Origin of the sequence: Rhodococcus sp. NPDC057135 (assembly GCF_042670865.1) — a bacterium.
Taxonomy (GTDB): Bacteria; Actinomycetota; Actinomycetes; order Mycobacteriales; family Mycobacteriaceae; genus Rhodococcus_F.
Map to the genome: position 1 here is coordinate 1 of NZ_JBHUUU010000025.1, position 40,542 is coordinate 40,542.

General features: G+C 62.8%; 38 protein-coding genes and 1 pseudogene. 20 read left to right on the plus strand and 19 right to left on the minus strand.

Going from position 1 to position 40,542, the window contains the following annotated elements; translation table 11 throughout:
* The 4 genes from ACFT1A_RS29920 to ACFT1A_RS29935 form a co-directional block, all read left to right on the plus strand.
* A partial coding sequence (locus ACFT1A_RS29920; RefSeq protein WP_378449969.1) for a sensor histidine kinase occupies window positions 1-721 on the plus strand: 721 nt, incomplete at its 5' end.
* Entirely contained in the window at window positions 718-1,332 is a 615-nt protein-coding gene (locus tag ACFT1A_RS29925) for a DNA-binding response regulator (protein ID WP_378449970.1), read from the plus strand. The genes ACFT1A_RS29920 and ACFT1A_RS29925, both read left to right, overlap by 4 nt.
* Window positions 1,333-1,485: 153 nt before the next feature.
* On the plus strand, window positions 1,486-1,893 hold the full coding sequence (locus ACFT1A_RS29930; protein WP_378449971.1) for a YciI family protein: 408 nt from the start codon (window positions 1,486-1,488) through the stop codon (window positions 1,891-1,893).
* A gap of 8 nt (window positions 1,894-1,901) precedes the next feature.
* The gene (locus ACFT1A_RS29935; RefSeq protein ID WP_378449972.1) at window positions 1,902-3,098 is read left to right on the plus strand and encodes an RNA polymerase sigma factor; all 1,197 of its coding nucleotides are present in this window, start codon (window positions 1,902-1,904) and stop codon (window positions 3,096-3,098) included.
* On the opposite strand, the gene ACFT1A_RS29940 is transcribed toward ACFT1A_RS29935, so the two are convergent.
* The 11 genes from ACFT1A_RS29940 to ACFT1A_RS29990 form a co-directional block, all read right to left on the minus strand.
* On the minus strand, window positions 3,084-3,830 hold the full coding sequence (locus tag ACFT1A_RS29940; RefSeq protein WP_020909781.1) for an amino acid ABC transporter ATP-binding protein: 747 nt from the start codon (window positions 3,828-3,830) through the stop codon (window positions 3,084-3,086). The two genes, ACFT1A_RS29935 and ACFT1A_RS29940, sit on opposite strands and share 15 nt — an antisense overlap.
* A gap of 4 nt (window positions 3,831-3,834) precedes the next feature.
* Window positions 3,835-5,652: an ABC transporter substrate-binding protein/permease gene (locus tag ACFT1A_RS29945; RefSeq protein WP_378449973.1), complete on the minus strand. Its 1,818-nt coding sequence runs from the start codon at window positions 5,650-5,652 to the stop codon at window positions 3,835-3,837.
* 151 nt (window positions 5,653-5,803) lie between these two features.
* The gene (locus tag ACFT1A_RS29950; protein ID WP_378449974.1) at window positions 5,804-6,718 is read right to left on the minus strand and encodes an SMP-30/gluconolactonase/LRE family protein; all 915 of its coding nucleotides are present in this window, start codon (window positions 6,716-6,718) and stop codon (window positions 5,804-5,806) included.
* Window positions 6,719-6,749: 31 nt separating this feature from the next.
* Complete coding sequence (locus tag ACFT1A_RS29955) at window positions 6,750-7,949, minus strand: GTP-binding protein (protein ID WP_378449975.1); 1,200 nt, start codon at window positions 7,947-7,949, stop codon at window positions 6,750-6,752.
* Window positions 7,950-8,048: 99 nt separating this feature from the next.
* The gene (gene nthB / locus ACFT1A_RS29960) at window positions 8,049-8,687 is read right to left on the minus strand and encodes a nitrile hydratase subunit beta (RefSeq protein WP_378449976.1); all 639 of its coding nucleotides are present in this window, start codon (window positions 8,685-8,687) and stop codon (window positions 8,049-8,051) included.
* Between the two features lie 26 nt (window positions 8,688-8,713).
* The gene (gene nthA, locus ACFT1A_RS29965; RefSeq protein ID WP_378449977.1) at window positions 8,714-9,337 is read right to left on the minus strand and encodes a nitrile hydratase subunit alpha; all 624 of its coding nucleotides are present in this window, start codon (window positions 9,335-9,337) and stop codon (window positions 8,714-8,716) included.
* Window positions 9,338-9,410: 73 nt separating this feature from the next.
* Window positions 9,411-10,976, minus strand: a complete 1,566-nt coding sequence (locus ACFT1A_RS29970) for an amidase (protein WP_378449978.1) — start codon at window positions 10,974-10,976, stop codon at window positions 9,411-9,413.
* 114 nt (window positions 10,977-11,090) lie between these two features.
* On the minus strand, window positions 11,091-12,497 hold the full coding sequence (locus ACFT1A_RS29975) for a substrate-binding protein (RefSeq protein WP_378449979.1): 1,407 nt from the start codon (window positions 12,495-12,497) through the stop codon (window positions 11,091-11,093).
* Window positions 12,498-12,541: 44 nt separating this feature from the next.
* Window positions 12,542-12,910 carry a helix-turn-helix transcriptional regulator gene (locus tag ACFT1A_RS29980; RefSeq protein WP_020909773.1) on the minus strand — a complete coding sequence of 123 codons (369 nt, stop codon included), beginning with the start codon at window positions 12,908-12,910 and terminating at the stop codon, window positions 12,542-12,544.
* Between the two features lie 114 nt (window positions 12,911-13,024).
* Complete coding sequence (locus ACFT1A_RS29985; protein WP_378449980.1) at window positions 13,025-14,086, minus strand: phenylacetaldoxime dehydratase family protein; 1,062 nt, start codon at window positions 14,084-14,086, stop codon at window positions 13,025-13,027.
* 203 nt (window positions 14,087-14,289) lie between these two features.
* A complete protein-coding gene (locus ACFT1A_RS29990; protein ID WP_378449981.1) occupies window positions 14,290-15,270 on the minus strand; it encodes a helix-turn-helix domain-containing protein in 981 nt (326 codons plus the stop codon).
* Window positions 15,271-15,444: 174 nt separating this feature from the next.
* Between ACFT1A_RS29990 and ACFT1A_RS29995 the strand changes: the two genes are divergently transcribed.
* Genes ACFT1A_RS29995 through ACFT1A_RS30005 form a run of 3 tightly spaced genes read left to right on the plus strand, consistent with a single transcriptional unit; the run spans window position 15,445 to window position 19,324 of the window.
* Window positions 15,445-16,080, plus strand: a complete 636-nt coding sequence (locus tag ACFT1A_RS29995) for a TetR/AcrR family transcriptional regulator C-terminal domain-containing protein (RefSeq protein ID WP_095973585.1) — start codon at window positions 15,445-15,447, stop codon at window positions 16,078-16,080.
* Window positions 16,081-16,116: 36 nt separating this feature from the next.
* The gene (locus tag ACFT1A_RS30000) at window positions 16,117-17,622 is read left to right on the plus strand and encodes a class I adenylate-forming enzyme family protein (RefSeq protein WP_378449982.1); all 1,506 of its coding nucleotides are present in this window, start codon (window positions 16,117-16,119) and stop codon (window positions 17,620-17,622) included.
* Between the two features lie 10 nt (window positions 17,623-17,632).
* A complete protein-coding gene (locus ACFT1A_RS30005) occupies window positions 17,633-19,324 on the plus strand; it encodes an acyl-CoA dehydrogenase family protein (protein WP_378449983.1) in 1,692 nt (563 codons plus the stop codon).
* Here ACFT1A_RS30005 and ACFT1A_RS30010 read toward each other — a convergent pair.
* Window positions 19,321-20,199 carry a LysR family transcriptional regulator gene (locus ACFT1A_RS30010; RefSeq protein WP_378449984.1) on the minus strand — a complete coding sequence of 293 codons (879 nt, stop codon included), beginning with the start codon at window positions 20,197-20,199 and terminating at the stop codon, window positions 19,321-19,323. The two genes, ACFT1A_RS30005 and ACFT1A_RS30010, sit on opposite strands and share 4 nt — an antisense overlap.
* A gap of 146 nt (window positions 20,200-20,345) precedes the next feature.
* Here ACFT1A_RS30010 and ACFT1A_RS30015 point away from each other — a divergent pair, with 146 nt between their 5' ends.
* The 3 genes from ACFT1A_RS30015 to ACFT1A_RS30025 are packed head-to-tail and all read left to right on the plus strand — an operon-like array spanning window position 20,346 to window position 24,663.
* A complete protein-coding gene (locus ACFT1A_RS30015; protein ID WP_378449985.1) occupies window positions 20,346-21,725 on the plus strand; it encodes an MFS transporter in 1,380 nt (459 codons plus the stop codon).
* Entirely contained in the window at window positions 21,722-23,437 is a 1,716-nt protein-coding gene (locus tag ACFT1A_RS30020; protein WP_378449986.1) for an acyl-CoA dehydrogenase family protein, read from the plus strand. The genes ACFT1A_RS30015 and ACFT1A_RS30020 overlap by 4 nt, the downstream gene beginning before the upstream one ends.
* Window positions 23,434-24,663, plus strand: coding sequence for a CaiB/BaiF CoA transferase family protein (locus ACFT1A_RS30025; RefSeq protein ID WP_378449987.1), 1,230 nt, complete (start codon window positions 23,434-23,436; stop codon window positions 24,661-24,663). The genes ACFT1A_RS30020 and ACFT1A_RS30025 overlap by 4 nt, the downstream gene beginning before the upstream one ends.
* Here ACFT1A_RS30025 and ACFT1A_RS30030 read toward each other — a convergent pair.
* Entirely contained in the window at window positions 24,585-25,379 is a 795-nt protein-coding gene (locus ACFT1A_RS30030) for an LLM class F420-dependent oxidoreductase (RefSeq protein ID WP_378449988.1), read from the minus strand. The two genes, ACFT1A_RS30025 and ACFT1A_RS30030, sit on opposite strands and share 79 nt — an antisense overlap.
* A gap of 262 nt (window positions 25,380-25,641) precedes the next feature.
* Here ACFT1A_RS30030 and ACFT1A_RS30035 point away from each other — a divergent pair, with 262 nt between their 5' ends.
* Together ACFT1A_RS30035 and ACFT1A_RS30040 are read left to right on the plus strand one after the other, a co-directional pair.
* Window positions 25,642-26,250, plus strand: a complete 609-nt coding sequence (locus tag ACFT1A_RS30035) for a ClpP family protease (RefSeq protein ID WP_378449989.1) — start codon at window positions 25,642-25,644, stop codon at window positions 26,248-26,250.
* A gap of 4 nt (window positions 26,251-26,254) precedes the next feature.
* The gene (locus ACFT1A_RS30040) at window positions 26,255-26,842 is read left to right on the plus strand and encodes an ATP-dependent Clp protease proteolytic subunit (RefSeq protein WP_003945993.1); all 588 of its coding nucleotides are present in this window, start codon (window positions 26,255-26,257) and stop codon (window positions 26,840-26,842) included.
* A gap of 17 nt (window positions 26,843-26,859) precedes the next feature.
* Here the strand turns inward: ACFT1A_RS30040 and ACFT1A_RS30045 are convergent, their stop codons facing one another.
* The 3 genes from ACFT1A_RS30045 to ACFT1A_RS30055 form a co-directional block, all read right to left on the minus strand.
* Window positions 26,860-27,228, minus strand: a complete 369-nt coding sequence (locus ACFT1A_RS30045) for a helix-turn-helix domain-containing protein (protein ID WP_378449990.1) — start codon at window positions 27,226-27,228, stop codon at window positions 26,860-26,862.
* Window positions 27,229-27,289: 61 nt separating this feature from the next.
* Window positions 27,290-27,787 (minus strand): TIGR04338 family metallohydrolase, encoded by a 498-nt coding sequence (locus ACFT1A_RS30050; protein ID WP_378449991.1) that lies wholly within the window; start codon window positions 27,785-27,787, stop codon window positions 27,290-27,292.
* Entirely contained in the window at window positions 27,784-28,608 is an 825-nt protein-coding gene (locus tag ACFT1A_RS30055; protein ID WP_378449992.1) for a DUF2786 domain-containing protein, read from the minus strand. Before ACFT1A_RS30055 ends, ACFT1A_RS30050 begins: the two co-directional genes overlap by 4 nt.
* Window positions 28,609-28,722: 114 nt before the next feature.
* Between ACFT1A_RS30055 and ACFT1A_RS30060 the strand changes: the two genes are divergently transcribed.
* From ACFT1A_RS30060 to ACFT1A_RS30085, 6 genes are all read left to right on the plus strand, one after another.
* Window positions 28,723-29,796 (plus strand): ABC transporter ATP-binding protein, encoded by a 1,074-nt coding sequence (locus tag ACFT1A_RS30060; RefSeq protein ID WP_378449993.1) that lies wholly within the window; start codon window positions 28,723-28,725, stop codon window positions 29,794-29,796.
* A 170-nt stretch (window positions 29,797-29,966) separates the two neighbouring features.
* A complete protein-coding gene (locus tag ACFT1A_RS30065) occupies window positions 29,967-31,256 on the plus strand; it encodes an ABC transporter substrate-binding protein (RefSeq protein WP_378449994.1) in 1,290 nt (429 codons plus the stop codon).
* A 20-nt stretch (window positions 31,257-31,276) separates the two neighbouring features.
* The gene (locus ACFT1A_RS30070; RefSeq protein ID WP_378449995.1) at window positions 31,277-32,452 is read left to right on the plus strand and encodes a carbohydrate ABC transporter permease; all 1,176 of its coding nucleotides are present in this window, start codon (window positions 31,277-31,279) and stop codon (window positions 32,450-32,452) included.
* Complete coding sequence (locus ACFT1A_RS30075) at window positions 32,449-33,285, plus strand: carbohydrate ABC transporter permease (protein ID WP_003946046.1); 837 nt, start codon at window positions 32,449-32,451, stop codon at window positions 33,283-33,285. Before ACFT1A_RS30070 ends, ACFT1A_RS30075 begins: the two co-directional genes overlap by 4 nt.
* Before the next feature lie 22 nt (window positions 33,286-33,307).
* Complete coding sequence (locus tag ACFT1A_RS30080) at window positions 33,308-33,517, plus strand: hypothetical protein (RefSeq protein ID WP_019746112.1); 210 nt, start codon at window positions 33,308-33,310, stop codon at window positions 33,515-33,517.
* A 112-nt stretch (window positions 33,518-33,629) separates the two neighbouring features.
* Complete coding sequence (locus ACFT1A_RS30085) at window positions 33,630-35,819, plus strand: transglycosylase domain-containing protein (protein ID WP_378449996.1); 2,190 nt, start codon at window positions 33,630-33,632, stop codon at window positions 35,817-35,819.
* A gap of 25 nt (window positions 35,820-35,844) precedes the next feature.
* Here the strand turns inward: ACFT1A_RS30085 and ACFT1A_RS30090 are convergent, their stop codons facing one another.
* Together ACFT1A_RS30090 and ACFT1A_RS30095 are read right to left on the minus strand one after the other, a co-directional pair.
* The gene (locus tag ACFT1A_RS30090) at window positions 35,845-37,143 is read right to left on the minus strand and encodes a hypothetical protein (RefSeq protein ID WP_317553928.1); all 1,299 of its coding nucleotides are present in this window, start codon (window positions 37,141-37,143) and stop codon (window positions 35,845-35,847) included.
* A gap of 140 nt (window positions 37,144-37,283) precedes the next feature.
* A complete protein-coding gene (locus tag ACFT1A_RS30095) occupies window positions 37,284-38,342 on the minus strand; it encodes an SDR family oxidoreductase (protein WP_378449997.1) in 1,059 nt (352 codons plus the stop codon).
* Window positions 38,343-38,433: 91 nt separating this feature from the next.
* Between ACFT1A_RS30095 and ACFT1A_RS30100 the strand changes: the two genes are divergently transcribed.
* Together ACFT1A_RS30100 and ACFT1A_RS30105 are read left to right on the plus strand one after the other, a co-directional pair.
* A complete protein-coding gene (locus tag ACFT1A_RS30100; RefSeq protein WP_230817715.1) occupies window positions 38,434-38,745 on the plus strand; it encodes a helix-turn-helix transcriptional regulator in 312 nt (103 codons plus the stop codon).
* A 149-nt stretch (window positions 38,746-38,894) separates the two neighbouring features.
* A complete protein-coding gene (locus ACFT1A_RS30105; protein WP_378449998.1) occupies window positions 38,895-40,286 on the plus strand; it encodes an amidase in 1,392 nt (463 codons plus the stop codon).
* Here ACFT1A_RS30105 and ACFT1A_RS30110 read toward each other — a convergent pair.
* A pseudogene (locus tag ACFT1A_RS30110) lies at window positions 40,278-40,542 on the minus strand (MBL fold metallo-hydrolase); the annotation flags it as partial. The gene ACFT1A_RS30105 and the pseudogene ACFT1A_RS30110 sit on opposite strands and share 9 nt — an antisense overlap.

Sequence of the window (40,542 nt, forward strand, 5' to 3'; positions counted from 1 at the left end):
GGTCTTGGGACTGCTTGCCGGTCCGGAAAGCGGCGTGTCCGTCGGAATCGTTGCCGGATTCATGGGGCTGACCGTCTACATGTCGGTCTGGCTGCTGCGGATGGTCACCGAATTGGACGAGGCACGCGGAGCCGCCGCCGCTCTGTCCGTCGCCGAGGAGAGGTTGCGATTTTCGCGCGATCTGCATGACGTCGTCGGGCGGGCACTGTCTGCAATTGCGGTGAAAAGTGAACTTGCAGCCACTCTTTCACGACGCGGCGACGATCGTGCCGCCGCGCAGATGGACGAAGTACGCGAACTTGCGCAAGATTCACTCGACGAAGCGCGCGAGTTGGTTCGGGGATACCGGTCCATCGCCTTGGCGTCCGAGTTGGCCGGTGCGCAGTCGCTGCTCGAGGCCGCCGGAATCTCCACCGCGATACGTGGATCGGCAGATCAACTGCCGGTGGAACTGGCCGAAGCCGCTGCCTGGGTCGTTCGTGAAGGAGTGACCAACATTCTCCGGCACTCGAGTGCCGAGAATTGCAGCATCGAGGTGTTCGCGGACGGCGTCGTGATCGCCAACGACGGCGCACGTATCGCAGAGCCGAACAACGGAACCGGCCTGAACGGATTGCGCGAGCGCGTCGGCGCCGTCGGAGGAACTGTCGAAACCGTCCAGGACGAAGATCGCTTCACCCTCACCGCCCACTTTCCGTCCCGAACGAAGGAGTCTCGGTGACCGAGCCGATCAAGGTACTGCTGGCCGACGACGAGAACCTGATCCGCTCGGCTCTGGCCATGATGTTGTCGCTCGAAGACGACATCGTTGTCGTGGCAGAAGCCGAATCCGGCGAGGACGCCGTGATCGCTGCTGCGAAGCATCAACCTGACGTAGCCGTGCTCGACCTTCAGATGGCCGGGATCGACGGGATCGAGACGGCGCAACAGATTGCGCAGACGGTCTCGGGGTGCGTCTCGATCATCGTGACGAGCCACGGGCGGCCCGGGTACCTGAAGAAGGCTCTGTCAGCAGGCGTCCGCGGATTTCTGCCGAAGACGACGCCCGCGGCGACGCTCGCCGAGGTGGTCCGCAGCGTCCATGGGGGCGGGCGGTACGTCGATCCGTCGTTGGCAGCCGAGGCAATCGGCGCCGGTGACTCACCGCTTACTCCGCGTGAAGCGGACGTCCTCGAGTACGCGGCGGACGGAGCATCCATCGAGCAGATCGCTTCCCGGGCACACCTCTCGGCTGGAACCACGCGGAACTATCTGTCGTCAGCTGTCACCAAACTCGGTGCTGCCAATCGGCACGAAGCTGCAGTGATCGCCCGCCGGCAGGGGTGGATTTAGGGCCTCCGGCCCCCGTGCGCCTTTCTGGTTGCGGGCACTACCAAAAAGGCGCACAGGGCCGAAGGCCCCGCGATGTCGAGAATCCCCAACTTGCTTCGTCCCTGTAGTGACGTGCGACCAGAATGGGTGGCACCGACACGGAGGAGATTCACGATGGCCAAGTACTTGCTGCTCAAGCACTACCGCGGCGCTCCGGCTGCAGTCAACGACGTGCCGATGGACCAGTGGACACCGGAAGAGATCACAGCTCACGTGAAGTACATGCAGGACTTCGCGGATCGGCTCGAGAAGGCGGGCGAGTTCGTCGACGGTCAGGCTCTCGCTCCTGAGGGCACCTTTGTCCGGTACGGCGGCGAGGGTCGTCCCCCGGTCACAGACGGCCCGTTCGCGGAGACCAAGGACCTCATTGCCGGATGGATGGTGATCGATGTCGACAACTACGACCGAGCCGTCCAATTGGCCGGTGAGCTTTCGGCCGCACCCGGCGCCGGCGGGAAGCCGATTCACGAATGGCTCGAACTGCGTCCGTTCCTGACCGAGCCGCCGACCATCACGGACTGAGAGCTGTCATGGACGACGCCTTGCTTCGGAGTCTGACGCCGAGCGTGCTCGGCATCCTCGTTCGCCGCGGAGCAGATTTCGCGTCGGCCGAGGATGCCGTGCAGGACGCTCTGCTCGAGGCGGTCAGGGTCTGGCCGGAGAACCCGCCGCGGGACCCGAAGGGCTGGCTGGTGACAGTGGCCTGGCGGCGGTTCCTCGACGTGATCCGGTCGGATGCGGCTCGTCGCAAGCGGGAATTTCTTGTCGACGAGCAGCCAGGCGAGCAGCAAGCCGAGCGGCCGGTCAGCGGATCAGGGCCGGCAGTGGACGACACACTCCAGCTCTACTTTCTGTGCGCTCACCCGTCTTTGACGCCGTCGTCCGCCGTCGCACTCACGCTGCGCGCTGTCGGCGGGCTGACCACTCGCCAGATTGCGCAGGCCTACCTGGTGCCCGAAGCGACGATGGCTCAACGCATCAGCCGGGCCAAGCGCACGGTCTCCGGTGTGCGGTTCGACCAACCCGGAGACGTCGCGACCGTTCTGCGCGTCCTCTATCTGGTCTTCAACGAGGGCTACTCCGGTGACGTCGACCTGGCCGCGGAGGCGATACGGCTCACCCGGCAGCTCGCGGCCGCGATCGACCATCCCGAGGTGGCGGGGTTGCTCGCGCTCATGCTCCTTCACCACGCTCGCCGCGTCGCGCGCACTGCCGCGGACGGCAGCTTGGTTCCGCTCGCCGAGCAGGACCGCAGCCGGTGGGACACCGATTCGATTGCCGAAGGAGTCGTGATCCTCCAGGCAGCTCTCGCTCGCGACCGGCTCGGTGAGTTCCAGGCCCAGGCCGCCATTGCTGCGCTTCATGCCGACGCTCTCACAGCAGACGAGACGGACTGGGTGCAGATAGTGGAGTGGTACGACGAACTCGCCGCCCTGACCGACAGCCCGATCGTCCGGCTCAACCGAGCGGTGGCCGTCGGCGAGGCGGACGGACCACGCGCCGGCTTGGCAGCTCTTGCAGCGCTGGACGATTCACTTCCACGCCATGCCGCAGTCGAGGCCTATCTCCGTGAACGCGACGGAGACCTGGAGACGGCGGCGAGGCTGTATGCCGATGCAGCGCACAAGGCATCCAACCTCGCCGAACGTGACCATCTGATGCTTCAGGCGTCCAGGATCAACGCCCGTCGATCTCGCGCAAGCGCGCCCGAGTCAGAGAACCTGTGACAGGAACGCCTGCAGTCGATCGGTTTCGGGATCGTCGAAAAGCTGCTCGGGAGTTCCGGTTTCGACAACGGCGCCACGATCCATGAAGAGCACCTTGTCGGAAACGGAACGTGCGAAGCCCATTTCGTGCGTCACGACGACCATGGTCATGCCGGACTTCGCCAGGTCGGCCATCAACGCCAGAACACCCTTGACCAGCTCGGGGTCCAGAGCCGACGTCGCCTCGTCGAAGAACATGACCTCGGGCTTCATCGCCAAGGCGCGGGCAATAGCGACGCGCTGCTGCTGACCGCCCGAAAGGTTGCCGGGCCGCGAGTCGGCCTTCTCCTTGAGCCCCACCAGATCCAGCTGCTCGAGCGCGAGAGCCCGAGCCTGTTCCTTGGACAACCCCTTGAGCTTGTTCGGCCCCAGTGCGATGTTCTCGGCGACGGTCTTGTGCGGGAACAGATTGAAGTGCTGGAACACCATGCCGATTCGCTGGCGAAGCTCGTCGGGGTTGTCCTTCAAGACGGACTTACCGTCGAGCAGTACGTCACCCTGCTCGGGCTCGTGCAGACGGTTCAGCACCCGCAGGAGCGTCGACTTACCCGAACCGGAGGGTCCGATGACGGTGACGGTGTTTCCGGCGTCGACGTGCAGGTTGACGCCGCGAAGCACCTTGTTGGTACCGAAGGACAGATGCAGGTCCTTGCCGGTGAGCGATACGGACTTCAATTCAGAGCTGGTGGTCATGTCCTCAGCCCCTTTCCACGACGATGGCCTGCTCGAGCGGATCCAACGTGCCTGAAGTGTCGGCGCGTCCGGTCCGGAGTCGGTTGTCGATGTAGTTGACGAGGTGCGTCAGCGGGATGGTCAGAGCAAGGTAGAACAAGCCTGCCGCTACGAGCGGGGACAGGCTGCCGGTCTGGGCGTTGAGATCGCGTCCGACGGCAAAGAGCTCCCGCTGGGTGACGAGCAGACCGAGGAAGTAGATCAGCGACGAGTCCTTGATCAGCGAGATGAACTGGTTCATCAACGCCGGCAGAACGCGTCGTACACCCTGCGGGATGACGACCAGCGACATGGACTTTCGGTAGCTGAAGCCGAGGGCACGGGAGGCTTCGAGCTGCCCGGACTCGACACTCTGGATACCGGATCTGAAGATCTCACCGATGTACGCCGACGCGAGCAGCGACAGCGCCGCGACACCGAGCCAGTACGGATTGCTGCCGGTGATTCCCTTGACGATCGGCCCGACGCCGAGCCCGATGATCAAGATGATGACGACGGCGGGCAGGCCACGGAAGATGTCGGTGTAGACGCGGGCAGGCCAGCGCAGCCAACGGGTTCGCGAGATGCCGGCGACAGCGAGCAGCATGCCGAGGATCGTGCCGATGATGCCCGACGCGAGCGCGAGGATCAGGGTGTTGGGCAGACCGGTCTTGAGGAGATCGGGGAATGCCTTCTTGTACAGATCCCAGTCGAAGAACGTGTCCTTGAGCTGTTCGAGCGTCGACTTCGGTTGGTACGACGCGGTATCTCCACCGTCGCCGCTGGCTGCGTTTTCTGCTGCGAGGGCTGCGAAGTCGGGCAGCTCCGGAGTGGCCGCGGCCTTGGATCCGGGCTTCCAGCCTTCGGGGAGTTGGCGCGGCACCCAGTCGGCGTACAGCTGAGCCCAGGTTCCGTCGTCGATGACTGCGTCGAGGCCCGAGTTGAGGGCGTCGATCAGCGGCTGGTTCTCCTTGTTCACCGCCCAGCCGACGAAGTTGTTGACCGAGAAGGTGTTCTGGATGATCGAGGTCGGATCACCGGGAGCGATTGCGCCTTCGGCCTGCTGAGACGGAGCCACCCAGGCGTCGATCTGGCCGGACTTGAGGTTCGCGTACGCCGTGGCGTAGTCGGGGAACTTCACGGGATCGAGCTTGAGGGTGTTCACGACGTAGTCGTCCTGAACCGTTCCCTGGACGACGCCGATGCGCTTGGATGCGTCCAGGTCGCCGAAGCCGGTGATCGCGCTGCCGTTGGGGACCACGAGGGAGAAGTATCCGAAGTCGTAACCGTTGGTGAAGCCGACGGTGTTGCGACGGTCGTCGGTGGTGGTGATGGACGACGAGCCGACGTCGAAGCGTCGACCGGCAACCTGGGCGAGAAGACCGGCGAACTCGGTGCCGACGAACTCGACCTTCAAGCCCAGCTTGTCCGCGACGGCCTTCAGGAGTTCGTTGTCGTAACCGGTGTACTGGTTCTCGGAGTTGACGCAGATGCTCGGGGGAGCGTCACCGAGCGTGCCGACCGTGATGACTCCGGGTTTGATCAGATTCAGCTTCGAAGTGTCGATCTGATTGACCGGGGTGACGGTGGCCGTGGTGTAGCGGTCTTCGGCGCCCGCACCCGCTGCCGCATCCAGGTTTGTGGGCGCCGCGGTTGCGGCTCCCACTCCTGGAGGTGCACACAGGTCTGTGGGGGCTGCCGACGAATCCGAGCCACTCGAGCACGATGACAGAGTCAGCGCCAGGAGGGCAGTGAGGAGCAGTGCCACCACCAGGCGGATCTTCGCTGCGACGGAAGAAAACATGCCAGCAGCGTAAACCTAAGGGTAGCCATTTCTCCGTGTAGAACTGTTGACAGTTTTCGGACAAGCGGCCGTTGCGCTGCGGGCATGCCTTCAAATCAGCGTGATTTTAAGTATCGCCAGGTCGGGGAATCTCATTCCGAAGTGATCAGCGTCAGCGGATCGGTGCGAGTTCGACGCCCGCCGGAGGTACCAGGCGACGCAGCGTCCCGTCGAAGCCGGTGACGTAGAGCGCCCAATCATCGCCGTCCCGGCCGATACGCACGGAACTCGGCCCGGTCCATCCACCCGAGAGGCCCGAAGCGACAACGCAGGAAGTGCCGGCATCAGGGTCGACGCGATAGATCGAGCCTTCGACGTGAGCAGGGGCGTAGAGCATTCCATCCTGCGACATGGTCAGATCGTCGAGGCCGGGTATCAGGCTCGGGACTGTCGCTACAACTGTCCACGCGTCAGGGGTATCCAAGGGGACTCGGATGATCTGACCGGTGAACAGATCATCTGTGTACACGGCTCGCTGATCCGGACTGAGTGCGAGTCCCTCCGAACGCGGCACTGCAGACCAATTGGGTACGACGGCTCCGGAGGCGTGTCGATAACGCGACACGCCCTTCGATGGGCCACCTTCCGTTCCAACCCACGTCGTCAGCAGATCGCCGTCGGGAAGTCGGAGCAGACCGTTGCCCGCGAAGTCGACGGGTGCGGACAGCTGATCCGTCGAGATGTCCAGTTCCCACAGCTTGCCGTCCTGTCGGGTGAGGAAGGACAGCTTCGAGCCGTCGAGCTGCAAACCGCCAGGGGCAGCCATGCCGTCGAGGACAGTTCGTACCTGTCCTTCGGCGTCGACGTGATAGATCTTCGACTCGCCGGAGAGGTAGAACCCGCCGTTGTCATCGGTCTCGAGGTTTTCGAGCTGTTCCAACCCCTGGGCTACGGTCTCGACCTGCCAGTCGCCGCACATCGGCGCGGTTGTCCAGGTGGCCTCCGCCGGCGTAGCTGCGGCCACGGTCCCGGCTGCGATTGCCGCGACGATCAACAACGCCCGAGTTCGGTTGCGTGATAGCCCCATTGCGCACAACTTACGGCAAATCGGACCAATATCAAACGGTCTGGTCGGTATAGCCGACGCCCAGGGGGTCGCTCCAGGTGGTCCACACGTCTGGCCCGAGTTCGATCTCGGCTGTGGTGAGTAGACACGCGTCGAGTTCTCGCTGCAGTCGAGACGGGTCGATGGATTGGCCGATGAAGACGAGCTCTTGTCGGCAGTCACCGACAGGTTCTTCCCACTTGTCGAGGATTCCGTCGCGACGGTAGTCGTCGGCCGGCCACTCGTCACGGGGTAGAAACCTCCACCAACGGCCGACGTATCCGTGGCGAATGAGATGACCGGCCTGAGAAATACTCCCGATCTCGGTGAACCGGCCGGCATTCCAGTAGTAGCCCTTGGCCCGAAGTAACTTTCCGTTGGTCCACTCGCTGCTCAGGAAATCATGCAGGCGTTGGGGGTGGAAGGGCGCGCGCTCGCGGTACACCACCGAACCGATTCCGTACTCCTCGGTTTCGGGGGTGTGTTCACCTTGGAGTTCTTGTAGCCATCCAGGGGCCTGAGCAGCTTTCTCGAGCGAGAACAAGCCGGTATCGAGGATCGTGTCGAGTGGGATACGGCCGAGAGTCATCGGAACTATCGCAGCAGTTGCGTTCAAAGATCTTAGGACCGAGGTCAATTCGACCAGGTGCTGGTGCGAGACGAGATCGGCCTTGCTCACCAGGATGACGTCGGCAAACTCGATCTGATCGACAAGCAGATCCGCGATGTCGCGTTCATCTTCCGGGGCATCGGCTTCGACGCGACCTCCAGCCGTGTAGTCGCGCAGAAAACTGTTGCCGTCGACGACGGTGACCATGGTGTCGAGTCGGGCGACGTCGGCCAGGGCATGGCCGTCGGTATCGATGAAGGTGAACGTCTCCGCGACGGGCAGCGGTTCGGAAATGCCCGAAGATTCGATGAGAAGGTAGTCGAATCGGCCATCGGCGGCCAAGGCGCTTATCTCGGAGAGAAGATCCTCTCGCAGAGTGCAGCAGATGCAGCCGTTGGTCATCTCGACCAGTTTCTCCTGGGATCGACTGAGCGAGATCTCACGCTCGACTTCTGCACTGTCGATGTTGATTTCGCTCATGTCGTTGACGATCACCGCGACCCGACGACCCTCCCGATTGCGCAGGATCTCGTTGAGTAGCGTCGTCTTCCCTGCACCCAGGAAACCTGACAGCACCGTGACAGGAAGTCGTGTGTCGACCATGATTTCCAGTGTCCTTCCGAATGAGTGAATCGATGTGGGGAGACGGCGGTCATGCGAAGCGCTGTGATCGCATGACCGCCGCCCGGAATTGCTGGAAGATCAGGCCGCCGGCTCGAGGTACCCCTCGAAGAGGTCGACCACGATGCTCCCACCATCTGTGTCGCTGCCGAACAGTTCCTCCGCCGCGAACGTCACGTGGTACGTGGGTTCTTCACCGGCGTCGTTGCGGCCGTGACCGATTGCGTCGGGAAAAGGCCACTTCTCCGTCGTCCGGTGAGCGATGGTCCCCACCCGACCTCGGCAGTACGCAGGCATTCGAATATGCCCGGGAACGTATTCGTCTCGCACACGTACTCGCTGACCGACCTCGAAGGTTGTTGTGTCGGCGCGAGCCGGTCGCCCTTCGGATTCGCTGGGGCGTGAGAGTGGGAACGGGCCTCCCGCAAGGCTTTCGAGCTCGTCTTGCGTCAGGATTCCCTTTTCGACCATCAGTGCTGCGACGCCGATGACGTATCTCTCGTAGTACGGGGTCATCATGTAGTGGCGGGGCTCCATCCGCTCGACGACGTATCGAACTTCGTCGACGCTGAATGCTCCGAGTTCGGCGACACCGGCGAACATCAGGCTGTACGGAAGGTGTTCCCATTCGGCGTGAAAGGTGGGACCGATGTCGGCGTTGACGGTATGCGGGACTTTGCCGAAGCCTTGGACGCCGGCAAGATCGTGTACTCCATCCATGGTGTGCTTCCTTCTTGTCGGGGTGATCAGACGGTGGGAACCTGCGGGATCGCAACCCCGATCAGGCAGTCCTTGGTGACGATTTCCTGCAGTTGTTCCTGGCTCCAGCCATCGGTGCCGGCTGGACGTTGCGGGAGGACCATGTAGCGAGTTTCGGCGGTGGTGTCGTAGACGCGAATCTCGATGTCCGAGGCGATCTCGGTTCCCATCTCGGAGAGAACCTTCCGTGGTTCGCGAACCACTCGCGCTCGGTATTCGAAACTCTTGTACCAAGTGGGCGGCAGACCGAGGATGGGCCACGCGGTGCACGAACATAGCGAACACACGATCACGTTCTTGAGCGTCGGAGTGTCTTCGACGGCCACGATGTACTCACCCTGAGGGCCGAGATATCCGTACTGAGCAACTGCTGCAGTGCCATTCGTGAGGAGAAGCTGCCGAAATTCGGGGTCGGTCCAGGCTCTGGCGACCAACTCGGCACCGCGCTTGGGGCTGAAGTCCTCCTCGAACGTCTTCTTCCAGCCCTCGACGTAACCGTCGGGTACCAATCCCTTGCCGTCGAGTGCGCGGAACAGTGCCCACGCCCGGTCAGAGACCGGCGCCTGGGCCGGTGCTGCGTTCTCCGTTGTATGGTCGATCGTTACTGACATCTGGTTCACCTTTTCTATGCGGGCTGATCATGTGTGAATCGGTGGAATTCGTTGTGCAAGTGCGGATACAGAACTAGGTGAGGCTGAGTTGTGGTGCAGAATCGGAGGTGCGGTCGGCAGGCGTCGGAAACGCGCCGCGGAGCTTCTCGAATGCGCGCCCGACCCGGAGGACCGTCGCATCGTCGAAGGTCTTGCCGGTGATCATCATTCCGACCGGAAGCCCGCTTACCAGGCCGGCCGGAACGGACAGGGACGGATGTCCGGTCACGTCGAACGGTGCTGTGTTGGCGATCATCCCGAGAGCCTTCGTGATGAAGGTGGCGCGGTCCACGTCCTTTGCCGGCAACTCGGATGCGACGTAGGGAAGTGTGGGCATCACCAGGACGTCGAACTGTCTCAAGGCAGTGTCGTAGGCGGCGCGGGCGAGCGGCACCAGGTTGCGAGCTTTGCCGTAGCTCGCGCCGCCGAGGGAGGTGATGCCGTGGTGCCCGGTCAGGGCCACTAGTTTGACGGTTTCGGACAGAGCGTCGGCGTGCTGGATGCGTCGAGACGCAAAGTGTGCCATCAGTTCCGGATCGTACAAACCTTCCGCGTTCATGCCGTATCCGTTGCCGTCGAGCATCTGGTAGGCACCACCGTCCGTGGCGATCACGTTCCAGATATGGAAAGCATGCAGGTGCCACGGGATGCTTACTTCCTCTACCGTGCAGCCGATTTCGCTCAAACTGTGTGCCGCTGCGCGGACTGCGTCGTCGACCTCGGGTTGTGAGACCGCGTGCCCGAAACCTTCTCGAACGATTCCGATTCGCAGGCCGTCCACATCGGAGTCGAGGGTGGACAGATAGTCACCTGCTTCGACACTGTCCGGCTGACGTGGGTCGTTGCCGTCGCGGCCGGCGATGACCGACAGCATCAGTGCGGCATCGTGGACCGTGCGTGTGATGGGGCCGAGGTGGTCGATTGTTCGCTCGATGGGAAATGCGCCCGTATACGGAACGAGTCCGAAGGTCGGCTTGTGTCCGACGACGCCGCAGAACGCGGCCGGGATCCGGATCGATCCTCCTTGATCTCCGCCGATGGCAAAATCGACGTCGCCGTTTGCCACGAGAGCTGCACTGCCACCGGATGATCCACCTGCTTCGCGCTGCGGGTCCCATGGGTTGCGAACCGGCCCGCTTGCCGGTGTGAAGCTCGAGCCGGAGAAACACAGGTCCTCACACACAGCTTTGCCTGCGACGGTTGCCCCGGCCGCCAGTAGCCGACTGACGACAGTTGCATCGCGAGACGGGGTGAACCCTTCTACTGTCCGAGACCCGTTCATCATCGGAACTCCGGCCACGGTCACGTTGTCCTTGATCGCGACACGTTGTCCGGATAGGACGCCGTCCGACGTCGGCGGGATGTTTGTGGTCACATACCAAGCGCTCAAGGGGTTTTCGCTTGCCGTCGGCACCGTGTGGTCGCGGGACGTGGTCGGCGGAGTTGCCTCGTCGGCATACAGTTGGTCGACTACGTCGTAGGAGCCCAGTGCTCCGTCGATCAGTGCCGGCCACTCGAGCCGGGCTGATTCGTCGAGAGTGATGCCGTAATGCCTTGCGGCGGCGTCTATTGCTTTGTCGTCCGGTCGGATTGTCGCCATGAGAAGTGTGCTCCTGATGTGATCGGCTTCACTTGCTGCTCAGACTAGGGCCAGATCTGCAATTGCGTCAATAGGTATCGACATATTGACTCGTTAAGTTCGGGTTACCTGGGCTCAGAGAGAGCGGGGGTACAGGCGCCCGCGGCGTGATTCAGCGATCAGAATCGGCCGATGCAGTGGAACTTCGTTGTCTGTAGAGCTTTTCGACGTCGTGACGAGCTGCCGAAGCACGGTTTCGGGATCGCCGATCGACGTTGTCCGGGCTGCGCGAGCGTAAGCCACGATCGCTTCGTACGTTGTCTCCGACAGAGAGCTCAGCGGGGGTAGGAGGTCGTTCGAGCTTGCGCTGTATCGCTTTTCGAGGTCGTGATTGGCGGCTGCGGTTTGAAAGTAGCCGAATGCCGCCCAGACTCCGTCGGCGTCGGAATTGCCGATGAGTTGTTGAGTGGCTTCGTCGAGGACCAGTGCAAAGGTCCGCGTGGTGGCTCGCAGTCCCTGCTGGGCGCATTGTCTTTCGAAGAAGACCTCGTCGTGACCGACCAGGGAGGAAAGTATCAGTTCGGCGCCGGAGCCGGCTATCGACTCGATGACGCGTGAGAAGTCGGTTGTCCCCAACGGTACGTAGGCTTCACCGGCCACCGAGCCGGTGGATTCGGCAATCACGCGCCGGGCCGCCCAATGTGCTCCGAACGACCAAGAGTACTGCTGACCAACCAGGAACCAAGTGCGAGAATCAGTTTCGGACATCATTGCAGGTATGCCCGCTCGCGTCTGGTCGAGTGGTCGCTCCCCCAAGCGAAGAACCCCTGGACGCGATCGACCTCCTTCGTTGAGAACTGTGTGCACCAACAGCACACCGGTGTTCTGCAAGGCAGATGCAGCGGCATTGAAGGTTGACGAGGTCACACACGCGAAAACTGCGCGGCATCCGCTCTTCGCCAGTCGTAGTGCGGTCGCCGCTCCGGCCGCGGAGTCGGAAGCATCGTCGCCTATCACCAAATCGACCACAACACCCCCGATACCGCCGTCGGCGTTTATCTGTTCGACAGCCAGGGCGGCGAGTGTCTCTGTAGCCTGAGCGAATACAGCCGCCGAGCCGGATTTACTGACCAGCAGTCCGATGCGATGGCGGTCGGAGCGCGGCGGCTCGGGCGGGGCGAATCCACGCTTGTTCGCAAGCCAGGAAATGCCATCCTGATCGAGGCTGGATTCGAGAACGATCCGGGTCCCGGCGCCGTCGGGAAAGAACCGGATCGTCAGGCGGCCGCGCCACGGTTGGTGGTGCACGATCACGACCGATCGGCCCCGCTTCACGCCGGCGACGTATCCCAACAGCGTGATCGGCATTCCGGCTAGATCTGCGCGTGCGCCGTCACCTACGGGAAGGGAGATGGCGACAGCGGCCCCGACCGTCAGTTGCTCACATTCGAGTTCGAGCAGTTGCCCCGTTTCGAGGCGCTCGAAGGCTGACCCTGGTGGGTCGGTCGTCACGATCTGTGCCGTTACGGAGAGACCTGGCACGTTCTACTTCCTGCCTGAAATAGATGCTGGGGCTCAACAGGGCCTCACGCCCGGCGACGCACCGAAGCCGCGTCGGAATCCTCAGTCGCCGTGGTCGGCAACTCGGAGGCGTTCGAACCTGCTTCCAGCGCTCGCCCGAGGACGTCGCGCAGGAACTGGAGTGCATCGTTGGCGGGCCCCGATGGATCTATCGAGAACAAGCGATGACGTCCTTGACGTCGTTCGACGATCACTCCGGACAACCGCAGCGCCTTGAGATGTGTGGACACCGTGGTGCGACCGACCGTCGAAATTTGATCGCTGATGAAGCCCGCATTGCACTCGCCGTGGGTAGCCAGCGTGTCGAGAATCTGTCGACGCACTTGGTCGGCCAGCACAGCAAACGCCAACTCTTCGTTTCGTTGAGTAGTCACTGTCTGCTGTCCGCGCTTCCTCGATGGTCTCTACTGAGATATGTCGACACTCGTCAACATATCTCGAGTTGCCTCCGAGGGAAAGAACGTGGCCCAAGATTCCGGCGACTTCGGTCAGTGCTCGGTGGTGGTCACCGCGTCGCGCAGCATTCCGGTCGCGGGATGGCAATTGACGTACTCGTACAGCTGATCGGCGGCGTCGAACACCGAGACCTCATGGTAGAGACGCAACTTCGACAGACCCGCGGCAACGCGGAAGAAGGTAGTGAAGATCCGCAGATGGGTCGGGTGGGATTCCGACCACCGCTCGAGTTGGTCGAGTGAGGCCCAGTGGCCGATGTTGTAGCTCAGGTCGAGGAAGTTTCCGTCGATGTCGATGTTGCGTACGAATCGGTTGCTGTAGCACCCGACGGCCGGGCCGTTGTCGCGGAGGAAATCCATGCCTGATTGAAGAGTGGGCAAAATTTCGTCCAGGTAGAGGCTGCGCTCGTCTGCTTCCGCGTCGGCCCAGTCCTGCCCGGACCTGATCAGTGCGATGTTGTCGTGTCCCCGCACTACTACGCGTCCACCTAAGGCGGGGTCACCGGCGATGACCCGCAGTTCACCCGAGGCCTGCATCCAGTCGGTCTGGGAGATCGGAAACCGCTCGCGCATCGAACCCCAGTAGCCGTGCTCGTTGATTTCGCCGCTGACACCGTCCATGACAGCTCCCACCCCGGGGAGGTCGTCTTGGAACGCGTAGAGCGTTTCGAATTGTTCGGCTCGTGGTGCCACGATCTCCCGGAAGAACCCCAACCCGTCCGACAAGCGGTCATCGGACTCCCACCAGGATGCCACTGGAGTTGACTTGCTCCAACGTTGTTGGGAAGAAACATCTTTCCAGTATCCAACCACGATCAGGTTCTCGTAGCCCTGGTTGTCGATGTGATGGGTGAGGTCGTGGTGTGCCGGTCCGTCCGGCAAATCGAAGCCGGCAACGATATCGCGCATTGCCTGCAGTGCTGCGGGGCGCTGATCCTCGCCGCGGAACTGCACGCCGAGATAGCCCATCACGACCTGTTGCAATGCGTCGTCTGCGCGCCCGACCCACATGGGAAACGGTGGCGTGTAGGTATCCGGAACACGCCTGGTCAGCGTGCGCGGGCATTGAAGGTGTTCGCCGATTGCAGATTCCATGAGTGCTCCATGTGACGTAGTAGTCGAATCGGGTGCCTGGCACTTGGCAACGCCGTGCCGAAAATCTACGCCCGCTGCGCCGAGCAAACTTGGCTGTCAGCGCCCGATACTTGGCTCACTGCGCCAAGAATTGTGGTTGCGCGTCGGCAGTGAAAGATTTTGAACACCATGTTGAATGGGTAAGTGTCCGAGGATGTTACAGATCAGCGGGCAGTACTTGTGGGTGCCGCTGCTTGCGAGCGGTATCGGCGCGGGCTGATCCCGAACTCCGCCTTGAAGGCTCGACTGAAGGTGGCAAGGTCGGCGAATCCCCAGCGGTGAGAAATCTGGGTCAGTGACCGTTCTGGTCCGTGGCGCTGGACGATCTCACGACGGCATCCGTCGAGTCGACGGATGCGAATCGAACGCGACACCGTCGTCCCATGCTCGGCGAAGGTTCGGTGCAATTGCCGAATGGAGACCTTGACTGATCCCGCGATGTCCACCGGAGACAGGGACGGGTCCGCGATGTGAGTATCGATGACCGACAGTGCGGATTCGTACAGGCCGGTTCGCCGCGAGATCGTCGGGCGCGCTGTGGCATGAAGTACCGACTTGACCAGGCTGCCGATCTCGTTGACGACTTCCTCTTCGTCTCCGCTCGCGTCCGACGTCATACGGACGGAAGCAAGATCGTGAAGAAAGCGACCCAGAAGCCCACTCAGGCCGGCATGTCCGTCGAACGCAATGGCGGTCAAACTGGTGACCTCGGCGTCGGTGAGTGACAGATACGACCGGGGCCAGGTGAACACCTCGAGTCCCCAGATGCCGTCGTGTGCATGTCCCTCGATCTGCCAATCGAAGGGGCGCGTGGTGTCGTACAGGACGTAGTCGCCCCGTCGCAGGACGCATTCACGGTCGTCTTGGCGCACTACCGCGCTACCACGACGAATCATCCCGATCTGCAGATAGTCCGCACTGTCGCTCTTGATCAGGGTGTTGCTACGGACTATTCGTTGTTCCATCGATTGAACTGTGGACACCCGCACGTGTGCGAGTTGCGCCGAGCGGACGGCCCCGCTGAACCGATCACTGTCTCCGATATCGGAGATGTCGAGCGCGACGAAATGCTCGCGTAGCAAGTCTGCCCAGTCGCCCGTGAGCGTCGTACGTGTGGGCAGGGAGAACCCGGATCGCGCGAGCATTGCAGGGCGCCTCCTCGCAAAAGTCGAAGTTCTCGGGTGCTCGATGGTCAGAGAGTAATCCCGCAAATCTGACATGTCGATAGGAATCGACACGTCATCGGGTCGGGTAGAAATTGTTTGCCATACAAACAACGCCGAGTTATTGTTTGTCATACAAACAAGTAGGAGTTCGCAATGGTCACCGAGGCAGTTCCCGCCGCGCGTGCGACGCGTGAGTCGGGCAAGCAGACGCGTATGGCGCTGTTCAACGCCGCAACCGAGCTGTTCCTCGAGCACGGCGACAGCGTCTCCATCGCCCAGATCTGCACCGCCGCCGGCGCCCATCCCAACCAGGTGACCTACTACTACGGCTCCAAAGAGAAGCTCTTCGTCGAGGTGGCATGCGCGGCCGTTCTGCGCGCAGGCAAGCGCGCCGAGGTCGATGCCGCCGACGCCGACACGGTCGGCGACTACACCGAGAAGCTGGTCGGATCCCTCCTGGGCTCGGGCGCTCCCAGCGTCGAACTCTTCGTGGAAGCGATGATGATGACGGGTCGTCGTGGTGAACTCCGCGACCTGATCTCCGAAACGCTTCGCACTCTGCACTCCTCGGGCGAAACCGCCCTCCTCCGTACCTTGGTCCGCACCGGCTGGCAGTTGCGCGCGGGCATCGACGTCGAGTCCAAGGCCTTCTGGTCTGCAATCTTCGGCCTCGTCATCCAGAAGACTGCCACCGGCGAAAGCTTCGGCTACTCCCTCGAGGAGGCGGTTGCCGTCATCTTCGCCACCCTCCAGATACCCGACGCCGTACTCAACAGCTCGATGGAATGAACTCTCTTCGAGCGTGATTCTCCGACAAGGACTTCGATGAACATCGTTCGCGTATTCGACAGCAATGTCACCAAGACCCCGGACAAACCCTTCCTGATCGCAGACGGTCACGATCACACGTACTCCCAGGTTCAGGATGGAAGTCGCCGTGCCGCGGGCTATTTGCAGACGCTGGGCGTGCAGCCGGGTGACCGCGTCGCGCTGATGTGTTACAACACTCCAGGATTCGTGTACGCGATGCTCGGAGCCTGGCGCTTGGGCGCCGTCGTGGTCCCCATCAACCACAAGATGCAGACGCCCGAAGTTGCCTACGTGCTGGAGCACGCGAAGGTGTCGGTGTGCGTCTTCGACGGCGAGTTGTCGCCGGTTGTCGGTCGACTGGAGACGACGGCCAAGCTGATCAGCACGGACTCTGTCGCAGACGGTTTCGACTTCTTCGACGACGCCATCACCCGCCAGGAGGGTGTTGACGGTATCGACATCGACGAGAACGATCCGGCCGAGATCCTCTACACCTCGGGGACTACCGGCTCGCCTAAGGGCTGCGTCCACAGTCACCGCAACGTGGTTGGTGTTGCCGTCACCGCGGCCCTCGCGGTGTCGACGACTCGGGATGAGCGACTGCTCATGGCTGTTCCGATCTGGCACGCTTCCCCGCTCAACAACTGGTTCATGTCCACGCTTTACATGGGCGGAACCGTCGTGCTGCTGCGCGAGTACCATCCAGTCAAGTTCCTGGAAACTGTTCAGGAACAGCGCATTACCCTCTGCTTCGGGCCACCGGTTATCTATACCACCGCACTCAACCTGGTGCCGAACTTCGCCGACTACAACCTCGGCAGCGTTCGCGCGTGGCTGTACGGCGGCGGACCGATCGGCGCGGATGTCGCTCGGCGACTGGTGGAGTCGTACGGCACCACCGAATTTCGGCAGGTCTACGGCATGACCGAGACCGGGCCCGTGGGCACTGTTCTGTACCCCGAAGAGCAGTTGAGCAAGGCGGGGTCGATCGGGCGCGTCGCGCTGGCCGGCGTCGACCTGCGCCTGGTTGCCGACGACGGCACTGACGCGGAGCCCGATCAGATCGGTGAGATCTGGCTGCGCGCCGACACCGTCATGCAGGGGTATCTCGACGACCCCGCTGCCACGAAGGCTGCCTTCGCCGACGGAGGTTGGTATCGCACCGGCGATCTGGCGCGCAAGGACGCGGACGGTTACCTCTTCATCGTCGACCGCGCGAAGGACATGATCATCACGGGCGGTGAGAACGTCTACTCCAAGGAGGTCGAGGACGTGATCTCCGGGCACCCCGACGTCGTCGACGTCGCCGTCGTCGGAAAACCCAACGAAGAGTGGGGCGAGACCGTTGTCGCACACGTCGTCTGGCGCGAACCGGATGTCATCAGCGCCGACGACATCAAGGACTACCTCTCGGACAAGTTGGCGCGCTACAAGATTCCGCGTGAAGTGGTGTTCGTGACCATCCTTCCGCGCACGCCGACCGGCAAAATCCAGAAGCACCTCATCCGCGCAGCGAGCTGAAAGGCCTGTCATGACTGATATTTCCGAGAAGACCGTCACCCACCCGGCTCCGCATCGCACCCATGCAGTGCTCAACCAGTCGGTACCGCGCACGGATGTCAACGAGTTCCTGCTCGATACGGTGCTCGCCGAAGGCGTCGCGCGCCACGATGCCGATTGGGCCACCAGCGAACTCACCGACATCGGTGAACTGGTCGGCAGTGCCGGGTTCCAGCACGACGCCGAGCTGGCCAACACGGTGATCCCCGAATTGAAAACCTTCGATCGCTGGGGAAACCGCATCGACGAGGTCGAATACCATCCGTCGTACCACCGGATCATCTCGGCCGCAGTTGCCCACGGTGCCCATACTTCTGCGTGGGCCGAGCCGAAGCCGGGTGCCAACGTGGCACGGGCCGCGGCATTCATGCTCTTCTCCCAGGTCGAACCGGGCCATGCATGCCCCATCTCCATGACGCACGCCGTGATCCCCTCACTCGAACTGCAACCGGACGTGGCCGCTATCTGGACCCCGCGTGCCCTGTCGCGGAGCTACACCCCCGAATTGGATGCTCCGGGAAAGGCATCCGCGATCTTCGGAATGTCGATGACCGAGAAGCAGGGCGGCTCCGACGTGCGCGCCAACACGACCGTCGCCAAGCCTGCCGGCCGCGGCGGCCCGGGTGCGGACTACCTGCTCACCGGACACAAGTGGTTCTGCTCCGCGCCGATGTCCGACGCATTCCTGGTTCTCGCTCAGGCCGAAGGTGCTGCCGGCGAGGGACTTTCCTGTTTCCTCCTCCCCCGCATCCTGCCCGACGGAACACGCAACATCTTCCGTATCCAGCGTCTGAAGAACAAGCTGGGCAACAAGTCCAACGCATCGTCCGAGATCGAACTCGACGGCACCGTCGGCACCATGATCGGCGAACCGGGACGCGGTGTGCGGACCATCATCGAGATGGTGTCCCAGACCCGACTCGACTGCATCCTTGGCAGCACGGCAGGTATGCGTCAGTCGGTGGCCGAAGCGGTGTGGCATGCACGGCACCGCAGCGCTTTTGGTGCAGTCCTGGCAGATCAGCCGGCCATGACGTCGGTGCTTGCAGATCTGGCGCTCGAATCCGAGGCCGCGACCATCACCGCCCTGCGATTGGCTCGCGCCCAGGACGAGGGCGCAGACGAGCAGGAGAAGGCCTTCCGTCGACTCGCGACGGCGGTTGCGAAGTACTGGATCTGCAAGCGCGGTCCGCACCACTCCTACGAAGCCCTCGAATGCCTGGGTGGCAACGGCTACACCGAGGACTTCCCGCTCGCCCGTCGTTACCGTGAGCAGCCAGTCATGGCCGTGTGGGAGGGGTCGGGCAACGTCATCGCGCTCGACGTCCTGCGCGCGATGACCCGTGAACCCGACTCCGTTGCCGCCTTCGACCACGAGATCAACCTCGCTCGCGGCAACAACCCGGTCCTCGATCAGCACCTCGATCGGGTACGACGCCAACTCGGTGAGCTCGCCACGATGGCGCCCGCCGACGCGCAGTTCCGCGCCCGGACCGTCGTGGAGGCAATGGCTTTGGCGCTGCAGGCGTCATTGATGGTTCGCCACTCCCCGGCCGCTTCGTCCGATGCGTTCATTGCCGCACGCCTTGGTGCCGATCGCGGTCACGAGTACGGAACTCTGCCTGTGGGGACCGATTTCGCGGGAATCCTCGCCAGAGCCTAAGGCTGCTCTCTCAGCACCTTGGTGACGGTGTGTACTGCCGGCGTCGGATTGTTCGGTCGCCATGCCATAGCGATTTTCAGTGTGGGCGTGGCTCCGGCGATCGGCAGGTACACGACCCCGTCCATGGACAGATGCGCCGTCGACTCCACGACGACGGCGATCCCGACCCCCGCTCCGACCATGGCCAACAGGCTGTACGGATCGGGGGCCTCGTGCGCGACGGTGGGTGTGAAACCTGCTGTGGCGCAGACGGACAATGTTGCATCGCGCACCACCGAGCCGTGCTCGGCGGGATACATCACGAATCGTTCGGTCGCGAGGTCTTCCGGTGACACCGAGTCGTGGGCACTGAGCTGATGCCTCGCCGGAACCGCGACCATCAAGGTTTCCTCGCGCACTGTATGTGTCTCGAACCCGCGCGGAATAGGCAGACCGACGATGCCCATGTCGAGGGTTCCGCGTCGGAGAGCGTCGAGTACTTCACCCGAATACATCTGCGGCCGTAGATCCAACTCGATTCCCGGATGGGAGTCGGCCAAGGACCGTGTGAGGGCCGAGAGCACTGTGTACCCGCCCGTTCCGCCGAAACCCACTGTGACACGGCCCGTCTCGCCGGTCGACGCGGCCGATGCGATATCTCGTACGACGGCGATCTGCGCTTCGATGATCCGAGCGGGCGTGACCAAGGCTTCGCCGGCGGCGGTCAATTGCACTGATCTGGTGGTCCGGACGAACAGGTCGGTACCGAGTTCGCGCTCGAGCGCGCGAATGGTCTGGCTGAGCGGGGACTGCCCGATGTGGAGTCGCTCGGCAGCGCGGCCGAAATGAAGTTCGTCTGCGACTGCGAGAAACGCGCGCAGTTGACGAAGTTCCACGTCGCTACTCCCGTCATTCATTATGTGGTTTGCCCACATAAATGAGTCGAACTAAGTCTTGGACTCTACATGGATTTCGGACCATAGTGATTCACGCCTCACATTGCATCCCTTGGTGATGCCCGACGCGAGAATCAGGGAGAACCGTGGATCAACACCCAGGTCACGACACCAATCCGCCCGAATACAGCACCAAGCAAGCGCGGAAGGCCGGCATTACGGCGTTTGTCGGAACGACCATCGAATGGTTCGACTTCTACATCTACGGAACCGCATCCGCTCTGGTGCTCGGCCCGCTGTTCTTCCCGGACGCGTCGCCGGCGGTGGGAACACTCGCTGCCTTCGCAACTTTTGCCGTGGGATTCGTTGCTCGCCCGGTCGGCGGAGTGGTCTTCGGTCATTTCGGAGACAAGTTCGGCCGCAAGAACGCCGTGATCATCACCCTCGCGCTGATGGGGTTGGGAACTGTCGGGGTCGGCCTCCTCCCTACGTACGCCCAGATCGGGATCTGGGCACCTATACTGCTTGTTGCACTTCGCGTTCTCCAGGGCATTGCCATGGGCGGCGAATGGGGTGGTGCCGTACTGATCGCCACCGAGTTCGCTCCCCCGAAGAAGAAGGTGCTCTACGGCGCGTTTGCGCAGCAGGGTTCACCGGTCGGCAATCTGCTCGCGACGCTGGCTTTCCTAGGCCTGACCCTGATGTCGGATTCGGTGTTCGAGTCGTGGGGTTGGCGCCTGCCGTTCCTCGGATCCGCAGCGTTGGTCATCGTCGCCCTCTACATCAGACTGCATATCTCCGAGACGCCCGAGATGAAGAAGGCCGTTGCGGCACAGGAACGTACACGGATGCCGCTGGTCGAGGTTCTTCGTTCGCATCCCGTCGAACTTGCTCTCGGCGTCGGTGCCGTGGTTGCCGGCGTCGCCATCACGTACGTCAAGACGACCTTTGCGCTCTCTTGGGCGACAACGGATCTCGGATTCGAGCGCAGCGACTTCCTCCTCGTGATCACCGTGGCACTGATAGCCCAGACACTTGTACAGCCTTTCGGCGCCGTGCTGGCCACGCGGATCGATCCGTCGAAAGCTGTCCGTTGGATGCTGCTACCGGAACTCGTGCTCCTACCGCTGATGTTCCTGCTGGTTCAGACCGGCTCCGTTCCCTTGGCGATTCTGGGTATGGTCCTCGCGACGGCACCTCACGCAATGTATTACGCCGCGCTGGCCGGCATTCTGGCGCAGGTATTCCCCACCAACGTTCGGTATACGGGCATCTCCCTGTCGTACCAACTGTCGACGGCCGTATTCGCCGGAACGGCCCCGATGGTCAGCCAGTATCTGCTGACGCGAACCAACTCGATCTGGCCGGTCGTGGCTCTCGGGCTCGTCTATGTCGTTCTCTCCCTTGTCTGTATGACGGCTTTGCTGCGCAGAAGTGCGCTGCACTCGCACGCTCTTGGACCCGAGGCGATGGACTCCTCGAACATGACCGACGCATCCACCCTGAAAGGCGTTGACCACCGATGAACTTTGCACACACCGACCCTGCTCTGAAAGCGATTGTGGACAGATGGACCGTCGGGGCGGACCGGGAGACGTTGAACGGCTTGCTCGACCGACTGGGCCGAGATGCCGCCGGCCGGTTGTCCGAGCTTGCCGACATCGCAGACAAGAACCCACCTGTGCTGCAGCAGTTCGACAAGGCCGGCGATCGCGTCGACCGGATTTCTTATCACCCGGCCTACCTGGAACTGTGCCGGGCGGCGTACAACGAGTACGGCCTTTCCGCGATGTCGCATCGAAAAGGCTTGCACGGATGGGACTCCGTGCCCGCTCCACTCGCGAAGTACCTGGCGTCGTACATCTTCGTGCAGGCAGAGTTCGGGCTTGCTTGCCCGGTGTCGATGACCGATGCGGCTGCGCGGACCCTGCGTATGTTCGGTGATCCGGCGGTGTTCTCGCCCTGGATCGACGCGTTGACGTCGACGGACCCCGAGCAGGCGAAGACGGGCGCGATGTTCATGACCGAGATTCAGGCCGGCACCGATATCGCCTGCACCGAAACGCGTGCCCAACGCGACGGTGACGGATGGGTCCTGACCGGCAAGAAGTGGTTCGCCTCCAATCCCGACGCCGACGTGATCATCACCCTCGCACGATTCCCAGGCGGACAGGATGGTTCGACGCGTGGAGTCGGAATGTTCATGGTTCCCAAGACTTTGGAATCCGGCGAACGCAACAACCTCACGATCGATCGACTCAAGGACAAGCTTGGCACGCGCTCCATGCCCAGCGGCGAGGTGACACTCAACCGCGCGCACGCACTCCAGGTCGGTGAACTCGATCGAGGGTTCCGCCAGATGGCGGAGATGGTCAACACGTCGCGGCTGTCCAATGCGATGAGGTCGAGTGCTCTCATGCGCCGAGCAGTCCGCGAAGCCGTCGAACATTCGAAGAGCCGAGTCGTGTTCGGTAAGAAGCTCTTCGATCAGCCGTTGATGCGGGCGACTCTTCTTCCTCTTGCGCTCGATGCCGAAGCCTCGCTGGCTCTCGTCGCGTACAGCGCGCAGTGTCTTCAGGCTGCAGACGGCGGAGACGATCAGGCGCGAGCGCTGATCAGGGTGCTGACGCCGATCGCCAAACACTTTGTCTGTAAACGTGCGCGGGTGGTCACCGGTGAAGCGATGGAGGTGCGCGGTGGCAACGGTTACATCGAGGAATGGGTGAACGCGCGACTCGTGCGAGACGCCCACCTCGGCTCGATCTGGGAGGGCTCGAGCAATGTCATTGCGCTGGACGTACTTCGGTGCCTGCGCAAGTTCGGCTCGCACCGCACGGTCGCGGCAGTGATGACGGACATCCTGTCCACTGTCGGACCTGACTGTGACGCCGGGGCCGGAGTTCTGTTGCAGCGCTGGGAGGAACTGGTCGAGGAGGGAGATCGTCTGATCGCCGGATCTGACGATGCCGCCCAGGCTGCCAGTGCAAAATATGCCGACGAGTTGGCTCGTACCGTCATGGCGACCCTGCTCTTCGATCTTGCGGATCACGGCATCCGGGAAGGTCGCGGGTACCGGTCGCTGTTGGTGGCGAACTCCTACCTGGCCGGTCTTGCCGGGAAGGTGCCGTCGGCTGCGCTCGGCAATCTCGACGTGATTACCGATGGCGGCGACGTGGAGTTGGATGACGCACGCGAGGTCGTCGCCGAGTTCCTCTCTGTGGCAGGAGTTCACCGGTGAATTCTCCCCAAGGACCCGCACCTCTCGCCGGTGTCCGCGTTCTCGATCTGTCGAAGATCCTTGCCGGACCGTACGCAACTATGTCGCTTGCCGATCTCGGAGCGGACGTCACCAAAATCGAGCACCCCGAGGGCGGCGACCCCACACGTTCGTGGGGGCCTCCCTTCGTCGGGGTCGATGCCGCCTACTATCTCGCGATCAACCGCGGCAAGAAGTCGGTGACGATCGACCTCAAGTCGGCCGAAGGACAGGAGATCATCCACCGCATGCTCGAAGAGACCGACGTGGTCGTGGAAAACTTCAAGCCCGGCAGTGGATTACAGAAGATCTTCGACTACCAAGCACTGTCCGAGCGATACCCACATCTGATCACCCTGCACATCTCTGCCTTCGGTGAAGAAGGGCCATTGCGCGACGAACCGGGGTACGACATGATCGCGCAAGCCGCGGGTGGGCTCATGTCGCTCACCGGTGAACCGGGTGGTGCTCCGATGAAGTCCGGATTTGCGTTGGGGGACTTGGGTGCAGCGCTGTTCGGACTGGTCGGGGTGCTGGCTGCATTGGTCGAGCGGGGCCGGACCGGGCGCGGACAGTACGTGACCACGTCGCTGTACGAGTGCCAACTCGCCATGCACGTGAACTGGGCGACCAGCTACTTCGCCACCGGTGAGCGGCCTACGGCGTTGGGCTCCGGTCACCCGAATCTTGCTCCCTACCAAGCATTTCCTGCCAGCGACGGGTACTTCGTCATCGCCGTCGGCAACGACTCGATGTGGGCGTCGCTGTGCGAGGCGATCGGTCGAGGCGAACTGGCGACCGATCCTCGTTTCGTGCACAACCGCGAGCGGGTGGAGAACCGCGAGAGTCTGGAACGAGAACTCACCAGCGCTTTCGCGTCCGGAACCGTCGAATACTGGTGCGCTCTGCTCGCCGAGCGCGCCGTACCGGTCTCACCGATCCGGCATCTCGACGAGATCTACTCCGATCCCCACACCGCCGCACTCGGCATGGTCGGAACCGTCGACCATCCGACGCTCGGACCGTTGAAGCAAGTGGCCTTTCCGGTCAACTTCTCCGGCCAGAGGCCACGTCTGACGTCGGCGCCGCCCGTTCTCGGCGCCGACAACGACGAAGTGTTGGGAAATCCTCAGGCCAGTCCGCTCAATGCAGGTGCGGTGTTGTCGTCGCGCCAGCCGATGGCCTCGACAAGCGTCGTCAGGTCGTAGTCAGGTCCGCTGACGCCGACGGTGAAGAGCGAGACACCGTCGGCGACCAGGTCGGCTGCATTCTCGAGCCCAGGCCACGGCACCGAGTGCTCCACTTCCATCGGGTTCCGGCCCACGTCTGCGCAATGGTCGGAGAGGATGTCCGACTTGCGCAAGTGTGTCTCACGGTCGCCGAAGCTGTGCCAGACGTCGGCGTACTCGGCGACCAAGCGCAGGGTCTTCTTCTCACCGCCACCGCCGATGAGGACCGGGATGTTGCGCGTCGGCGGCGGGTTGCCCTTCGCCAGGCGGCCCGTGATGCGGGGGAGGTATTCGCCCAGCAGTTTCAGTCGTGAACCAGGAGTACCGAAGTCGTAGCCGAACTGGTCGTAGTCCTTCTCGAACCAGCCGGCACCGATGCCGAGGATCAGCCGTCCGCCGCTGATGTGGTCGACGGTTCGCGCCATGTCGGCCAGCAGATCCGGATTGCGGTAGCCACCACCGGTGACCAGGGCGCCGATCTCGACGCGTTCGGTCTGCTCGGCCCAGGCTCCCAGCATGGTCCAGCATTCGAAGTGGGCGCCGTCGGGATCGCCGGTCAACGGGTAGAAGTGGTCCCAGTTGAAGACGATGTCCACCCCGGCGTCCTCGGACCGCAAGACGGCGTCGCGTATCAACCCGTAGTCGGGTGCGTGCTGAGGTTGGAGTTGAACACCGATGCGTACCGGACGAGTCATGCCACGCTCCTGACGAGAGGAATGGTTGTCTTCTCCCATCATGGCCGGGTGTGCGCGGTACCGCTACCGCCGCAGTTGGTGACCGGTATGCCCGCTTTCTTCCCACCCCGTTTCGAGCGAACGGCACTTTCGGCGCCTTAGATCGACTGAACATGCCGTTCGCTCAGAAACGGGGTGCACGAGCAGGGGGTGCAGACAGGGGTGGTCTGCCCACAGCAGACAGGCGGGGCCGCGGCACCGCCGCGCCGGTAGGAATGGATTCATGACTACCGAAGCGCCCACCGATAGCGGCTACCGTGACCTGTTGACAGACAGGCTCTTCCGACAGCGAACCATCCTGCTCACCGGCGAGGTCAACGACGCCATGGCCGAACGCGTGTGTTCGGAACTGGTACTCCTCGCCACCACCGACCCCAAGCGCGACATCGTGCTCTACATCAATTCACCCGGCGGATCGGTGTTTGCCGGTCTGGCCATCTACGACACCATGAAGCTCATCCCCAACGACGTCGTGACGGTCGCGATGGGTTTCGCCGCCAGCATGGGCCAGGTGCTTCTCTGCTCCGGTACACACGGCAAGCGAATCAGCCTGGCGCACAGCCGCATCATGATGCACCAACCTTCGGCCGGTATCGGCGGCACTGCTGTGGACATCGCGATTCAGGCCGAGAGCCTCGAACTGATGAAGCGTCAATCGCAGGAAATCCTTGCCGCTGAAACGGGCCGAACCGTCGAAGAGATCGAGACCGACAGCGATCGAGACCGCTGGTTTACCGCCGAGCAGGCGCGCGAATACGGAATCGTCGACCGCGTCGTGACGTCCTTCGCCGAGATCGCCCCGCAGGCCACCTTCCCCAAGATCGGATTGTGACGTCATGTCCCAGTACACGATTCCCAGTGTCATCGAGCGAACACCAACGGGTGAGCGGTCTTTCGACATCTTCAGTAGGCTGCTCAACGAGCGCATCGTCTTTCTGGGCACGGAGATCGACGACGGCGTCGCCAATGTCGTGATGGCTCAGATGCTGCATCTGCAGGCCGACAACCCGGATCGCGAAATCGGTTTGTACATCAACTCTCCCGGTGGTTCCACTACGGCGATGCTCGCGATCTACGACACGATGCAGTTCTTGAAACCCACCATTTCCACGTACTGCATGGGTCAAGCGGCGTCGGCTGCTGCAGTGCTTCTGGCCGCTGGTACTCCCGGCCATCGGCATGTTCTCGCCCATTCGCGGGTGCTGCTGCACCAACCGTCGACGCAAGGTAGTGGCACCATCTCGGACCTCGCGCTTCAAGCAGCCGAGATCCTGCGAATCCGGGAGCAGACCGAGGCGATTTTGAGTAAGCACACCGGTCAGAGCGTCGAGCGGCTCCGTAAGGACACCGATCGCGACAGGATCTTCACCGCCGACGACGCAATCTCCTACGGACTGGCCGACACCCTCATCGAAGGAAACTGACTAGGTCGCCCTACTGATCAGGCCGCCATCAGGACGGGACCCGAGATCGGTGCGGGAGAGTGCCCGAAGGTGAGGGAGTTGAGCGCAACGATCCTGTTGCCCGCTCGGAACAGCAGATGCTCGAGCGGCATCCCGAGCGCTTCGCAGATTGCGCGCAGAATTTCCGACGACGGTTCCTTCCTGCCCCGTTCGATCTCGGAGAGGTACTGCTTCGACATCCCGACCTTGGCGGCTACGTCGTCGAGAGTTCGGTCCTGATCGCGTCGAACCTCCCGCAGCACTCGTCCGTAGGCTTCACGAATCAGTGGGGGTTTGCGCACGGCAACAGCTGGATCGGGATGTTCGGATCCATCCTTGACCAGGACTAATTTGCGCGGCGCATCCATAGGCCGAGTATTCCAGCCGACCGGTTCTGACGCCACCGGGTTCGCCGAGGGCTGACAACCCTCAACTTGTCCGGACACCACCGGCAAGGAACATCGCGCGAAGAACGAAGGCCGCCTCGGGTCCGATGATCTCGCCGACCAGGTTCGTATAGCGGTCGACGAACTCGGGCCCGTGGGAAGCCTCGTCGGAGGCGGGGTCGCCGAGGTGGTGCGCGAGTTCGTGCAGGACAACGAATTCGCGCAGTGCCCACCGGCCGTCACGGTTGTCCGGAACGGCGATGACGTCGTTCGAGTAGTGGGCGGCAGCGTTGCCGGCTCGGGATCGCACGGACACCGAAACGGTTGCGCGAGGCAAGGTCTCCCGTACCCAGTTCAATCCGAGTAGCTGATCGCAGTACGCCTGGACCGACTCCACGGAGCCGAATTTGCGCTCGACCGGCAGCGTGATGGTGGAACCCATGACCTCGACGCTCCGGAGTCCGCGCTCGTCGGCGCGATCGAACATGGTGCGTACCAACGTCTCTGCCTCGTAAACCGCACTGCGCTGGGTATCCCTCATGAGTCGAGTTGCCCGCGCACCCCGCCGATCTCCGGAAGGCTACCCAGACGTGCGGCGCGTGCCGCCCGATCACCCGCTCGTCGAGCATGCGAGGAATGCCCGGCACTCGCGCGGCCACCGCCCCGCCACGTCCCACGCGCTTTGGAGTTGGACGAGTAGTAATCCTTTAGCTCGATTTCTTTGTTACGCAGCACGAGTGCAGTTTCCGAGGACGACGCGGCCGATTCGGCGATCGCGGCTTTCTCCGTCTCCTGCTTCGTCTCGGCCAACCGAGCGCCGATGCGAGACGCGTACGCCATCTGGAAGTTCAGCCGCGCCGTCACTCCGGCGACCGGCTTGCGAACCTGAGTGTTGACGCGGCGTCGTCCACGAGTTTCGACGACGGTCCGCACGGACGTTTCGCCGCGGTACGCCCCGGAGCGCACGTACGCGTCGGAGTCACGCACCATCTGGAAGAGCAGGCTCGAGTACAGGGCCTCGCACACGTCGATGTCCCCGGCGAAGCCGTAGGCGTAGATGACGGCCGACGTCTGAGCGATATCGCACTGCACGTCGTTGGCAGCGGCGATCGCGATGAACAACTGGGCGTATGTTCGCAGTCCGCGCTTGCCCGGTTCGCCGATGGTGATGAGCCGTTGCGTGGGCGTCGCACGTTTTTCCGAGGACGCGGTGTGCGCACGCGCGACCGCCAGGTCGATGGCGGAACTGGTGGCCAACCGCTGCGCGGCGGCCATGAAGGCTTCGCCTTCGTGTGGATTGTCGGTGGACTCCGCTTGGCGAAGCAGCGCACCGATGCGGGTCAGCATCTTCTCCGAACTCACCGTGAAAGACTACGCTCGCGCGCCGACACGGACGTTTATGCTGCTAGCGCACACGCTCACCCTCAACTTGGATCGTCCGGCACGTTCCTGCCGGTAGAAGGGATCAACCCCGTCATGGCTTCAGTGACTTTCGAGAGCACCACCTGCCTGTTCCCCGGATCGAACACTCCGGCAGTGGACAAGCTCGACCTCGAGATCGAGGACGGCGAGTTCCTCGTCCTCGTCGGACCCTCCGGCTGCGGAAAGTCGACAACCCTGCGCATGCTCGCCGGGCTCGAAGACGTCCACAGCGGACGCATCCTCATCGGCGACCGAGACGTCACCGGTCAGGAGCCGAAAGAGCGCGACATCGCGATGGTCTTCCAGAACTACGCGCTGTACCCGCACATGTCGGTGGCCGAGAACATGGGTTTTGCGCTCAAGCTCGCCGGAACCAACAAGACGGAGATCCGCGCCCGCGTCGAAGAGGTCGCGAAGATGCTCGACCTCGAGCCGTACCTCGATCGCAAGCCCAAAGCGCTGTCCGGTGGTCAGCGTCAGCGAGTGGCGATGGGCCGCGCCATCGTCCGCCAGCCGCAGGTCTTCCTGATGGACGAGCCGCTCTCGAACCTCGACGCGAAACTCCGTGTGCAGACGCGTACGCAGATCGCTCAGCTGCAACGACGCCTCGCGACGACGATGGTTTACGTGACTCACGACCAGGTCGAGGCCATGACGATGGGTGACCGCGTCGCCGTCCTCGAAAAGGGAATTTTGCAGCAGTGCGCCTCGCCGCGCGAGCTCTACAACAAGCCGAAGAACGTCTTCGTCGCCGGCTTCATGGGTTCGCCCGCGATGAACCTATTCACCCTCCCCGTCGTCGACGGTGGCGTCGCATTCGGTGACGGGATCGTTCCGGTTCCGCGCGCGACGATGAACGGCGTCGTCGAAACCGAGGTTGTCCTGGGTATTCGCCCCGAGCACCTCGAGATCGCCGCCGAAGGCCTGCCGATGGAGGTCGACGTCGTCGAGGAACTCGGCTCGGACGCCTACGTCTACGGCCGGACCACGATCGGCGGACGGTTGCAGCAGATCGTCTCGCGTGGTGACTGGCGTAATCCGCCCCAGAAGGGCGAGCGCGTCAACCTGCGCGTCGACCCCGAGAAGGTGCACATTTTTGCCACCACCGACGGGCGCCGCCTGGGTTAGGTGGACCTGTCAAACGACACATGACCGATTCAGGTTCGGCGTAATACCCACAAGTACGGGTGTCTCGTGCCACAGTAGGGGCCGATGCCGGGAGCCGGCACTCATGGCGCATGCCGTGAGCAGGCTCTCGGTGACCGTCTATTTGTCATACACATACGGGGAGCGAATCCATGGTTCTGAACTCGAAGGCGATGCGCCGCGCTGCAATTGCAGCCACGGCAGCGTCCATGCTGGTACTGGCGGGCTGCTCGTCCGATTCGGACAAGGACAGCGGAACCAGCACGACGGCCGCATCCGGGGGATCGTCCTCGAGCGAAGGCCGCGGACCCATCACGATCGTCGAGGGGCAGGATGCCCTGAACGAGGCGCTCGAAAACATCATCACCGACTGGAATGCCGAGCATCCGGACGAGAAGGTGACGCTCAAGCCGCTGGCCAAGGAAGCCAACGCGCAGGTCGACGACATCACCCAGCGCATGCAGGCCAAGAGCGACGAGTACGACCTCATCGGTGTCGACGTCGTCAACACCGCCCAGTTCGCCGCAAACGGTTGGCTGCTGCCGCTCGAGGGTGACCTCGCGATCGACGAGTCCGGCCTCCTGCCGTCGACCGTCGCTTCGGGCACCTACAACGGCAAGCTCTACGCAGCGCCGAAGAACACCAACGCCGCGTTCCTGTACTACCGCAAGGACCTCGTCGAGAAGGCTCCCACCACGTGGGCCGAGCTCAAGGAAAACTGCCCGAAGGCTGTCGAAGCCGGCATCTCCTGCTACATCGGTCAGTTCAAGAACTACGAGGGCCTGACGGTCAACACCACCGAGATCACCAACGCCTTCGACGGCCCGTGGGTCGGCCCGGACGGACTCACCCCGGCCATCGACGACAAGACGAAGGCAGGCGTTCAGTCGATCGTCGACAACTTCGCCGACAACACCATCCCGCAGGAAGCACTGACCTATTCCGAGGGCGAGTCGCAGACCGCATTCGGCGAGGGCAAGGCACTCTTCATGCGCACATGGTCCGGCTTCTCGGTCGACGGTGAGAAGACCTCGGTTGCCGGCAAGTACGGCTACACCGTTCTTCCGGGTGTCGACGGACCGGGTGCTTCGACGGTCGGTGGCTACAACGTCGGCATCAGCGCGTACTCGGACGCACCGGCAACGGCTCGTGACTTCCTCGAGTTCATGCAGACCAAGAAGTCGCAGACGTACTTCACCGAGGTCGGCGGCGCACCCGTCCTCTCGGCTGTCTACGACGACCCGGCAGTGCTCGCTCAGTTCCCGTACTTCGCGACCCTGAAGGAAGCACTCGCTACCGCTCAGCCGCGTCCCGTCACGCCGTACTACACGCAGGTGTCGAAGTCGATCTCCGACAACACCTACGCTGCTATTCGCGGCGAGAAGACCGTCGAGCAGGCTTTGGCGGACACCAAGGCCGGCATCGAAACCGCCGGTAACTGATCTACCAGGAGCAATAAGCAATGGCAGAACCGCAGGATCCTTCCGCGGCTGTGCCTACCAACCCCACGGTCGGGGCCGGTTCAACCGGTCCCGACCGTTCGGGCGTTGGTGGGAGACACCGTGCACCGGAACCGCTAGAAGAGCCGTCGGCATCCGAGGCAGCAGGGATTTCCCTGACCAAGGTTCTGCCTGACCTTGCAGCTACTCCACCCCCACCGACCTCGCCCCCGCCTGCGTCGGCCGACAAGCCGAAGAAGCGTCGACGAGTTCCCGTGTGGGCGTTCGTCGCACCGTCGCTGATCGTTCTCGCCGTCATCATTCTGTATCCGCTCGGACGAGCGATCTGGATGTCGATGCACAGCGACGGCAAGAAGCTCGATCCCGAGACCGGCATGTTCGTCACCGGTCAGTTCACGTGGTTCGACAACTACAAGAACTGGATCACCCAGTCCTGCAACACCGCCAACGGCTCGATTCCCTGCCCGCCCGGCACACTCGGATCGCAGTTCTGGCAGTCGATCGGAAATACGTTCGGCTTCACCGTCGTCACGGTCCTGCTCGAGACGGTGATCGGTCTGTCGATGGCGCTGATCATGGCCAAGACGTTCCGCGGACGCGGTTTGCTCCGCGCCTCCGTGCTGATTCCCTGGGCCATCCCCACCGCCGTCACCGCGAAGCTCTGGTTCTTCATCTTCGCCAACGACGGCATCGCCAACAAGATCCTCGGCACCAACATCCTGTGGACGGCCGATCCCTGGCCGGCACGATTCGCGATCGTCGTCGCCGACGTCTGGAAGACGGCGCCGTTCATGGCGTTGCTGATCCTCGCGGGTCTGCAGATGATTCCCGCCGACGTCTACGAGGCCGCCAAGGTCGACGGCGCGACGGCGTGGCAGCGTTTCCGCATGATCACGCTCCCGCTGGTCAAGCCCGCCCTCATGGTGGCGGTGCTCTTCCGCACGATGGACGCTCTGCGGATGTACGACCTGCCCGCGATCATGATGGGATCCAACCCGGCCACCTCCACCATCTCGGTGCTGGTGGTCGATCAGATGCGCGTCGGCGCCAATTCGGCGTCGGCACTGTCCACCATCACGTTCCTCATCATCTTCGCTGTGGCCTTCATCCTGGTCCGATTCCTCGGAGCCAATGCGGTCAGCACGCAGGAAAAGCAGCGGAAGGGGGAGCCGGTATGAACAAGGCACTACGCGGCAAGATCGGCACCTACATCGGCGTCGTACTGATCATCGTGTGGGGACTCGCTCCCTGCTACTGGATGATCGTGACGGCGCTGCGCGACCCGGCGGACACGTTCTCGACGTCGCTCTGGCCCACCAATCTCACGCTGTCCAACTTCACCGCGGCGCTCGATCCCGACGCCAAGGTGAACTTCACCCGTGCACTGATGAACAGCCTCATCATCGCGGGTGCGACCACGCTGATCGCCTTGGTCATCGGCGTGTTCACGGCGTACGCGCTCTCGCGTTTCGATTTCCGTGGCAAATACTTCGTCACCGGAATCATCCTCGGTGCGTCCATGTTTCCGGTCGTCGCACTTGTGACTCCGCTGTTCCAGCTGTTCACCGACATCGGCTGGATCGGCAGCTACAAAGCGTTGATCATCCCGAACATCTCGTTCGTGCTGCCGCTGACGGTCTACACGCTGACGTCGTTCTTCTCCGAACTCCCGTGGGAACTCGAAGAGGCGGCGCGTATCGACGGCGCCACCCGTGGCCAGGCCTTCCGCCTGATCATGCTGCCGCTCGCCGCGCCGGCTCTGTTCACCACTGCGATCCTGGCTTTCATCGCAACGGTCAACGAGTATCTGCTCTCGCTCCAACTCTCGAGTGACAAGACCGCGCCCGTCACGGTGGCGATGGCCAAGTTCTCCGGAACGGACCCATTCGTCACGCCGTACACCTCGATCATGGCCGGCGGCACCCTCGTGATGGTCCCGCTGGTCATCATGGTTCTCATCTTCCAGCGACGCATCATCGCCGGTCTGACCGCAGGCGGCGTCAAGTCGTGATGCGCGCCTGCGTGCGGTTCACATGAGGCGGGCTTCGCGCGCCCAGCGCATGGAGCTGATCGCCGGCTTCATCTCGGTCTTCGCCCTGATGGCGTTGATCGGAGCCGTGGTGGCGATAGTCAAGGGCGACCCCGGCGTGATGCCGTCTTTGGTGCTGCTCGGTTGCGTCGTCGCTCTCGGGCTGGCGTTCCGTGGATATCGGAACGCGGTCCGAGCAGAACGTCGCGAGTAGCCGGCCCGGTAGGGTGACATTTCGGTATCGCAGTTGCCGGGAGTTATCTGATCGAGATATCACCCTGGTGGAATGGTGCCGGTAAGTCCGGATCCACGACCGGGAGTGTTGAGTGAGTCCATCGAACAGATCGAGTGCGACGGGTGGCGATCAGTCGTCGGCTCGGTCGGGCAAGTCGGCTAATTCGCCCCGGTCGAACAAGTCGGCCAAGCCCGCGAAGAAGCAGCGCTCGAAGTGGCGGTACGTCCGGCGGACCATCTACGTTCTCGTGCTCTTGATGATCATCGTGCCTGCGTCGGTTTTTGCTGTCGCGTACAGCCGGACCGACGTCCCGCGCCCCTCTGACATGCAGACCAATCAGGTGTCCACCATTTACATGGCCGACGGCACGACGGTGCTGGGCAAAGTGGTGCCGGCGGAAGGAAACCGGACCGAGGTCGCGTTGTCGGCCATCCCGATTCACGTCCGCGATTCGGTGCTCTCGGCGGAGGATCGCAATTTCTACACCAACCCGGGCTTTTCGATCTCCGGATTTGCTCGCGCTGCTCGCGACAACGTGATGGGCAAGGAAAGCGCCGGCGGTGGCTCGACGATCACACAGCAATACGTGAAGAACGTGTTGGTGGGCGACAAGCGCAGTATCGACCGAAAGCTGCGTGAGCTCGTCATCTCCGCGAAGATGGCGCGCGAGTGGTCCAAGGACGACATCCTTGCCGCGTATCTCAACACCATCTACTTCGGCCGCGGTGCGTACGGCATCGCCGCCGCATCCAACGCGTACTTCGACAAGCCGGTCAGTGAGCTGAGCGTCGAGGAAGGCGCAGTTCTTGCCTCCGTCATCCAGAGCCCGTCGTTCCTGGACCCCGAGACCAATCTGTCCGCGCTGCAAGCACGCTGGGACTACGTTCTCAACGGCATGGTCGAACTGGGCAGCCTGACCAAGACGGATCGCGACGCGATGCAGTTCCCGGTTGTCGCCCCTGCCAATCGGCCGACCGATCTGAACCAGGCGCCCGGACCCGAAGGTCACATCAAGACCCAGGTGCTCAAGGAACTGGCCGAGGCGGGTATCAGCGATCAGACGTTGAACACCGCCGGCCTGCAGATCACGACGACCATCGACCCGGTTGCGCAGGAAGCTGCGCTGAACGCGGTCAAGCGGAATCTCGAAGGCGAGCCGGAAGACCTGCGGACCGCTGTTGTGTCGATCGACCCCAAGACCGGTGGCGTCGACGCCTATTACGGCGGTGACGACGGAGCCGGCTTCGACTACGCCCAGGCGCCGTTGCAGACCGGTTCAGCGTTCAAGGTCTTCGGCCTGGTCGCGGCGTTGATGGAAGATATTCCGCTGTCCGCGCGGTTCGACAGTTCACCGCTCACGATCAACGGTGTGACGATCGGAAACGTCGGCGGCGAATCCTGTGGTCGATGCACCATTGCCGAGGCACTCAAGCGCTCGCTGAACACCAGCTTCTACCGGTTGATGCTCTCGATGGAGAACGGTCCCCAGAAGATCGCCGACGCCGCTCACCTGGCCGGACTACCCGAACACATTCCCGGACTCGACTACGCGACGCTCACGCAAGAGGGTGGTCCGCCGGAGAACGGAATCGTGCTCGGCCAGTATCAGTCTCGCGTCATCGACATGGCGTCCGCGTATGCGACGCTTGCCAACTCAGGCGTGTACCAGCAGCCGCACTTCATCCAGAAGGTCGTGACGGCTGAAGGTGAAGTCCTGCTCGATCGCCCGGTGTCTCCCGGTGAGCGTCGTCTCGATGCGGCTGTTGCGGACAACATCACGCAGGCGATGATGCCGATCGCGTCGTACTCGAACGGTCACGCGCTTGCCGGTGGACGCCCGTCTGCCGCCAAGACCGGCACCGCGCAGCTCGGTGACACGGGCCAGAACAAGGATGCGTGGATGGTCGGGTACACGCCGTCGCTGTCCACCGCGGTGTGGATCGGAACTTCCGACGCGCAAGCCATCACCAACTCCTACGGTGGTTTGATCTACGGCTCCGGAGTGCCTGCCGATATTTGGAAGAGCACGATGGACGGCGCGCTGAAGGGTTCCGACTGGGAGAGCTTCCCGTGGCCGGACCCCATCGGTGGTCAGGCTGGTGTTCCCGCCAACTCCGGCGTGACCTCAGGTGACGGGACGGGTACGCCCACGACGGGCGCGGCCGCTCCCCCGGCACCCATCGAGATTCCGGGCTTACCCCCGATCGAAGTGCCGCCGCTCCCCCAGTTGCCGCGTCAGATCGAGATCCTGCCTGGCATCGTCATTCCGCTACCGGGCTGACAAGCAGCGCTCGATTTTCCGGCTCTCAGGCCTGATCGTCGAAGAGGCCGAGCTGGGTCGGCGCTGCATCCTTGGCGGGAAGTACGACGACGCGCAGTCCGCGCCTGAGGTTGCGGATCGCGTGCGTCCACGCGCGCTTTTCGCCCGCACACAGGTCGGTGTCGTCGTCCTTGCGCCGGATGGACTCGGTCAACGCCTCGTGCCACGCCGTCTCCTGCTCTTGACTGATCCGCAGGTAGTCGAGAATGGTGTCGCGGTCGTGCTCACAGATCACGGCAACCTCTTCGGCGCTGAGCTCACCCGTTCCGTCCGCGTCGAGTTCGAGGAGCGCCATGAGTGCCGGGGGAAATTCGTGGCACTCGTGTGACTCGTACTCGGCACCGGGATCTTCGTGCTCGGAGGCCATACCGTCGTTGAAGGCGGTGTCTCCGGTTGCGCGAATGGGTTGCCCGCCCAGTTCTTCGGCGAGTTCGTCGGATGCTTCGGCCAATTCGGCGAACGAGCGCAGAGCCCGCAGGAGGTGCTCGGCGACGAAGGGTGCACCGTCCACGCGGACGACGCCGAGCACACTCTGCTCGACGAGAATGAGCTTGATGGTCGGCCACTGCCGATTGAGCTGTGCAAGAACAACAGCAGCGTTGTCGAGGTTCTCGACCGAATGCACGACCCGCGAGAACACCTCCACGTACTCGTCGTCTTCGAGGACGCGCACATAGGTGACCTGCTCACCCCGGACCAACGGGATGTCGCCGTCGTCGTCACGCTTGGGCGGGTGACCGAGAAGGCGTTCGACGGCCCCGTCGACGAGGATCCGCAGCATGTCGCCCGAACCCGAGGGTGCGTGCGACGGCGTCGTGGCGAAGGCAGGCGTCGACTCGCGTCCACTGGTGCTGGCACGTAGGAACGACGGGTGCGCGATGCTCCACATCTCGCGGAAGACGCGCAGCACCTTCGTCACCAATTCCTCGGGATGAGCGCGGTCGACGTCGATGTAGAAGGACATGGACCCGTTGCCCTCGGGCTCGTGCTCGCACAGGTCGGGAGCGTTGAACCCCATGTCGAGTAACGCGGAGTGGTCTTCCGGTTCGAGCATCCGCAGTGGATGCAGAAACCTGTTGGAAGGAACTTCACAGCGCACGGAGGTCTGGTTCCACGCGAAGAACTGGATGCACGCGGGTGCGTCGGCCAGCTCGTCCATGCTGTCGTAATGCGACTCCACCACGAGGGTGTCGTCGTCCTCCATCACGGAGATGTAGCGAGCGAGATGAGTCTCGAAAGTAGTCCAGGCACTCAGGATTTCCAGATCGAAAGTATTGTCCGACATCGTCGCTCCTCTGGTCCGGGGGCGCATGGGGCCCTACCGACGACTCGCCGAAACCCCTGCTTTTCAAACCCCGCCTACGACGTTAGTCGTGGGGTCCGACAGTGACAGTGTTCGTAGGATCCGAGTGGCCGTGTTTCCAGTCAGGGGATTATCTTCCGAGCTTGCAGATTGGCGAAGATGTCCAGGAACATCGCTTCGGTGTCGACGTGGCGATGGAATCCGAACCGCCGAGCTTTGGATCCGTCGGCGAAAAAGTCGTAGTCCCATCCGAATACGAAGTCACCGAACCCCCAGGACGAGACATCGGAATACGGGGTCCGAGCAAGCTGATGTTCTTCGACGAGTTCATCCCAGACCGATTCCTTGTCTGCCATTGCGACATCGAGGGACATCGGGAGCGGAGGTGCGACGTCCATGTCGAAGAATGCGGCGATCTTCGGCCACATCTCCTGCCAGCGAAACAGGTCGCCGTTGTTGATGTTGAATGCCTGATTTGCGCACTCGGGGTTGGTAGCGGCCCAGACCGTCGCTTCGGCGAGGAGTCCGGCGTCGGTCATCTCGATCAAGCTGGTGTACGCGCCGGGTTTGCCGGGGAATCGGAGTGGGACACCCAATCTCTTCGAGATGGTTGCGTAGACGGCGATGACCATCGCGAGGTTCATCGGGTTACCCAATGCGAATCCGGAGACGACGGAGGGTCTGATCGCCGACCACGTCCATGCCTTGCCGAGCTGCCTGCGTTCGAGGAACTGCTGTTGGTCGACGTTGAACTCGGGTGGCATGTGCGGGGGATCGCTCTCGCGGGCCGGAGTTTTGAACGGTCCGAGATGTGCCCCGTAAACCTTGTAGCCCTGCATCAGGCTGACGTGCTCGAGTCCGCCCGCAACGGGTTCGATGGCATCGAGAGTGTTGACCAGCATCGCCAAGTTGGGCGGAACCAGCTCGGCCCACGTCGGGCGGTCTTGATAAGCGGCGTAGAAGACGTGGGTGACGCCGTCCAGTCCGCTCAATGCTGCCGCGGTCTGTGAAGGATCGAGCAGGTCGACTGCGATGTGTTCGACCCGGTCGGTATCCGTACCGCCTCGCCGCGAGAGTCCGACGATCTTCCATTCGCCGGTCGACTCGAGGTGATCGATCAAGTTCCCACCGATCACGCCTCGGGCTCCGACCACGAGTGCCACTTTGTCGTGCTGCACCATTTCAGCCTCCCATTGGTATATCGCGATGTTGCGATATAGGGAGTGAACCACACATATCGGCATTTCGCGATCTAGCGGTATGCTGACGAGCATGGAAGACACAGCAACCGAGTGGGAAACGGCCTTCAAGGCGCTGGCCAACCCGATGCGTGTGCAAATCCTGCAGTGGTTGAAAGACCCAGGAAGCTTTCCACCTCAGCTCGAGCCTGCCGAGGAGGTCGGAGTGTGCCTCAAGCACATTCAGGCGAGGGCAAAGGTGTCGCAATCGACGGCGTCGCAGTACATGGCCGCACTCCAGGCTGCGGATCTGGTGACCACCACACGAATCGGCCAGTGGAGGCACTACAAACGAAACGAGCAACAGATCGAGAAGCTTGCTGCATTCATCAGGCAGGGTTTGTAGATACCAACACCTGACCGATCCCTCGGGGCTGCAGACGTTGTGGCAAAACCTCACATCGCCGGAGCCGTCGGTATGTGCATTGTGGTCGTTTCTCGGCTCACTCGTCGTCCTTAGGCTCGGCAGAGGGTTCTGGCAAGGAGAGGCGTGCGATGAGTCGTGAGAGCTGGGTGGGCCGCGATGCCCGATCCATCGCCGAGGCCGTGCGGTCGGGTCAGGTGTCGGCGCGGACCGTCGTCGAAGACCATCTCGCACGGGTCGACGAATGCAATGGCGAACTCAACGCACTGGTCACCGTGTGCGCCGAGGAGGCCCAGGCGGCCGCGGACGCCCTGGACGAACGTCGCCTTCTCGGCGAGACACTCGGTCCCCTTGCCGGGGTTCCGTTCACGGTCAAGGACTTGATCGCCACTGCCGGCGTGCGTACCACCGCCGGTTCTCGCACTCTGGCGGACAACGTCCCGGCCGTCGATGCACCGGCCGTTGCAGCGTTCAAGGCTGCCGGTGCAATTCTGATCGGCAAGTCCAACACCCCGGAATTCGGCGCGTGCGGCCTGACTCGAAACGAACTGTTCGGAACCACGGCCAGTCCGGTGCGACCGGACGGCGTCGTCCGCTCGCCCGGTGGATCGAGTGGCGGCGAGTCCGCGTCGGTTGCTGCCGGAATGAGCGTGCTCGGACTCGGTACGGATTTTGGTGGTTCGGTGCGTTGGCCCGCCCACTGCACCGGGCTCACTTCCGTTCGCCCGACGCTCGGACGTGTCGATCCGGAAGGTCAGTATCCAGGCGTGCTTTCGGGTGGACGGTTGCTCGCCAACCCTGTGGCGATGCACGGCACGATCCAGACCGTCGGCCCACTGGCCCGCAACCTCGGTGATGCGACGCTTGCGCTGCGCGTTCTGTCGATGCCGCAGCTCGCATGGACCGAGCCTGATTCGGTCGACGTCGACGACCTCGACATCCGCTGGGCCCCCGGCGAGGGAACGATGCCCGTCGACGAAGACATCCTGGCGGCGGTTCGGTCGGTTGCGATCAGTCTGGACGCGAGCGAGTACGACGGTCTGGCTCTGCCGCGGGCCAACGCGCTTTTCGGTGCGTTGCGATCGGTCGAGACTCACGCGGACATCCACGCTCTTGCGGAAGGTTCAGCGCACGCTTTCGACGCGGACATCACCGCCATGCTTGCGGCAGGCCATGATCGGAGCTCCGCCGAGGTGGAAGCGCTGTGGGCGGATCGCGCGGTGTTGATCAGCGAATTCCTCGGCGAAATGGGCGACGTTCTGCTTCTGCCGGTTGCGTCGGTGCTCGCTCCGCCGCTCGGTGTGGAGAGCTTCGAGGTGGGCGGTCGCGAACTCACATGGATGGACGCGCTCGCGAGTTGCCGGGCGATCAGTGTGCTCGGCCTCCCGTCGGTCGTGGTTCCGGTAGGGCTCTCCCCCAACGGGTTACCGATCGGGGTGCAGGTGGTGGCGAGACCGTTCCGCGAGCATGTTGCGCTGTCCGTCGCGGCGCGAATCACGTCGGACGTGCAGGCTCTAGTCTGACTTCCATCTTTCGGTTTCGGCCGCGAAACGTGCAGCGTACGAGTCGGCCAGATCGTGAAGCGTGGTGACGCAGTCGCCGTAGTACGTCGGTGCGTGCATGGTGGCCAGAATCCGCGGCTCGAGGTCGGCCAGCGCACGGATCGTGGGTTCGAGATCCGGGGTGAGGCAGGTGGCGTGGCCCAAGTCCTCGGCTTCCAAAGCAGGACCGACGATTTCGTGCTCGGTGGTCGCCGGGTGGTGCCCGAATGCGGTAAAG

Bases quoted from the DNA above. Each gene is read 5' to 3' on its own strand.
- ACFT1A_RS29945 (WP_378449973.1), bottom strand. From the start codon at position 5,652: ATGTTTTCTTCCGTCGCAGCGAAGATCCGCCTGGTGGTGGCACTGCTC.
- ACFT1A_RS29950 (WP_378449974.1), bottom strand. From the start codon at position 6,718: ATGGGGCTATCACGCAACCGAACTCGGGCGTTGTTGATCGTCGCGGCA.
- ACFT1A_RS29955 (WP_378449975.1), bottom strand. From the start codon at position 7,949: ATGGTCGACACACGACTTCCTGTCACGGTGCTGTCAGGTTTCCTGGGT.
- ACFT1A_RS30075 (WP_003946046.1), top strand. From the start codon at position 32,449: ATGAACAAGGCACTACGCGGCAAGATCGGCACCTACATCGGCGTCGTA.
- ACFT1A_RS29995 (WP_095973585.1), top strand. From the start codon at position 15,445: ATGGTCACCGAGGCAGTTCCCGCCGCGCGTGCGACGCGTGAGTCGGGC.
- nthA (WP_378449977.1), bottom strand. From the start codon at position 9,337: ATGTCAGTAACGATCGACCATACAACGGAGAACGCAGCACCGGCCCAG.
- ACFT1A_RS30095 (WP_378449997.1), bottom strand. From the start codon at position 38,342: ATGGTGCAGCACGACAAAGTGGCACTCGTGGTCGGAGCCCGAGGCGTG.
- ACFT1A_RS29970 (WP_378449978.1), bottom strand. From the start codon at position 10,976: ATGGCGACAATCCGACCGGACGACAAAGCAATAGACGCCGCCGCAAGG.
- ACFT1A_RS30105 (WP_378449998.1), top strand. From the start codon at position 38,895: ATGAGTCGTGAGAGCTGGGTGGGCCGCGATGCCCGATCCATCGCCGAG.
- ACFT1A_RS29940 (WP_020909781.1), bottom strand. From the start codon at position 3,830: ATGACCACCAGCTCTGAATTGAAGTCCGTATCGCTCACCGGCAAGGAC.
- ACFT1A_RS30040 (WP_003945993.1), top strand. From the start codon at position 26,255: ATGTCCCAGTACACGATTCCCAGTGTCATCGAGCGAACACCAACGGGT.
- ACFT1A_RS30050 (WP_378449991.1), bottom strand. From the start codon at position 27,787: ATGAGGGATACCCAGCGCAGTGCGGTTTACGAGGCAGAGACGTTGGTA.
- ACFT1A_RS30045 (WP_378449990.1), bottom strand. From the start codon at position 27,228: ATGGATGCGCCGCGCAAATTAGTCCTGGTCAAGGATGGATCCGAACAT.
- ACFT1A_RS30065 (WP_378449994.1), top strand. From the start codon at position 29,967: ATGGTTCTGAACTCGAAGGCGATGCGCCGCGCTGCAATTGCAGCCACG.
- ACFT1A_RS30005 (WP_378449983.1), top strand. From the start codon at position 17,633: ATGACTGATATTTCCGAGAAGACCGTCACCCACCCGGCTCCGCATCGC.
- ACFT1A_RS30090 (WP_317553928.1), bottom strand. From the start codon at position 37,143: ATGTCGGACAATACTTTCGATCTGGAAATCCTGAGTGCCTGGACTACT.
- ACFT1A_RS29985 (WP_378449980.1), bottom strand. From the start codon at position 14,086: ATGGAATCTGCAATCGGCGAACACCTTCAATGCCCGCGCACGCTGACC.
- ACFT1A_RS30060 (WP_378449993.1), top strand. From the start codon at position 28,723: ATGGCTTCAGTGACTTTCGAGAGCACCACCTGCCTGTTCCCCGGATCG.
- ACFT1A_RS30020 (WP_378449986.1), top strand. From the start codon at position 21,722: ATGAACTTTGCACACACCGACCCTGCTCTGAAAGCGATTGTGGACAGA.
- ACFT1A_RS29930 (WP_378449971.1), top strand. From the start codon at position 1,486: ATGGCCAAGTACTTGCTGCTCAAGCACTACCGCGGCGCTCCGGCTGCA.
- ACFT1A_RS30100 (WP_230817715.1), top strand. From the start codon at position 38,434: ATGGAAGACACAGCAACCGAGTGGGAAACGGCCTTCAAGGCGCTGGCC.
- ACFT1A_RS30000 (WP_378449982.1), top strand. From the start codon at position 16,117: ATGAACATCGTTCGCGTATTCGACAGCAATGTCACCAAGACCCCGGAC.
- ACFT1A_RS29990 (WP_378449981.1), bottom strand. From the start codon at position 15,270: ATGCTCGCGCGATCCGGGTTCTCCCTGCCCACACGTACGACGCTCACG.
- ACFT1A_RS30030 (WP_378449988.1), bottom strand. From the start codon at position 25,379: ATGACTCGTCCGGTACGCATCGGTGTTCAACTCCAACCTCAGCACGCA.
- ACFT1A_RS30070 (WP_378449995.1), top strand. From the start codon at position 31,277: ATGGCAGAACCGCAGGATCCTTCCGCGGCTGTGCCTACCAACCCCACG.
- ACFT1A_RS30035 (WP_378449989.1), top strand. From the start codon at position 25,642: ATGACTACCGAAGCGCCCACCGATAGCGGCTACCGTGACCTGTTGACA.
- ACFT1A_RS29935 (WP_378449972.1), top strand. From the start codon at position 1,902: ATGGACGACGCCTTGCTTCGGAGTCTGACGCCGAGCGTGCTCGGCATC.
- ACFT1A_RS30080 (WP_019746112.1), top strand. From the start codon at position 33,308: ATGAGGCGGGCTTCGCGCGCCCAGCGCATGGAGCTGATCGCCGGCTTC.
- nthB (WP_378449976.1), bottom strand. From the start codon at position 8,687: ATGGATGGAGTACACGATCTTGCCGGCGTCCAAGGCTTCGGCAAAGTC.